This window comes from Xanthomonas sp. NCPPB 1067 (genome assembly GCF_020783795.1).
GTDB classification, from domain to species: domain Bacteria; phylum Pseudomonadota; class Gammaproteobacteria; order Xanthomonadales; family Xanthomonadaceae; genus Xanthomonas; species Xanthomonas melonis.
Genome location: NZ_JAJGQG010000030.1, coordinates 1 through 52326, shown reverse-complemented (window position 1 = coordinate 52326; position 52326 = coordinate 1). Strand labels below are relative to the sequence as shown.

At 65.8% G+C, this 52326-nt stretch carries 39 protein-coding genes, 1 other RNA gene and 3 pseudogenes; 20 read left to right on the top strand and 23 right to left on the bottom strand.

Going from position 1 to position 52326, the window contains the following annotated elements:
- The 6 genes from LL962_RS17860 to LL962_RS17840 all read left to right on the top strand — a co-directional run.
- Nucleotides 1-2184, top strand: a 2184-nt coding sequence (locus tag LL962_RS17860; RefSeq protein ID WP_228317880.1) for an autotransporter domain-containing protein, incomplete at its 5' end; no start/stop codon positions are given.
- A 228-nt stretch (nt 2185-2412) separates the two neighbouring features.
- The gene (gene recC / locus LL962_RS17855; RefSeq protein WP_228317879.1) at nt 2413-5817 is read left to right on the top strand and encodes an exodeoxyribonuclease V subunit gamma; all 3405 of its coding nucleotides are present in this window, start codon (nt 2413-2415) and stop codon (nt 5815-5817) included.
- Nucleotides 5814-9542: an exodeoxyribonuclease V subunit beta gene (recB, locus tag LL962_RS17850; protein WP_228317878.1), complete on the top strand. Its 3729-nt coding sequence runs from the start codon at nt 5814-5816 to the stop codon at nt 9540-9542. Before recC ends, recB begins: the two co-directional genes overlap by 4 nt.
- Before the next feature lie 117 nt (nt 9543-9659).
- Complete coding sequence (locus LL962_RS20930; protein WP_255626414.1) at nt 9660-9782, top strand: hypothetical protein; 123 nt, start codon at nt 9660-9662, stop codon at nt 9780-9782.
- A gap of 118 nt (nt 9783-9900) precedes the next feature.
- On the top strand, nt 9901-12303 hold the full coding sequence (locus LL962_RS17845; protein WP_228317877.1) for an AAA family ATPase: 2403 nt from the start codon (nt 9901-9903) through the stop codon (nt 12301-12303).
- 277 nt (nt 12304-12580) lie between these two features.
- Nucleotides 12581-13765, top strand: a complete 1185-nt coding sequence (locus LL962_RS17840) for a M35 family metallo-endopeptidase (protein ID WP_228317876.1) — start codon at nt 12581-12583, stop codon at nt 13763-13765.
- Nucleotides 13766-14328: 563 nt separating this feature from the next.
- Here LL962_RS17840 and LL962_RS21065 read toward each other — a convergent pair.
- From LL962_RS21065 to LL962_RS17825, 3 genes are all read right to left on the bottom strand, one after another.
- The gene (locus LL962_RS21065; protein WP_425509902.1) at nt 14329-14577 is read right to left on the bottom strand and encodes a hypothetical protein; all 249 of its coding nucleotides are present in this window, start codon (nt 14575-14577) and stop codon (nt 14329-14331) included.
- Nucleotides 14578-15003: 426 nt separating this feature from the next.
- Nucleotides 15004-16935, bottom strand: a complete 1932-nt coding sequence (locus LL962_RS17830) for a M61 family metallopeptidase (RefSeq protein ID WP_228317875.1) — start codon at nt 16933-16935, stop codon at nt 15004-15006.
- A gap of 189 nt (nt 16936-17124) precedes the next feature.
- Nucleotides 17125-17457, bottom strand: a complete 333-nt coding sequence (locus LL962_RS17825) for a hypothetical protein (protein ID WP_228317874.1) — start codon at nt 17455-17457, stop codon at nt 17125-17127.
- A 167-nt stretch (nt 17458-17624) separates the two neighbouring features.
- Here LL962_RS17825 and LL962_RS17820 point away from each other — a divergent pair, with 167 nt between their 5' ends.
- A complete protein-coding gene (locus LL962_RS17820) occupies nt 17625-18149 on the top strand; it encodes a hypothetical protein (protein ID WP_228317873.1) in 525 nt (174 codons plus the stop codon).
- Between the two features lie 68 nt (nt 18150-18217).
- On the opposite strand, the gene LL962_RS17815 is transcribed toward LL962_RS17820, so the two are convergent.
- From LL962_RS17815 to LL962_RS17795, 5 genes and pseudogenes are all read right to left on the bottom strand, one after another.
- Entirely contained in the window at nt 18218-19105 is an 888-nt protein-coding gene (locus LL962_RS17815; RefSeq protein ID WP_228317871.1) for a DUF6414 family protein, read from the bottom strand.
- A 62-nt stretch (nt 19106-19167) separates the two neighbouring features.
- A complete protein-coding gene (locus LL962_RS17810; RefSeq protein WP_228317870.1) occupies nt 19168-20004 on the bottom strand; it encodes a restriction endonuclease in 837 nt (278 codons plus the stop codon).
- Between the two features lie 247 nt (nt 20005-20251).
- A pseudogene (locus tag LL962_RS17805) lies at nt 20252-22846 on the bottom strand (XVIPCD domain-containing protein).
- Nucleotides 22847-22881: 35 nt separating this feature from the next.
- Entirely contained in the window at nt 22882-23523 is a 642-nt protein-coding gene (locus LL962_RS17800) for a DUF1629 domain-containing protein (protein ID WP_228317869.1), read from the bottom strand.
- A 362-nt stretch (nt 23524-23885) separates the two neighbouring features.
- Entirely contained in the window at nt 23886-25277 is a 1392-nt protein-coding gene (locus LL962_RS17795; protein ID WP_228317867.1) for an alpha/beta fold hydrolase, read from the bottom strand.
- A gap of 258 nt (nt 25278-25535) precedes the next feature.
- Here LL962_RS17795 and LL962_RS17790 point away from each other — a divergent pair, with 258 nt between their 5' ends.
- Together LL962_RS17790 and LL962_RS17785 are read left to right on the top strand one after the other, a co-directional pair.
- Complete coding sequence (locus LL962_RS17790; protein ID WP_228317882.1) at nt 25536-27578, top strand: TonB-dependent receptor; 2043 nt, start codon at nt 25536-25538, stop codon at nt 27576-27578.
- Between the two features lie 169 nt (nt 27579-27747).
- A complete protein-coding gene (locus LL962_RS17785) occupies nt 27748-28644 on the top strand; it encodes a pseudouridine synthase (protein WP_228317866.1) in 897 nt (298 codons plus the stop codon).
- A gap of 24 nt (nt 28645-28668) precedes the next feature.
- Here the strand turns inward: LL962_RS17785 and LL962_RS17780 are convergent, their stop codons facing one another.
- Nucleotides 28669-28914 carry a helix-turn-helix domain-containing protein gene (locus tag LL962_RS17780; protein WP_228317864.1) on the bottom strand — a complete coding sequence of 82 codons (246 nt, stop codon included), beginning with the start codon at nt 28912-28914 and terminating at the stop codon, nt 28669-28671.
- Nucleotides 28915-29024: 110 nt separating this feature from the next.
- Between LL962_RS17780 and LL962_RS17775 the strand changes: the two genes are divergently transcribed.
- The 3 genes from LL962_RS17775 to LL962_RS17765 all read left to right on the top strand — a co-directional run bounded on the left by LL962_RS17775 (nt 29025) and on the right by LL962_RS17765 (nt 30666).
- The gene (locus LL962_RS17775) at nt 29025-29297 is read left to right on the top strand and encodes a hypothetical protein (RefSeq protein ID WP_228317863.1); all 273 of its coding nucleotides are present in this window, start codon (nt 29025-29027) and stop codon (nt 29295-29297) included.
- A 291-nt stretch (nt 29298-29588) separates the two neighbouring features.
- Nucleotides 29589-30167, top strand: coding sequence for a TetR/AcrR family transcriptional regulator (locus LL962_RS17770; protein WP_104588730.1), 579 nt, complete (start codon nt 29589-29591; stop codon nt 30165-30167).
- Between the two features lie 19 nt (nt 30168-30186).
- A complete protein-coding gene (locus tag LL962_RS17765; RefSeq protein ID WP_228317862.1) occupies nt 30187-30666 on the top strand; it encodes a nuclear transport factor 2 family protein in 480 nt (159 codons plus the stop codon).
- 278 nt (nt 30667-30944) lie between these two features.
- On the opposite strand, the gene LL962_RS17760 is transcribed toward LL962_RS17765, so the two are convergent.
- Both LL962_RS17760 and LL962_RS17755 read right to left on the bottom strand, forming a co-directional pair.
- On the bottom strand, nt 30945-31376 hold the full coding sequence (locus tag LL962_RS17760; protein ID WP_208621492.1) for a hypothetical protein: 432 nt from the start codon (nt 31374-31376) through the stop codon (nt 30945-30947).
- Between the two features lie 531 nt (nt 31377-31907).
- Entirely contained in the window at nt 31908-32837 is a 930-nt protein-coding gene (locus tag LL962_RS17755; RefSeq protein WP_228317861.1) for a hypothetical protein, read from the bottom strand.
- Between the two features lie 256 nt (nt 32838-33093).
- Between LL962_RS17755 and LL962_RS17750 the strand changes: the two genes are divergently transcribed.
- Nucleotides 33094-33495: a DUF2384 domain-containing protein gene (locus LL962_RS17750; RefSeq protein WP_104588725.1), complete on the top strand. Its 402-nt coding sequence runs from the start codon at nt 33094-33096 to the stop codon at nt 33493-33495.
- A 225-nt stretch (nt 33496-33720) separates the two neighbouring features.
- Here the strand turns inward: LL962_RS17750 and LL962_RS17745 are convergent, their stop codons facing one another.
- Both LL962_RS17745 and LL962_RS17740 read right to left on the bottom strand, forming a co-directional pair.
- A complete protein-coding gene (locus tag LL962_RS17745) occupies nt 33721-34833 on the bottom strand; it encodes a type II toxin-antitoxin system RelE/ParE family toxin (RefSeq protein ID WP_228317860.1) in 1113 nt (370 codons plus the stop codon).
- A complete protein-coding gene (locus LL962_RS17740) occupies nt 34820-35026 on the bottom strand; it encodes a hypothetical protein (RefSeq protein WP_228317859.1) in 207 nt (68 codons plus the stop codon). Before LL962_RS17740 ends, LL962_RS17745 begins: the two co-directional genes overlap by 14 nt.
- Before the next feature lie 241 nt (nt 35027-35267).
- Between LL962_RS17740 and LL962_RS17735 the strand changes: the two genes are divergently transcribed.
- The gene (locus LL962_RS17735) at nt 35268-35801 is read left to right on the top strand and encodes a hypothetical protein (RefSeq protein WP_228317858.1); all 534 of its coding nucleotides are present in this window, start codon (nt 35268-35270) and stop codon (nt 35799-35801) included.
- Between the two features lie 61 nt (nt 35802-35862).
- A non-coding RNA gene (locus LL962_RS17730) (sX9 sRNA) lies at nt 35863-35939 on the top strand.
- Nucleotides 35940-35942: 3 nt separating this feature from the next.
- On the opposite strand, the gene LL962_RS17725 is transcribed toward LL962_RS17730, so the two are convergent.
- Nucleotides 35943-37208: a phospholipase D-like domain-containing protein gene (locus LL962_RS17725; RefSeq protein ID WP_228317856.1), complete on the bottom strand. Its 1266-nt coding sequence runs from the start codon at nt 37206-37208 to the stop codon at nt 35943-35945.
- 165 nt (nt 37209-37373) lie between these two features.
- Nucleotides 37374-37922, bottom strand: coding sequence for an RNA 2'-phosphotransferase (locus LL962_RS17720; protein WP_228317855.1), 549 nt, complete (start codon nt 37920-37922; stop codon nt 37374-37376).
- Nucleotides 37923-38154: 232 nt separating this feature from the next.
- Between LL962_RS17720 and LL962_RS17715 the strand changes: the two genes are divergently transcribed.
- Nucleotides 38155-38706 carry a YdeI/OmpD-associated family protein gene (locus LL962_RS17715; RefSeq protein ID WP_228317854.1) on the top strand — a complete coding sequence of 184 codons (552 nt, stop codon included), beginning with the start codon at nt 38155-38157 and terminating at the stop codon, nt 38704-38706.
- 114 nt (nt 38707-38820) lie between these two features.
- Nucleotides 38821-40182, top strand: a complete 1362-nt coding sequence (locus LL962_RS17710; protein WP_104588720.1) for an MFS transporter — start codon at nt 38821-38823, stop codon at nt 40180-40182.
- Nucleotides 40183-40389: 207 nt separating this feature from the next.
- Here the strand turns inward: LL962_RS17710 and LL962_RS17705 are convergent, their stop codons facing one another.
- Together LL962_RS17705 and LL962_RS17700 are read right to left on the bottom strand one after the other, a co-directional pair.
- Nucleotides 40390-41892 (bottom strand): ribonuclease H-like domain-containing protein, encoded by a 1503-nt coding sequence (locus LL962_RS17705; protein WP_228317852.1) that lies wholly within the window; start codon nt 41890-41892, stop codon nt 40390-40392.
- Nucleotides 41889-44384, bottom strand: a complete 2496-nt coding sequence (locus LL962_RS17700; RefSeq protein ID WP_228317851.1) for a DEAD/DEAH box helicase — start codon at nt 44382-44384, stop codon at nt 41889-41891. The genes LL962_RS17705 and LL962_RS17700 overlap by 4 nt, the downstream gene beginning before the upstream one ends.
- A 170-nt stretch (nt 44385-44554) precedes the next feature.
- On the opposite strand from LL962_RS17700, the gene trhA reads away from it, so the two are divergent.
- Together trhA and LL962_RS20990 are read left to right on the top strand one after the other, a co-directional pair.
- Complete coding sequence (gene trhA / locus LL962_RS17695) at nt 44555-45217, top strand: PAQR family membrane homeostasis protein TrhA (RefSeq protein WP_228317850.1); 663 nt, start codon at nt 44555-44557, stop codon at nt 45215-45217.
- Nucleotides 45216-45446, top strand: a pseudogene (locus tag LL962_RS20990) (type II toxin-antitoxin system RelE/ParE family toxin); the annotation flags it as partial. The gene trhA and the pseudogene LL962_RS20990, both read left to right, overlap by 2 nt.
- Nucleotides 45447-45623: 177 nt before the next feature.
- Here LL962_RS20990 and LL962_RS17685 read toward each other — a convergent pair.
- From LL962_RS17685 to LL962_RS17675, 3 genes are all read right to left on the bottom strand, one after another.
- Nucleotides 45624-46523 (bottom strand): SDR family NAD(P)-dependent oxidoreductase, encoded by a 900-nt coding sequence (locus tag LL962_RS17685; protein WP_228317849.1) that lies wholly within the window; start codon nt 46521-46523, stop codon nt 45624-45626.
- Between the two features lie 60 nt (nt 46524-46583).
- Nucleotides 46584-47321, bottom strand: a complete 738-nt coding sequence (locus LL962_RS17680) for an SDR family oxidoreductase (protein WP_228317848.1) — start codon at nt 47319-47321, stop codon at nt 46584-46586.
- A gap of 224 nt (nt 47322-47545) precedes the next feature.
- Nucleotides 47546-48157 (bottom strand): NAD(P)H-dependent oxidoreductase, encoded by a 612-nt coding sequence (locus LL962_RS17675; RefSeq protein WP_228317847.1) that lies wholly within the window; start codon nt 48155-48157, stop codon nt 47546-47548.
- 254 nt (nt 48158-48411) lie between these two features.
- Here LL962_RS17675 and LL962_RS17670 point away from each other — a divergent pair, with 254 nt between their 5' ends.
- Complete coding sequence (locus tag LL962_RS17670; RefSeq protein ID WP_228317846.1) at nt 48412-48771, top strand: winged helix-turn-helix transcriptional regulator; 360 nt, start codon at nt 48412-48414, stop codon at nt 48769-48771.
- Between the two features lie 161 nt (nt 48772-48932).
- Here LL962_RS17670 and LL962_RS17665 read toward each other — a convergent pair whose 3' ends face one another.
- The 3 genes and pseudogenes from LL962_RS17665 to LL962_RS17655 all read right to left on the bottom strand — a co-directional run bounded on the left by LL962_RS17665 (nt 48933) and on the right by LL962_RS17655 (nt 51945).
- Nucleotides 48933-49703 (bottom strand): hypothetical protein, encoded by a 771-nt coding sequence (locus tag LL962_RS17665; RefSeq protein WP_228317845.1) that lies wholly within the window; start codon nt 49701-49703, stop codon nt 48933-48935.
- A gap of 237 nt (nt 49704-49940) precedes the next feature.
- A pseudogene (locus LL962_RS20985) lies at nt 49941-50354 on the bottom strand (XVIPCD domain-containing protein); the annotation flags it as partial.
- Nucleotides 50355-51345: 991 nt separating this feature from the next.
- Nucleotides 51346-51945 carry a hypothetical protein gene (locus LL962_RS17655; RefSeq protein WP_228317843.1) on the bottom strand — a complete coding sequence of 200 codons (600 nt, stop codon included), beginning with the start codon at nt 51943-51945 and terminating at the stop codon, nt 51346-51348.
- Nucleotides 51946-52326 lie beyond the last annotated feature (381 nt).

The following is a 52326-nucleotide window of genomic DNA, read 5'->3' as shown; positions in this document are numbered from 1 at the left end:
GCGCCGTACAGCTATGCGCTGAGCGCGGGCGCGCTGCCTGCGGGCGTCACGCTGGATCCGGCCAGCGGCGGGCTGAGTGGCACGCCGACGGTGGCGGGTACCTTCAACTTCACGCTCACCGTGTCCGACAGCACGCCCAGCCCGGCCGCGCAGGCATCGCGCAGCTATGTGCTCACCGTGAACGCGGCCACGCTGGTGATCGCGCAGGGAACCCTGCCGCCGGCGGTCAGCGGCACCGCGTACACGCAGACCCTGTCCGTCAGCGGAGGCGTGGCGCCGTACGGCTTCGCCGTGACCAGCGGCACCCTGCCGGCAGGATTGACCCTGGCCGCCAACGGCGTGCTGTCGGGCACCCCCAGCGCCGCAGGCAGCAGCAATTTCACCATCACCGTGACCGACCGCAGTGGCGCCAGCGCCGCGCAGGCCTACACCTTCACCGTCGGCAGTGCCGCGCCGGTGGCGGTCGACGACGCTGCAGAGACCGTCGATGGCACCGCGGTGACCGTGGCGGTGACCGGTAACGACACCGGGACGATCAGCACGATCGCCATTGCCGCCGCGCCGGCCAATGGCACCGCCGTGGTCGATGGTCTGCAGCTGATCTACACGCCCAGTGCCGGCTTCATCGGCACCGACGTCGTGCGCTATACCGCCAGCGGCAGCGGCGGGACCTCGGCGGCAGCCACGCTGACCATCACCGTGAACGCGCGGCCGGTGGCGGTGTCGGTGACCGCAGAGGCGGTACCCGGCGAAGCGCAGCAGGTGGATATCACCCGCAACGCCACCGGCGGGCCGTTCGTGGCCGCCGCGGTGGTCGCGGTGCTGCCGGCCTCGGCCGGTACCGCCACCATCACCCGCGTCGGCGGTGCGGCCATCGCTTCGGCGGCGGGCGCTTCCGGCCCATCGACGGCGGCGACCGCGATGGCCGAGCCGCCCAGCTTCGTGCTGACCTTCACGCCCAACCCGGCCTTCGTCGGCCAGGCCACGGTGCAGTTCACCCTGTCCAATGCGTTCGCCACCTCGGTACCGGCCAACGTGGTGTTCAACATCGCACCGCGCCGCGACCCGAGCCAGGATGCGGAGGTGCGTGGCCTGATCGATGCGCAGTCCGAGTCCACGCGGCGTTTCGCGCGGGCGCAGATCGACAACTTCCAGCGTCGTCTGGAGGCCACCCACCGTGGCGGCGGCAGGTTCACCAATGCGGTGAGCTTCCAGCCCACCTCGCATTGCCGTGAAGCCGATCGCGGCGTCAGTGCGCAGCCCTGCAGCCCGGGCACGCAGGATGCCGACAACGACTTCCGCGATGCGCCGGCGGTGGCCGCGGGTAGCAGCACCGGTGCGCAGGACCAGGGCGACCTGGGGCTGTGGATCGGCGGTGCGATCCGCTCGGGCAGCCTGAACCGGCAGGCCAACAGCAACGGCGTGGACTTCCAGACCGATGGGTTGAGCGTGGGTGCCGACTACCGGCTGGCACCGTCGCTGGCGATCGGTGCGGGTCTGGGCTGGGGCCGCGACGACAGCGACGTGGGCACGCTCGGCAGCCGCAGCAAGGGCACCGCCTACACCATGGCCCTGTACGCCAGCTTCCATCCGGGCAAGGCGTTCTTCTTCGACACCCTGGTGGGCTACCAGCTGCTGTCCTACGACCTGCGCCGCTTCGTCACCGACGACAGCTCGCTGGCCGAAGGCAACCGCGACGGCAAGCAGTGGATCGCCTCGCTGTCCACCGGTGCGGATCTGCAACGCGGCGCGCTGCAGGTGACCCCGTATGCGCGCGTGGATGTGGCGCGCGCCACGCTGGATGGTTACGTCGAACAGGGGGTGGCGCCGTTCGCGCTGCGCTATGCCGACATGGATGTGGCCACCACCACCGGTAACCTGGGCCTGCGCCTGGAATGGCGCCGCGAAGTGGCCTGGGGCCGGCTGACCCCGCAGTTGCGCATGGAATATCAGCGCGACTTCCAGGGCCGTGGCGATGCGACCTTGAGCTACGCCGATCTCAGTGGCGGTCCGTTCTACCGCACCGGGCAGGCCGCGTTCGACCGCAATCGCCTGATGGTGGGTATCGGCGCGGCGTTGCTGACCGATCAGGGGCTGTCCACGCGTCTGGAGTATCGCGGCATCACCGACGGCGACAGCAACACCGATCAGACCTGGATGATCAATCTGGAGAAGAAGTACTGATCGCGGTCCACACCATGCGGTGAGCAATGCAATGGGCCGGGCGCGACGTTCGGCCCATTGCGTTTTCATGGGCGCATGCGGCGACGCGACGCGTCCGGGTGCAGGCACGATGACGGTGCGAGCGGTTGCCGGCCGGGACGCGCAGTGCAGCAGCGCGCCGCGGTGCTGCTGCCCGCGAAGGCGGCGCCAACGCGCACCTGCACGCGATCCGGCACAATGCCTGCACGCATGCACGCCACATCCGCGCCCGATTTCCGTCTTTATCCATCCAATGCGCTGGATACCCTGGCTGCCCTGCTCGCGCAGGAGCTGCGCCGCCCGGTGCCCGGGCAACCACTGCTGCAGCCGGAGGTGGTGCTGATCCCACAGGTGGCGATGCGGCGCTGGTTGCAGTCCACACTGGCGGCCGAGCACGGTGTGGCGGCGAATCTGGAATTTCTCACGCCCGGCGAATTTGTCGCGCGCGCGCTGGAGCGCAACCTCGGCCCGGCCGACGACGATCTGGACATGGCCACCACGCAGTGGCGGCTGTATGCCGCGTTGCAGGCCGATCTGGGCCGCGACGCGGCACTGGCGCCGCTGGCCGGCTATCTGGCCGATGGCGATGTGCTCAAGCCGTGGGCGCTGGCTGGCGAACTGGCCAGCGTGTTCGAGAAATACCAGGCCTGGCGCCGCGATTGGTTGCTGCGCTGGGAAGCCGGTGCCGACGTGGACGATCCGCAGGCGCGGCTATGGCGCAGCATCGCCACCGGCCGCCAGTACCGCGCACGCCGCATCGGCCAGTACCTGGATCGCCATGCCCGCAGCGATGGGCCGCTGCCGCAGGGCTTGCCCGGCCGGCTGTTCGCCTTCGCCATCCTCAACGTATCGCCCGATGTGCTGCGCGTGCTGGCCACGCAGGCACGCGTGGGTACGCTGCATTTCTATCTGCCCACCCCCACGCAAGGGTATTGGGGCGATCTGCAAACCCTGTGGCAGCGCCGCCGCGAAGGCGGGGCGGTGGCGTTGTTCGCCGATCAGGTGCAGGAAAACCCGCTGCTGCAGGCCTGGGGGGCGGCCGGGCGCGATTTCATGGCCTTGATCGGCGATCACGAGGTGGTGCATCCGCTGGCCGAGATCGCCGCCTACGCCGATCCGCTGGAGTCCGGCCGGCGCACCCTGGCGGCGGGCGGCCTGGGCGACAGCCTGCTGCGGCGCATGCAGAGCGATCTGTTCCATCGTCGCGCTCCTGCCGTCCCGGCCGCGCTGCCGGCGGTGAATCTGCACGACCCCAGCCTGCAGGTGCACGCCTGCCACACGCGGCTGCGCGAGCTGCAGGTGTTGCACGACCAGTTGCGCGCGCTGCTGGACGATGCACGCTTCGAGCCGCCGCTGCAGCCGCGCGAGATCGCGGTGCTGTCGCCGGACATCGACCCCTACGTGCCGTATCTGGACGCGGTGTTCGGCAGCCACGGCAACGACGGCGCGCTGCCGTACGCCCTGGCCGATGCCAGCCCGCTCGCCAGCGAACCGCTGGCCGAGGTGTTTCTCACCCTGCTGAAGCTGCCGATCGCGCGTTTCGGCCTGCACGAGATCCTGGACCTGCTCGCCAGCGCGCCGATCGCCGAGGCGGCCGGGCTGGACGAGGCCGGTCTGGAGCGCTTGCGCGGCTGGCTGCACGCGGCTGGCGCACGTTGGGGCCTGGATGGGCTGCATCGGCGCCAGCATCAGGCTCCGGGCGACGACGCCTACACCTGGCGCTTCGCCCTGGACCGCTTGTTGCTCGGCCACGCCAGCGGCACCGATCAGGAGATCGACGGTGTGGCGCCGTGGCCGCAGCTGGAAGGCAGCGCGCTGGCCGCGCTGGACACGCTGCTGCGCCTGCTGCGCGTGCTGGAACGGCACCAGGCCGCACTGGCCCAGTCGCTGCCGCCGGCCGACTGGCGCGAACGCCTGCTGGAGCTGCTGGATGCGCTGATTCCCACTGCGCCCTCGGCGCCACGGGCGCAGCGCGCGCTGGACCGGCTGCGCAGCCTGATCGACCAGTTCGCCCGCGATGCGCAGCGCGCGCAGTACGCCGGCAACGTGCCGGCCGAGGTGGTGCGTGCGCACTTCGCCGCGGTGCTGGGCGAATCGGATACGCGCGCGCCGCTGCTCACCGGCGGCATCAGTTTCGGCCGCATGGTGCCGATGCGCCTGCTGCCGTTCCGGGTGATCTGCCTGTTGGGCATGAACGATGGCGATTTCCCGCGCCGCGATCCGGCCGCCGGACTCAATCGCCTGACCGCCGAACTGGGCACCGAGCGTCGGCGGCATGGCGACCGTTCCACCCGCGAGGACGACCGCTTTCTGTTCCTGCAGTTGTTCGCCTCCGCGCAGGACGTGTTCTACCTGAGCTATCTCGGCGCCGACGCGCGCGATGGCAGTCCGCGCGAGCCCTCGGTGCTGGTCAGCGAATTGCTGGCCACCGCCGCGCAGTCTCACGCCGCCCCCGATGCCGCCGACGCCCTGGTGGTACACCATCCGCTGCAGCCGTTCGCCGCTGCCGCCTTCGGCGCAGAGAACGAGGCGGGTACGGACCCGCGCCGTTTCAGCTATCGCCGGCAATGGCGCCCGGCGGTGGACAGCCTCACCGGCCAGCGCCAGCCGCTGGCGCCGTGGGTGGCCGGTGCGCTGCCGGCCGACGACAGCGCCCTGCCCGAGCGGGTGTCCATCGACGATCTGCGCCGCTTGTTCGGCGATCCGGCCGGGCAGTTCCTGCGCCACCGCTTGGGCATGCGCCTGCCCGATCCGGCCAGCGAAGACAGCGATCTGGAACCGCTGCTCGCACCCACCCGCGGGCTGGAGCACCATGGCCTGCAGCAGCAGGTGTTCGAGGCTGCGCTGGCCGACGAAGTGGACGGGCTGTACGAACGCCTGCGCGCACGCGCGCTGCTGCCCTCTGGCCCGCTGGGGCGCCGCCAGCTCGACGAACGGCTGGCACAACTGCGCCCGTATGCGCAGGCCTTCCGGCAATGGCGTGGCGAGGAACAAGCGCAGTCGCAGCGGCTGCAGGTGCAGATCGGCGATGTCGCGCTGCATGGCCGCGTGCCCGGCTGGTACGCGCATGGCGTGGGGCGCGTGCAGGTGGGCGCGCTCACCGGCCGCAACGCGATCCGGCACGGCCTGGAATGGCTGCTGCTGCGCGCCGCCGGCGAGCAGGTGCCGTACGTGCGCTTCTTCGACCACGACGACGGCCTGGGCCCGCATCCCATCGATGCGCAGCCGCTGTCGCAGGCACAGGCGCGTGCGGCGCTGGGCGAGTTGCTGCAGCTGTATCGGCAGGGCCTGCAGGCGCCGCTGCCGTTTGCGCCTTACAGCAGCTGGAAATACCACCAGGCCGCGCGCAGCGACGATCTGGACAGGGCCATCAAGGACGCGGCCGGGCAGTGGCAGTCCAGTTTCGGCTGGAGTGAGTCGCACAGCCCGGAGCTGCGCCTGGTCCATCGCGGCCGCGACCCGTTCGCCGATGCGCAACGTTTCGGCGACTTCGCCGCCACCAGCCATCGTCTCTACGATCTGCTGGAGCGCGCCAACACCGACCCAGCGCTGGATCCGCAGCGCGTGCGCGAAAGCTGGCGGCACTGGCATGGCGCGCAGGACGACGGCGAATGAGCGCGTCCACCGTGACCGACCCGTATCTGCAGCTGCCGTTGGACGGCGTGCGCCTGATCGAGGCCAGCGCCGGCACCGGCAAGACCTTCACCCTGGCCACGCTGTTCACCCGGCTGGTGGTCGAGCGCGGCCTGCGCATTGGCCAGATCCTGGCGGTGACCTTTACCGAAGCCGCCACCCAGGAACTGCGCCGGCGCATCCGCGAGCGGCTGGTGCTGGCCGCCACCCTGGTCCCCGACGCCCCCGTAGGCGCGGCCCCGGCCGCGACCGACCTCGCCGACGATCCGTCGCGGCCAGGTCCGCTCCTGCAGGACGCGCCCGACGTCCTGCTCACCCGCGCCATCCTCGCCGCGCATCTGGCGGCCAGCGGTGAAACCCCGGCCACCCTGCGCCGGCGCCTGCAGCAGGCGGTGGAAGAAATCGATCTGGCCGCAGTGTTCACCATCCACGGTTTCTGCGCCCGCGTACTGCGCGAACATGCGCTGGAAAGCGGCCAGGCCTTCGCCGCGCCGCAACTGCTCGCCAACGACCGCGAACTGCTGGGCGAAGTCGCCGCCGACCTGTGGCGCCAGCGCGCCGCCGATGCGGCGATGGCAGAGGATCTGGTCGCCCTATGGTCGGGTGGCCCGCCGGAGCTGGCCACCGATCTGCGCGTGCTGGTGCGGCATTCGCAGTTGCTGCCTTCATCCGCGCCGCCAGCGCCCGACCCGACGCCGATCCGCCACGCGGCCGCGCAAGCCCTGGTCGCCGCCCTGCACGCGCACGGCGACGCTGCATACGACGCTATCGCTTCGGCATTCGATAACAAGGTCTTCGATGGCCGCCGCGCGCGCCGCGCCAGTTTCGACAAGGCCTTCCAACAGCTATGGAACGGCAGCGCCGATGCCCACTGGGTTCTGGACGAGAAGGGACACTTGGACAAACTGCTGCCGGCACGCATGCGCGAGTTCTGCAAAGACGGCGCGCAAGAACGCGTACCGTGTTCGCCATTGTTCGACGCACTTCAAGTCTGGCAACAGGCCGACCTGAAGGTGCAACAATGGCAGCAGCAGCGCCGCATCCGCCTGCTGCATGCCCTGCGCGAAGATGCCATCGCGCGGCTGGCCCTGCTCAAGCGCCAGCGTCGCGTGCAGACCTACGACGATCTGGTCGATGGCGTGGCGCAGGCGCTGGAAGGCCCGCAGGGCGAGGCCCTGGTCAGGCGGCTGCGCGCGCAATACGCCATCGCGCTGGTGGACGAATTCCAGGACACCGACGACCGCCAATGGGCGATCTTTTCCAACGTGTTCGGCAACGGCGCGCTCGCGCTGGCGGCCGGCTTGGCGCCGTCGCTGTTTCTGATCGGCGATCCCAAGCAGGCCATCTACGGCTTCCGTGGCGGCGATGTACGCACCTATCTGGCGGCGGCGGTCAGCGCCGAACTGGCGCCACCGCTGAGCCACAATTTCCGCTCGCGCCCCGGCGTGCTGGCGGCGATCGATGCGCTGTATGCGCAGGCCGGCTACACCGACGCCTTCCTCACCGACGGCATCGCCTTCCATCCGGTGCAGCCGGGCACCAAACGGCTGGACACCGACCTGCAACGCGACGGTGCCACCGCCCCGGCGTTGACGCTCTGGCGCGCGCCCGAACCGCCGCTGCCGCCCAAAGGCAAGCCCAAACCCTGGAGCGCCGGCCGCGCCCGCGAGCTGGCCACCACCGCCTGCGTGGCAGCGATCGGCGGCTGGCTGACCGCTGGCCGCGACGGCCACGGCACCATCAACGGCCGCCCGGTGCAGGCCGGCGACATCGCCGTGCTGGTGCGTAACCACAGCGAAGCCACCCGCATCCAGCAGGCGCTGGGTGCGCTAGGCATTCCGGCGGTGGCGGCCGGCAAGCAAAGCCTGTTCGCCACCGACGAAGCGCTGGAGCTGCTGGCCCTGCTGCAGGCCTTGCTCGATCCGGGCGACGACAGCCGCCTGCGCGCCGCACTGGCCACGGTGCTGATCGGGCAAGACGCCATGGCCATCGCCACGCTGGAGCGCGATGGCGAACGGCATCGGCGCTGGCAGCAACAGGCGCTGGACTGGCGCGAACGCTGGCAGCGGGGCGGCCCGCTCGCCTTGATCGGCGAGCTCGGCGCCACGCATGGGCAGCGCCTGCTCGCCCTGGCCGATGGCGAACGTCGCCTCACCAATTACCTGCAACTGGCCGAGTTGCTGCAGGAAGCCGACGCGCGCGCGCTCGGCCCGCATGGCCTGGTCGACTGGCTGACGCGCCGCATCGCCAATGCCGATAAAGAAGACGAAGCCCAGCAACTGCGGCTGGAATCGGACGCGCGCCGCGTGCAGATCGTCACCCTACACAAGAGCAAGGGCCTGGAGTACCCGCTGGTGTTCCTGCCGTACATCGGCATCGGCCGCAGCGACAAGGGCGCTGGCCGCCACTGTGTGGTGCATGCGCCGCAGACCGGGCGCCAGTTGCACTGGAATGTGTCCAAATGGAGCCGGGACAAGGACGATCCCGCCTGGAGCGCCGCCGAAGCTGCGTGGAGGCAGGAACAACGCGCCGAAGACGCGCGCCTGCTGTACGTCGGCCTGACCCGCGCCGAGCATGCGCTGTGGATCGCCAGCGGCAGCTTCCACCAGCACGAACGCACGCCGCTGGCCGGCATGCTGCGCGCGCTCGACGCGCTGCAGGGCGCGGCAGGCGAGGGCATGGTGATGGTCGACACCGCCCTGCCGCCGGCCCATCTGCCGCGCCTGCCCGCACCGCCCGAGGCGCAGGTGCCGCCTGCGCGCATCCCGCAGCGGCAGATCGCACCGGAGTGGTGGGTCTACAGCTTCACCCAGCTGGCCAACGCCGATGCCGGCGCGGCCACCGACCCGATGGCCAGCGCCACCGTGGTGGGCAGTGGCGGCAGCGACGAACCCGCCGCCAGCGACGTCGCGGCAGTGCCCACCGAGGCCGAGCCGTTCGATTCGCGCTTTGCCGGCAACCGCTTCGGCGTGGTGATGCACGATGTGTTCGAACGCTGCGACTTCGCCGCCTGGCAGCACTGGCGCCCCGGCGACCCCGCACCGGAGGGCCAGGCCGCCCCGATCATCGAAGCGCTGCAACGCGGCGGCTACGCGCAGGACGAACGCGAGGACGGCTTGCGCATGCTCACCGCGCTGATCGGCAACACCCTCACCGTGATCCTGCCCGAAGGCAGCGCCCTGGCCACCGTGCCCGAGCCGCAGCGCCGCAACGAGATGGAATTCCACTTCGCCATGCAGCCCACCCGCGTGGATGCGCTGCTGGCGCTGCTGCACCGCTTCGACGTGGCCGGCGAGCGCCAGGCCTTCGGCACTCGCCAGCGCCTGGAAGGCCTGATGACCGGCCTGATCGACCTCACCTATACCGTCGATGGCCGCTGGTACGTGCTCGACTACAAATCCAACCGCCTGCCCAGCTACGACGCCGATACCCTGGCCCGTGCCATGGCGCATAGCGAATACACCCTGCAGGCGTTGATCTATACCGTGGCCCTGCACCGCTGGCTGCGCTTCCGCCTGGGCGATGGCTACGATTACGCCCGCGACTTCGGCGGCGTGCGCTACCTGTTCTGCCGCGGCCTGGACGCGGCCCGCCCGTCGATCGACGGGACGTCGGCGCCCGGCGTCCACGCCTGGCGCTTCGCCCCGGCGCTGGTCCAGGCGCTGGACGCATTGTTCGCCGGCACACCGGTCGAGGAACCGGCATGACCCCGCGCCCCGATCCGCGTGCCACGCGGCATGTGTGCGTGTTGGAAGATGTCGTCGTAACGGCCCACGTCGAGGTCGGGCACGCCCGGTCCGCCGGTACACCGGTCAGACCCAGCCATGACCCCGCTCGCCTGTCTGCTGGCGAAGCGGCACGTGCGGGTGTTCCATCATGTCGTCGTAGCCCAGGTCCGGATCGACTACGCCCCGTTCGCCAGCACGGCCGTGGAGGCCCAGCCATGAGCCTGTGCCCCGGTCCGCATGCCAAGCGGCACGTGCAGATAGTCGACAACGTCGCGGTAACGGCCCAGGCCCAAATCGGGCACGCCCGGTTCGCCGGTACGGACGCCGAGGCCCGTCCATGAGTCTGCTCGCCGATCTGCTCGCCAGGAAACACGTGCGCACGCTCGACCATGCGTTCGCGCAGAGCCTGCGCCGGTTGCAGCCGGATACGCCCGATGCCGTGCTGCTGGCCGCCGCGCTGGCCTCGTTGGCGGTCGCCAATGGCCACGCCGGCTTCGATCCGCTGCGCCCACACCTGCTGGTCGATGCCGACCTCGCCTGGCCCGCTGCCGAGGACTGGATCGCGCAATTGCGCGCCTCGCCGTGGATCGCCCAGCCGGGCGACGCATTGGCGCCGTCTGCCACCGACGCGCCGCTCGCCTTCGAACACGGCCTGCTCTATCTGCGCCGGTATCGCGAATACGAAGCGCGCCTGGCCGCCGGTCTCACCCGGATTGCCGCGCAGACCATGCCCGCCGTCGAGAGCGCTGCGCTCGGCGATCTGTTCGCTACGCTGTTCCCCCATGCCGCCACCGGCCAGGACCGCCAGGCCTGGGCCGCCGCACTGGCGCTGCGTCGCGCGCTGCTGCTGGTCACCGGTGGCCCCGGCACCGGCAAGACCACCACCATCGCCCGCCTGCTGCTGCTGCGCATCGCCCACGCGCACGCCGCAGGCCAGCCAATGCCCCGCATCGCCCTGGCCGCCCCCACCGGTCGCGCCGCCGAGCGCATGGCCGACAGCCTGCAGCAGGCGGTGGCACGCGCCATGGACCAGGGCCTGCCACCGCTCAGCGCCTACCCTGTCGCGACCACCGCACCGCACCCCGGCAGCTCCCCTCTCCCGCTTGCGGGAGAGGGTGCCCGCAGGGCGGGTGAGGGCAGTGCTCCCCCGACCGATCCCACGCAGCCGTCCACCACACCGCACCCCGGCAGCGCCCCTCTCCCGCAGGCGGGAGAGGGTGCCCGCAGGGCGGGTGAGGGCAGTGCTCCCCTGGCCGATCCCACGCAGCCGTCCACCGCGCCGCACCCCGGCAGCTCCCCTCTCCCGCTTGCGGGAGAGGGTGCCCGCAGGGCGGGTGAGGGCAGCGCTCCCAACGACCCTTCCTGGAACAGCGCCCTGCCCACCGGCGCCAGCACCCTGCATCGGCTGCTCGGCGTCATCCCCGACTCCCCGCAGTTCCGCCACACCGCCGACAACCCGCTGCCGTTCGAGCTGATCGTGGTCGACGAAGCCTCCATGGTCGACCTGCCGCTGATGTGCAAGCTGGTCGACGCCGTCGCCGACGGCACCCAGCTGATCCTGCTCGGCGACGCCGACCAGCTGCCGTCGGTGGAAGCCGGCGACGTCCTCGCCGCCATCCTGCAGGCCGCCGGCCCCGGCGATGCGCTGCAGCCCGGCGACGCCAGCGCCCTGCAACCGCTGCTCGGCAGCGCCCCGGCCGTCTCCCCGCCGCCCGCCGCCGACACCGGCTGCCTCACCGGCCACCGCGTGCACCTGCTGCGCGGCTACCGCCAGGCAGACGACTTCGCGCTCGCCCCGCTGGCCGACGCCGTCCGCGCCGGCGATGCCGATACCGCGCTCGCCCTGCTGCGCAGCGGCGAACTGCCCGGCGTGCACTTCCACGAACACGGCGAAGACCCGCTGGCACTCGGCAGCGACGCGTTGCTCGCCCACTGGCGTGCGCTGGCCGACGCCAGCGATCCCGCCGACGCCCTGCGCGCCGCCGGCCGCCTGCGCCTGCTCACCGCCGTGCGCGCCGGCCCGCAAGGCGTGCGCGGCCTCAACGCCCGCATCGAACAACTGCTGGCCGAAACCGGCGTCGGCGCCCGCCGCCTCGGCAGCGGCTCGCCCTGGTTTCATGGTCGCCTGCTGCTGATCACCGAAAACAGCTACCGCCATGGCCTGTTCAATGGCGACGTCGGCATCTGTTTGCGAAGCGAAGCGAGTCCTTTCCCGGGGCGCAGCGCAGCGAACCCCAGCTCCGACCAAAGCGATGCAATCACCCTGATGGCGCGCGGCAACCAGGCCCTGCCTTCGAGCCCAAGCCAGGACCGCACCAACGCACACCGCGACACCCCCGCCACCGATAGCCGCGCCCAAGGCCCGCTGGTCGCCTGGTTCGCAGGTGACGGCGACGGCCAGGTGCGCGGTTTCCACCCCGCCGCGCTGCCGGCCCACGAAAGCGCCTTCGCCATGACCGTGCACAAGGCGCAAGGCAGCGAATTCGACAGCGTCTGGCTGCAGCTGCCCACCCGCGACGCCCGCGTGCTCAGCCGCGAACTGCTCTACACCGGCATTACCCGCGCCCGCCGCGCCCTGCACCTGGCCGGCAACGAAGCGGTCATCCGCGCCGCGCTCGCACGGCACGCCTCGCGGATTTCGGGACTGGCGTGGCGATTGGGTGCGCAGCAGCAGGCGGAACCCGTCACGCAAGCAAGAGAACAATCCACTGCCGTGCCAGTGCAGGGGTCGTTGTTCTGATGGACGCGAGCCTGGAAGTCGCATGAGCAACGACGATAGTGAAGCACCCGCATCGGAACTGATTTTGCATCGCAGTGAGATGCACAGGCGCGTATCTAGGCTCAGACAGAAGGCGACTCAATCTGTATGCAGCATTCTGACGTCGGATGTGATCGGTAGAAGCGAAAAGGCATACCGTCTATAACGACTAATTCAAGTGATGATTCGTGGAACCAAAAGAAAATTTTGCGTCCCAGAAAGTTGTATGCCAAGGTTCGGCGTCACTAGGAGGTGAACGATGAAAGCGATATGGGTTTTTGGGATTGTCGCGCTAGCAGTCTGCTCCACCGCCAATGCGGCTGGGAGGCTGGATATCAAACTCCAGAACGTAAAGACAGCGAAAGTGGCTACAGCTGGAGCCTCAGTCACAGTCACAATGTCCAATACCGGTGATCAGTCAATCGAGATACCCGCGTCTTATGTTCCAGAATTAGGTAAAGACGGGGTGTTACAGGCCAATATTTTTAATATTACGCAAGAAGACGGCAGCGCCGTTGACTACCGTGGTATCTATGTGCACAACGTCCGCGGTTCCACGGGCAAGGTTGTTTTGGCGCCGGGACAGTTAACAGTCAAGACGATCGATCTGTCACTGAGTTACGAAATCATGCCTGGGCGGAAATACTCGGTTGCTATACAGCCGTTTGTACGTTATCGAGAACAACCAGAACCAAAAAGTAAAACCAATTCAGCTGATATGAAGTCTCTGAGGGGCGCCACATCCAACACCATCGAGATCACACCTCAAGCAAACAACTCACAATCTTTCTCAAATGCCTTGGATGTGCAAGCAGCACAGGTGTGCGATAACTCGCAGCGAAGTGCGGTGCAGGAAGCGATCCTCAATGCCGGTGATTTGGCTCTGCAAGCTGTTATCTATACGCAGTCGTTGCTTCAATACGACGCCAACGCGATCTTTTTCTTTAATCAGACGCCTCGCTATACCAAATGGTATGGGACGTATGGTGACCCCAACGACATGTCCAGTCCAAACGGAATGATCAACGGGGAAATTGCATGGAGATTGCATGTCAATGCAATACGCCTCGGGAGAATTCAGGGGCAATTGCCCAATGCCCCCATGGTCTCCGCTACCTGCAGCTGTGATAAGCAGGGGAAGGTGGACCCCGCCACGACCATCGCCTGGGTAAATGCGACTGAGCCTTACGTCATCAATGTATGCCCTATATTTTTCACGCTTCCAGCCATCGGTAATGCTCAAAACTCCGATTCCAAGGCAGGAACAATTCTGCATGAAACCTCTCACTTCAATGATGGGTACACGGCAGGGACAAGCGATCTGGGTGATCCAAACAATCCTGTAGAGGATGCGAAGTTCATGGCAGGAGCAGCAAGAGATCTTGCCGCCGATAACGCCTACAACATCGAGTACTACAGCTCTAATTTGGAAGGCGATCAGTAAACCGGGTGGCGTAGTGGAGATCCCACCGCCGACCGCCAACACCCAAGGCCACCTGGTCGCTTCATTCGAAGGTAGAGGTGACTTGCCACGTACGCGGCTTATAGCCTGCCGAACTTTCTCTACACGTGTACCTTCGCCATAACCATACACAAGGCCGAGAAAGTGAATTCGACACAGTTTGACTGCAACTGCCCATCCGCGCCGTGTGCTGTGGCATGAATTGCTCTACCAGCGCCACCGGTGGTGTGCTGTACCTTGCGCGTAGCAAGCGCGTTACGCGGTGTGTTGGCTCGGTACACGGCATGGATCTCGGGGTTGGCATGGCGGTGTGGCAATCGGTTAGGGAGCAGAAGCCTAATCCGCAGCATCCGTTTCTCGGATGAGGATGTTTTGGCGCGAGGTGTCGGGTCTAGCCACCAATGTCGACTACGATGCCTCGGCCAAGGTGTTCGCTGGCAACTGGTTATAGCCAGATGCAGTTATTCGAATCCTCGAATAACTGCCGCCGAATCATGGTCGCAGGCCATGGTGGCACGTTTCAGCTGGGAGAACGCTCCCGCCGGTTATCGGCCGACATCCAGTCGGTCGCGCGCCACGATTTTACGCGCGGGAACAAGTGCATCGCACGCTGGATGATCTGCCAGCACAAGCGGCTGGCGGCTTGAATCGAGAGCCACACCATTGATCGCTACGTGGATCGTGGGCTCTAGCCTGCCGGCCAGGCGCACCATTATATCCGTGCGCTCATGCAGAATCGCCACGATCCGCGACGGAGCCTGCTCGCGCGGCAGGCAGAAGACGTAATGGTGCATGCAATGCGACATCCGCAACGCAGCGTATAGCGCACTCAGGTGCCGCGAGAAGGGCAACGCCCAGTTCCAGTTCAGCGATGTATCGGCGAACCTGCGCCTCAGCCTCTAGTGAAATATCCAAAAGTGCGAGGTCAGGCCTGTGCCTGCCCTCGTCTGCCGTCTGGCAGGCCGGGTGGCCTACCTGCCCCTCTTTTCCTGCTTGGCCGCGCGCTTTTCTTTCAGCGTCTTGGTCGGCTCCTTCTTCTGGTTCTTCTTCTGGTCCATTCCCTTGCTCATGAGACCCTCATCGTTGCTGGAGTGGTGGGCTGGCAGCGCCATGACCCGGCGTGCCTGCGCACTGTACGGCGTGCGCGCACTGGAAGGGCAGGGGGAATCGCCGGGTGGGCGACTGGAGGCACTTCCGGTCTAGCACCGCCTCCCGCCACCTCACCGCGGCGCCAGCAGCCTGGCAAGCGTATCCGGCCGATCGGCCAGCCGCTCCAGCCGTGGGTAGCGTAGCGGACCCGCATATTGGATGTGCACGTCCGCGCGGTGCGCATCCTGCGCGATGCCCAGCACGATGGGGCGGCGAGTGGAGCCGCGTACCGCATCGCGCAATGCGTCCTGGTCGAACGGGGCGCCGTTGACCGTCAACACGCGCGTGCCCGGCCGCAGCCCGGCGGCGAACGCCGGGCCGTTCCACACCACCGTGCGCACCAGGCCGTCTGCACGCACCGCCAGACCGAGCGAATGGCTGAGATCTGAAACGCCGGCTTCTTCCTCGCTGGCACGGAATGCCGCCGTCGGCGTGTCCGTGTAGACCAGCGCCCAACCGTGCTGGGTCAGCCCACGCGTGGTGTCCAGTTCGTCGTGGGCATCGATCCATCCGCGCAGGAAGCCCGCCCAGTCCGCGGGCGCCACCGCATTCAAGGTGGCGCAGATGTCGTCGAACGTATAGGTGCGCGTGGGCGCGTCCGGCGTGGCACCGGCGAAGAAGCGCTGCGCGAAATCGTCGATGCCGCGCTCGCCCCCGCTGCGCGTGCGCAGTTCGGCATCCACCGCCAACCACAGCATCACGCCTTCGGAGTAGTAATCGCGCCGGCGCTGCCAGTCGCGCCAGGCCACCGGCTGGCGCAACATGAAAGCCGGGTAGTGCACGTCGTCGGACAGCGAACGCCAGGCCCGCCCGGGCCGCATCGCAACCTCCGCCGCTTCCAGCGCCAGACGGTCGCGTACTTCATCGGGAGTGAACTGGCCCGCCCGGGTCGCCAGCACCCGCCCCCAGAACTCGGTCTGTCCTTCGTACATCCACAACAGGCTGCCGGAGACTGGCACGTTCGGCGTCGGTGCCCACAGGTCGGCAGGGGTGCGATAGAACCCGTTCCAGGCATGCACGATCTCGTGCGCGATCAGATCGCGGGAAAGGATCTGATCCGGCCACTCCCTGAAGTGCGACGACGCCAGGCCGTTCTCGCTGGAGGTGCGGTGCTCGGTGCCACCAGACGCACCCTCGTCGCTGAGCCGCGCCAGGATCGCGTAGCGCGCAAACGGCGGCGGCCCGAACACCGCGCGTAGCTGCGCGAGCAGCGCCCGCAGCTCGGCCACGCGCGCGGGCGGCACCTGCAGGTCCTCGGGCCGCAGCGCAACGATGTCCAGCGACACCGCCCCGCCCAGCGGCACCTGCGCGGCATGGCGGCCCGCCAGCACCGGCGTGTCCAGCAGCGTTTCCAGCGATGTGGTCTTGAAGTCGTAGTGCGTGCCACGCGCGCGCTCCACATCCAACGCACTGAACGGCCGCAGCCCATTCGGCAGCGTCAACCCGGCCGACACAGGAATGTTCCTGGCATACCAACCGGCCGGGTACAGCAGTAATCGCTGCCAGGGCACCGACACGATGTCGCGCGTCAGCAACTCGCCGCCGGCCACCATCTGGAACCGCACCTCCAGCTGCTGTGTACCGGCCGGCACCTGCACATGGAACGCATGCGGCTCATACGCATCGCGCCGCCACGGCAGGCGCCGGCCCGCCGCGCTGATCTCCAGGCCAGCAAGATCGGTCACGGTGAGGCTCGGCCCATGGCTGGCCGCCTCCCAGCGCGGATAGAGCAGCGTCACCGCGCCGCCTGCGCTCGCGCCCACCGGCACCTGCTGGTGCACGCGGAAGATGCGCCGCGCCACGTCGGTGGCGTCCACGTCCACGCGCATCAGCCCGGCAAATGGGCGGTCCACCGGCGCTGCCACCGCAGGTCTAGGGGCAACGTAGCTCGGGCCGGTGCTGGACTGTGCGAATCCCTGGCCAGCGAACAACGCGAGTACCAATGCCAAGGGCAATGCGCACGTAAAGCAGCAGCGGGTGATGTCTCTGGAATGGATGCGCATCGCAGCCCCTTGAACGAGGCCGTGATCCTATACGCCGGGAACCAGATGCAGCCACATGCGCGGAATGCGCGCTGCTCCAGCTCGCTTCGGCGCATGCACCCGCATTTCACTGCCGCGCAGATGCCTGTCAACCAAGCGCCCGCGCGCGACCGCCAGGGTCAGCACGCAGGCGCTGGGGGCAACGCGGGCTTACTTGGCCGGCACGCGCTGGTACTGCTCGCCGCCGGTATTGAGCTGGCCGTTGCGCTCGTCGATGGCGAAGTTCACCGTCTCGCCATCGTTGGTGACCTGCAGCGCCCCGTCCTTGTACACCGCCGGGTAGCTCTCGGTCTTGGGCTGGCGGCTGAAGAATTTCGGCGTGGTGCTGCGGACCATGAAGGTCTCGCCATTGCGCTCGATATCCATCGTTTCGTCCTGCGACTGCACGTTGACCCAGTGGCCAACGAACTTCTCGCCCTCCACCTTGGCGCAACCGCTCACCAACAATGCCGCGGCCAGCGCGGTACCCATCCACTTCATCATCGTGTGTTCTCCAGTTGAGGCTGCGGCGAGGATGGCGGGTTGGGGATGTAGGGGAGGTCAAGGTCTTCTTTCAAGAGATTCTCGAAGGTGAGCAAGGCTATCACTCTTTGAGAAGTTAAGCTGAGTCGATTAGCTCAGCTTCGTTAACTCACTGCTAATATATAGCCATGCACCCGTTTATTGAATTGGCCACCCGCTGTGTAACGCTGACCAGCGGCTTGTTGGATGAGACTAGAAAACACGTCCTCGCCGAGCTGCAGCAAAGCGGGGCCACCAGCTTGGTGAAAGCGCTTCAGGCATTAGAGCTTCAAAGCGCAATCGTGGCTGTGGGTATGGTGGCCATGTTCGAAGCAGCGCTTCAAGACGCGCTCGACAGCGAAAATGGTTTCCGAGAAGCAGAAAGACTGATCGAGAGTACAGGCAACCCAGAGCTGCGCGCAAGATTTGTAAACGTGCAGCTAGCTGTTAATGTTCTCAAGCATGGACGTGGCCGTAGCCACAACGATCTACTGGCACGGCAGGAAACTTTGCCGTTCAGAGTGCGAGCCGAGGATGAGTTATTTGAGGAGGGTAATGTGTCCGAAATCGGAACACTAGTGCAGGCGGATGACGCATTCCTGCGTCACTGCTCAGAAACGATTGACCTTGTAGCAGCAGTGGTGTGGGAGGCACGACCGGACGCTTGGGTGTAGTGCGAAAGCCTCTTCGCGACGCCGACGCAGGATAGTGATTCGCGCAGCGATATCAGTTTGAAAAACTATTAGGCATAAATAGCAATGGGCAGAACTTGAATAGCGGGGGCTTTAATTTCCCAGCGAATTTCAGGAACCGCAAATCCATGCTCTGTTCCAAGCGCACCAACGAGAGTGCCTAGTTGAACTAACATGTGTTGAGGAAGATTGGAGAGTGCATTGTTCCTGACGAGACTAATCGACTCTTGAGGTTCTGATATATTTCTTATTACCTTACCAAGAACTCTAAACTTTCCATCAACTAAATCAGACATCAGTGGGTCATTCAAAGACGACTTCTCAAGAGTGACGACAGCAGTAATCCCGTTGTTTAATTTGCTAGTAATTAGATCGATTGTGTTGCCAAATTTTAGGCTTTCTGAGAATTTATCCATCTGATCTTTAATCTTTTTACTTTCGTTTGACGCGCATATACGTTTTCCTTTGCTTGTCTGCTTTGGCTCGTCCTCAAAAAGAATTGCTATGTCCATAAGTCTAGACATCCCATCTATGGCCTCAAGTACCGGATTCTTGAGAAGGGATGCTTCGAATTCGATAAAGTCGCCCGCCTTTACTTGCCTGTCGTTATTGAGCGCCAGCACCGCTTCAATCTCCTTAAGCTTGTTCCTCAACTGATATAGGAGTGATGCGGGCGTGTGAACTCTTTCTTCTGATGTTGCCTCAGCTACAGCAGTTGCTGCCGAACTAATTTTCTTTCCAGAAAGATCCACTTTTAGCAAGGTGGCGAGAGTGTCTGTTATGCCAAAAGAAGTTCCAGCTTCTCTTTTGGTATCTTGGGACTTGTTGGTTGTCTGAGACACAGCCGTAACCATGCTAAGTCCACCTTGAAGCATGGCAAGCAAGTCAAAAACAAGTCTTTGATTAAGATAAACTGGAACTAGAAGTTGTTTGTCCATGTATGTCCTATGTTTGCTTTTAAGAAGACCAAAATAGCGCTAAAAGGCGGGGTCAGGTTTGCTCAAGAAGTTCCTCTGCACTTCGGGAACTGGCTGCAGCCCAGGAAGTTCTCGCCGGTGCGCCGGTTTCTTCTCTGCACAAGCGCGCTACCGCAGCGCGGACAGCTTGGGATGGCAACGGCCGCAGAGATAGGGGAGCCAGCTGAAGCAAAAACAGGCTCGATCCGCGCAGATGTCGTCGTCGGCTGCGTTGTGCGTTGCTGCTGCGCCGCTCGGATCATGTCCAACAACTGCTCGCCGCCAATCAGCTCGATCGGCTTGCCTTCGGCGAAGCGCTCGGCATCCTTGGTGTAAGTCCCGATACAAGCGATCTTGACCGCGTGGGCCTGGTGATGGGCGAGCAGGCCGTACATCTCGCGTACGACGCTGACGCCGACCTGCTGCCGATTCCATTGTTTGCATTGCACCAGCGTGCGGTGGCCGTCCTTGCGCAGGATCAGGTCTATCCCGCCATCCGGGCCGCCCAGGCCGGTTTGTTCGACGCTGTAGCCCAGGCGGCGAAAGGCGTCGCCCACCAGCTGTTCGAACTGGCGCCAGCCACCGGCGGCCAGGCTCTCCAGAGTGGTGCGTGTCTTCAGAAAGCGTCGCCGGCGGCGTGCGCCTAGATAGGAGACCAGCGCAGCGAGCCAGCAGATGCCGAGCAGCATCCACGCCAATGGCGCCAACATTCCACTCGATTGCTGGGCAATGCCCTGCGCCAGCAGTCCGCCCTGGTGAGTAAACCACCAGCCGATGCCGTAGCGCACTCCAAGATAAGCAATGATTCCCGCACCAAGGCCAATCGGCCACGGCAACGCGGCCAACGCCTCGAATCCACTCTGCTTCCTTCTGCGTCCCATGCAAGAACCCCCGTTCCAGGCTCAAACATAACCGCGGAAACGCGCATTGTCAGCAGGCGAACGAGTGTGTTGCGATCTGTGTCCCGTCAGACGCGATGGCATGAGCCGGTCCGACGCAATGGATTGGCCCATGTTCCGCTGCCTGGGATGCTTGTCTTGCGAGAAGCGAAGCTGTCTGGTCGACGGCCGCAGATGCGCGGAAAAGCCAGCTACCTTGCAATCGATCCTCGCAACCTGATGAGCATCATCAAGGACCGCGCATCGTCATCCTCGGCCCCTGTTCCTGCTGCTGGCCCTGCTGTTGTGTCTGCTCCAGCGCTTGTTGGCGTGCCTGGCTTTGTTGGAGTTCTTCGGCCTGTTGCAGGTTCTGCTGTGCCGGTTGCTGGCAGGCCTCTCGCCCATCCACATGCGCATGAAACAGCGGTGCTTTGTCCAGTCCGTGAGGGGCATAGACGGCAAAGACGTTTTGGGCGCCATCCTTACCCAGGCCTCCGGTGACTTGGTCCACGCGTTTGAGCAGCGGGTCGTCCACCTGTTGTCTGTAGAGCGCGGCGCTGACATTCCGGCTTTCCTCGTCGTTCCAGTTCCCGGTGCCGCGCACCCAGGAGTGGATCTGCTGGTAGGTACCGTGGTCCGGGTGCGCGGGATTGTCCGCCAGCAATGGGCCCGCTGCCGCATTCTCCCGCGTTGGTGCGGGGTCTGGATCCTCGCTTCGGCCCGGACCGGTCGCCGATACCGCGCCCAATGTCGCCACGTCCGCGATTGCAGGCTGGCCGAGCTCGGACTTGGCTTGGCGCAGTTCCTCCGAGGTGGTCATTGCAACCCGGTGGGCAAAGCCATCGGGTCAGGCCTGGTAGTGGGCAATGGCACTGTCGTAGCTGTATTGCCCCTGCGCGTTCGGCTGCAACTGCTGCATGGTCGGGCCGGCAAGGCCCTCAGTTTGCCTGGTGCGCTGGATGGCCAGCTCCACGGCCTGCAGGTTGTGCTCCTGCGCATTGAGGTCGACACCTGCAGCCCGGTAGCGATGCAGCAGCTCGTTGTGCTCCATCTGCGCCGCTGTAGGCGCTGGCCGCGACTGGATGGCTGCCAGGGTCTCCTGCGCCCGCTCCAGCGAAGGCTGGCGCATCTGGTTGGTGAGCTCCAGCTCGACAGCCAGGTTGCCGGTGGCCATTCCGTCCTTGCCGGCCCACTGCCCGGCCGCGTTTCGCTGGTAGAGCTGGCCATCGTGTCCCTGTACATGATCCTGCCTGGCCCGGGCGCTTTCCACTGCCGCCGGCACGGCCACGCCGAAATCCTGCCCGCGCTGACTTGCATGGTTCTCCAAATACGCCTGGGCGAGCGCCTCGCGGCCGGTCGAGATATTGCTTTCGATCCGCGCCAGCGATTCCTGGTTCAAGCGCTGCGCCTGCACCGGAGTGGCGGCTTGCAACGCGTAAACACCCTGGTCGTTGCCACCCGCGACGCCGGTCTTGACTTGGCGCTCCCAGGACTCGGTGACCGGGTTGCGCTGCCAGTTCTGGTTATCCAGACCTGTCTGGTCGCCAGGCCTGGCCGGGAGGTTGAACGGATCCTGCGGGGGAGGCGCCTTGCCCAGCGCCAACTCGGCGGCCTTGGCATTCGCCATGGCGCCCAACTCTTGCGATTTGGCGTAGCTGGCAGCTACAGGAGCCTGACTTGGAATGGCTTGCCCCTCCGGCCCACGCTCGAACGCGCCTTGGCGCTGCCAATCCCGGCCATTGAACTGCCACTCCACGCCGGCCTTGTCGGTCTGGTTGTAAATGGCACGGTTGTCCAGCAGGTCAGCGCCTTTGTCGAAGGCCTTGCTCATCAAGACGGCATCGCCCACCACCAGAGCCGCGGGCACAAAGCCTCCGCTGCTGCCCAGCGCCGCTGCCGTGGACGCACCGCCGGCCCAACCGCCCGCGTTGCGCGCAATGGCGTGCTGCACCTCCGACTGCGCAGCCGTCGTGTTGCCTTGCTCCATCAGCGCAGACGCCGTACGCGCGGTCATCACTGCATCCGTACCGGTGGTCAAAAGTCCGCCGGCACGGGTCAGGCCGCGTGCGGAGGCCTCGCCCATCAATAGCTGCATCGCGACGTCACCGCGTTGCCCGCGCGGCACACGGAGGTTCTGCGCGGCCCCCTCTCCCAGGGTTTGCTCCACCTTGAGGATCCCCTGCTCTGACAGCACCACGCGCCCGTCGTGATGGGCATTGGCGATGGCTACCGAGAGCCCGCTTCGTTGCAGCGTGGGATTCCCACCACGCGCAATGGCCGTACTGCTGACCTGGATCTGATCAAGCGCCGTCACAATTCGCGACTCGGACGTGGCGACTCCTCCCCAACCGTGATCCACTCCAGCGAAGCTCTTCAAAGCCTCGACCTGCTGCGCGTGGGCTTGCTGATAGCCCTGCGTGTCACGGAAAAAGTTCTGAACCCTGGCACCGGCTTGCGCGGAGGTGAGGCCCACGGGGGTATTTGTGTTCAGGTCGCCATTGATCAGACCGACCTTAATGGTGTCACGCAGTTGCTCTACACGCTGGGCAACGCGATCCAGCGCTTCAGGGTCGCCACGCAGAGCGGCGCGGCCGTCTCGAGTTGCCTGGATTTCATTCAAATTCTTGATCACTCCGTAGTGATAGGCGCCGAGTGGGCCGCCGCTGTGCGGTGTGATGTTCAGGGCATCTGCGAAATGAGGATCGGACGGCAAGAACAGTCGGTTCTCCGGCGCGTGGATGTCGAACCGGCCCGCCTGTTGCAGCTTCGCCAGCAACTCGCTGTTCTTGAGCGTTTGCTGTTCGATGTTGTGGTGATCTTGAAAAAGCGTCCGGTAGTTCGGCATGACTCGGGCTCCTTCCTGTTGGCGTGCGGCTCGCGTCAACGGTTCACTACGTCGTAGAACCAAAGGCCGTCCGATTGGCCTTCGGTGCCAATCCCCGCCGCCTCAACGGCGTCCTTGAATACCCGGTCGCAAAAGACACCGTCATGGAAAGGAAGCCTGAAGACATGCGCCTCTCCAAGCACGTCACGTTTGAAAGCCAGACGACTGCCGCCGGCCAGGCTGTAATACTTGCCGTCCTCATAGTCATCGCTGATCTTGATATCGAGGTCGGAAGTTTCTTCGTCCAAGGCATCGAGCGTGCGAACGACATCGCAAAGGAAGACAGCTGGCCCCTTGGAGCCATCTGCCAAGCGATAGTCGACGTCAGCGAAAACGAAGGCATGTGTGTCCACGGATTCCATCACTTGGCGAAGCCGTTTGGACACCAACCAGTAGCCACTGAAGCCTCCCTCAAGATCCTGCGGAAGATCTCCTTCGCTTGGGATGTAGACCAAACGCGGAGTTTCACGCAATGCAGGAAACCCACCTTCATCCGGCTTCAAGATGAGACGCGGGGGTGACAGCAGGGCCTGTTCATTCTCGAAGATCACCCCGTGGCCTCGTCCCCCACGCCGGGCGTCAGGCAACAGCTCGAAAAACTCCCATTTCCGGGGTTGATTGGTCATCTTGTTCTCCATGTGCTGCATCCCGTTCGTAGGCTCATGTCCAACGATGGCTATGAACGGAACTCAAGGTCGTCGTCGGCAACTTGGGTAGACAACGTGAGTAAGAGCCGGATCCTTCCACCGTCCCTCTGCATTGCCCGGGGCCTGCCAAAAAGCAATGGGAGGACTCATGGCCAAATCTACCAGACTCAGCTAAAGAAGATTGACAGCCCTCTACGCCAGCGAGTTACTGCAGGAGTGTCTCCCCAATTCATGGTCCGGTATGAATGCACTGCGCGGAGATGCGTCGCTGCATGCAGTAGAGGCGATGGTGGCAGTTGCTGAGCGTTTCCAGCGCAGCGACGCCTCAAGGCCATCTGAGGCATCGCCAATCTCTATTCCCACGGCTCACGACAATCCACAGCAACCTTCCGATGCTTCACAAAGTCGGCAACCACATCCGCAAAACACTCCGGCGCCGCAAACGCCAGCAGATGTGCACCACGCTCGACGGTACTGAAGGTCACCGGGCCCGCGGCTTTCAGCAACGCGGCGTGCGCCTGCGCGCCTGCGTATGGGGTGTTGGGATCCAGCGTGCCGTGGATGATCAGGGTGCGCGGCAGGGTGGTGGGGCTGCGGCCGAACCAGGCGTCGCGTGGGTAGGTGGGCAGGCTGGTGTCTACCAGCAGGCCGGGGATGGGGCTGACGAACAACGCATCCTTGGCTTCGGCTGCCACCGTGTCGCGGGTGAGGGTTGGGCGCGCATTGTTTTCGGAGGCGGCGATCAGCATCACCAGCGGCAAGGCGGGCTGGTTGTCGCCGCCTTGGCCCATCGAGGTGAGCGCGCTCTGTAGATCGGCGATGGTGGTGGTGAGTGAGGTGGCATCGTCGCGGGCCAGGTCGTCGATGATGGCGGGAATGCGATCGCGCAGGGTGGGGAAGTTGAGCAAGGTGCCGAGAAAGCGCTTGAGGTCCTTGCCGGGCACTTGCGCGCGCCATGTGGCGCTGTCGCTGCGATCGAGCACGCGGCGATAGGTGGCAGTGTGCGCGTCGTCCAGCAGCGCACGCCCGACGGCATCGACCACGGCGGTGCGGTGGCTCAGGTCCCACTGCGTGGCGGTCTCCGGCGGCACCAGTCCATCCAGCACCAGTCCATCCAACGGCACGGGCGCCACCTGCAGGGTGCGCAGCGCCAGCTGCGTGCCATAGGACACGCCGTACAGCAGCACCTCGCCCTTGCGTCGCTGTTGGCGGATCAGCAGGGCAAGATCCTGCGCGGCTTCGGTGATCGTAAAGGCACTGGTGCGCTGCGCGTCTGCGTAGAGTGCGCCGATGCACGGGCCCCATTCGGTGCCGGCCAGGCCCACGCCATCGGGGCTGGCCGGCGCTTCCTGCACGGGGCACAGGCGTGCCGAGCGACCGGTGCCGCGATGGTCCGGAATGACCAGGTCGTAGCCGGGAAAGGCGCGCCGGTAGGTGTCGATCATCGGATACAGCGAGGCACCGGCTTCGCCCGGTCCGCCTGCGATCAGCCACACCTCGCCGCGTCGCTTGCGCTGGTCCACTGCCGGCAAGCGGCGAACGAACAGCGCGATGCTGCCGGCGTCGGGGGCTTCGTGCCGCAGCGGCACCTGGGTGAGCAGGCATTGGCTTCCGGCCAACGGGGTGCGTGCCGCCGCGTCGGCACATGCGGCGAAGGATGGCGCCGGTGTCTGCGCCGCAGCACCGCACGGTGCAAGCACAGCGGCAAGGCAAACCACCGCAGCGTAGATCGTCGAACGAGGCATCGAGTTCCGTCTCTGAGCAAAGAGCCACAGCATTGCCCGACGCGGCGCTGTTGGTATCGCCCGAAAGTCACTCTCCGTCGATGAGGAGCGTCTGCCTGTGTGCAGAGCGGGTCACAGCCAGATGCGGGCAGGGCACCGACCCGCGGTGTCGGTGCGGTCGCGTCGCGCTGCCACACTGTGTCAGCGCTGCAATAATGTTATATTATTTCACACCCCTGCCCGTAGACCATTGCTGCCGTGATCCGTTCGCCCCTGTCGTTGACCCATGTGTTGGCAGCTTCCCTGGCTACCATCCTGTTTCCCCTGGAATCCCGCGCGCAGTCGTCGGATTCGGCGCTGACGCTGGGCAAGGTGGATGTGCACCATCATGCCGACGGCCAGCTGGCGTCCCATCAGGTGCTCACCTCGGTGGACGTGCTGGGTGCCGATGAGATCGAAGACAAGAACGTCTCGCAGAGCTGGGAGCTGCTGGGCCAGATGCCCGGCATCCAGCTCACCGAGACCCGGCAGGGCAACGAATCGGGCAAGGTCACCTTCCGGGCCTTCAATGGCGAGGGCTACATCAACGCCATCAAGACCTTGATCGACGGCATCCCCAGCAACGTCAACAGCGGCAACCAGCGCTTCATCGACATGCTGTTTCCGCTGGACATCAGCTACATCGAAGTGGTGCGCGGTACCAACGATCCGCGCTACGGGCTGCACAACATCGGCGGCAACGTCAATTTCGGCACGCGCCAGGGCGGCAACTACACCGACGCCCGCCTGTCGTATGGCAGCTTCAACACCCGCGATGCGCAACTGGTGGCAGGGCGCGAGCGCGACGGGTTCGCGCAGAACTATTTCGTGGGAGTGCAGGCCTCCGATGGCTACCGCGGGCATGACAGCTCCGACAAGTACTCGCTGGGCGGCAAGTGGTATTTCGGCAATCTGGAAGACGGCATGCGCATCGGCCTGACCGCACGCGCGTACCACAGCGAGGCCGACGAGCCAGGCTTCCTGACCGCCGACGAGTTGCGCTTGGCCCGCCGCCCGTCGGCGCGCTACAACTTGAACGACGGCGGCGACCGCGACATGCGTCAGGTGGGCATTCACCTCGATATGAATCTCAGCGACGCGGTGTTCTTCGGCACCAAGCTGTACTACAACAGCTACGAAGACGACCGCCGGGTGAGCTTCAGCGACCTGCCAACCGGCAATGCGCCACGCCAGCGCCGCATCTGGGACGAGGCGCAGATCGGCATGCTCAACACGCTGACCTGGCGTGCCGACGATCGGCTGACCCTGGAGGCAGGGCTGAACTACGAGCACCAGGACAACCGCTACCAGCGCTTTCGCTTCAACTACAGCGAACCGACCAACTTCAACGCGCCCCCGGCGCGGGTCCAGAACGACGACCGGCATACGTTCGACAACTGGGGCGCGTACGTGCAGGCCATCTACCAGCCGATCGAGGCGTTGAAGATCGTGCCGGCCTACCGCGTGGATCGCTTCGATGGCGACACCACGCTGCCGGGCGGTGTACGCGCGCCGCTGCAGCGCTACGGCACGATCGAGCAGCCCAAGCTCAGCGTGGTGTACGCCTTCACCGAGCGCACCAATGTCTACGCCAACTGGGGCCGCACGTTCCAGGTACTCACCGGCTCCACGCCGCCCGCCTATCTGACCCCCGGGCAGGTCGCGATCGCGCCGTCCACCAACACCGGCATGGAACTGGGCATGAAGTTCAGCCCGCTGCCGCGCAGTCAGGCGCGCCTGGCGGTCTGGCAACAGGACGCCACCAACGAGATCTCCAACATGCCTGCCACCGGTACCAATGTGGTGCTGGGCAAGACCCGTCGCCGTGGCGTGGATGCGCAGATCAACGCGCAGCTGGGCGATGCGTGGACGGTGTGGGCCTCGCATGCCTACCAGGAAGCGAAGATCGCCCGCGACAGCCGCGATGCCACCGTTTCCATCGAAGGCAACGAGGTGATCGCCACGCCGCGCCGGATCAGCAACATCGGTGTCGACTACCAGGCAACCGCCGCGCTCAAACTGGGGCTGCAGGGCCGCGCGCAGAGCGACTACTACCTGGAAGAGCGCAACGTGGCCGGCAAGTTCGGCAGCATGGCCACGCTCGATCTCACTGCGCGTTATCAGGTCACTCCGGCGTGGAGCCTGGACCTGCAGGTGCGCAATGTCACCGGGCGCCTGTACGAGTACGTCTGGTACGACAGCTTCTTCCAGGAGCGGCCACAGCCCATGTTCTCGCCCGGCGCTGGCCGGCAGGTGTTCATCGGCGTGAGCATGAAGCTGTAAGGTCGGCTGGCTGCGGCCGATGCTGCGGCCGGGGATGGTGAGCGCGGGCCAGGCGGCCTGCGCGCGCAGATATCGCCGCGCGTGGGCCGGCTCCTGGCGCACCGTCGCGGTGAGCGTCGCTGCAGCGGGGTACGATTCGGGCTTGTGTGCTTGCGTTGGTTTCCGCGTCATGTCTGCTGCCCGCCCGGTCCGCGATGGTCTCCCTGCCAGTCGTTTCCAGCTGCCGCCCGGCCCGTGGGCCACGGTGCTGGAGGCCCTGTGTGCGTGCTTTCCAAACGTGGATGCGGCCACGTGGCGCGCGCGCTTTGCGCGTGGCCGCGTGCTGGATGCGCAGCAGCAGCGGCTGGAGGTCCATGCGCCCTACCGGCTTGGTGCGGAGCTGTACTACTTCCGCGAAGTGGAAGACGAGCCGGCGATCGCTGCGACCGAAACCGTGGTACACGCCGATGCGCAGGTGGTGGTGGCCTGCAAGCCGCACTTCCTTCCCGTGGTTCCCGCAGGCGCCTACGTGCGCCAGACGCTGCTGGCACGGTTGATCCACCGCTTCGACAACCCGTCGCTGGTGCCGCTGCACCGTATTGATCGCGACACTGCCGGGTTGGTGCTGTTCTCGGCCAACCCGGCGACGCGCGGCATCTACCAGGCGCTGTTTCGCGAGCGGCGGATCCGCAAGCACTATCTGGCGGTGGCGCCGCCGCTGCCGGGTCTGCGCTTCCCGTACGTGCATCGCAGCCGGCTGGTCCCCGGCGAGCCGTTCTTCCGCATGCGCGAAGGCACAGGCGAGGCCAATAGCGAAACGCTGATCGATGTGGTGGCGCGCAGCCAGACCACCTGGACGTACCGGCTGGAGCCGATCACCGGCCGCAAGCACCAACTGCGCGTGCACATGGCCGCGCTGGGCGCGCCGATCCTGCATGACCGCTTCTATCCGGATCTGGACGACCAGCGGCCCGACGACCCGCAACGCCCGCTGCAGCTGTTCGCGCATGCGTTGGCGTTCGATGACCCCGTTACCGGCAAGGCCCAGCGCTTCACGGCGACAGTTGGACCGAACATTCGGAACTGAAACGGACTGTGATCCCTTTGCGGGTTACTTGAGCGCTTTCTCGAACTGAGTGACAAACTTGGTAAGAGAGATTCCGCAGGCATTGCAGAAGGCCCGCAGCTGGAGCAGATCCATCCGGCGACTACCTCGCTCGACGTCGCTTACGTACGACTGTGGACGTTTGAGTGCTGTGCTCAAAGCAGCTTGCGTTAGCCCAGCGGACAGCCGAACTTCGCGCAGTTGCTGCAGCAGGAGGTCGTAATGGTCTTTGTGGATCGACTTGATTGGCATGGCGGCAACGGTGATTGACCGCAACAAAGCTATATCTACTTTCCAAATATCTGAAAAAGGGATAAATTCTGGCGGCGGGAATGGCTCCGCTTAGGTCGAGGATGGGCGGCATGGCCACTTCTAAAAGCCGCAAGAAAGCTGTGTCAGCAGCCGAAATGGTGTCCCAGACGGACCAATTCGCCTTCGGCGTCACCATCGAACAGATCGACCAGTTCCACGCGCTGTTGCGCACCATCGCCGCGCAGAGCGACATGGTGGCGGTCTGCGGGCGAACGGCGCTGGATGCCGCGAGCGTGCCGGTATTGGGCGAGGGAATCTTCACCGCCGCGCGGGCGCTCCGCCGCATCGTCGATGAGATCCACGAACAGCGCTTGAGTCGTTAGCGGCAGGCCTGCTGCACGCCAGGCAGTCGGATCGCAAGGTGGCGATGCGCCGCGCGTGGTTGCGTATGGGCGTACTGGCAGCAGGCCGTTCCTATCCTCGATGGGCGTCGTCGACCTGCCTACATGCCTTCGCCACGGGCCAGGTTCCGGGCAAGGCCAGGCACTGAAGGGCGCGCGTGCGAGGCACGACCGATCATCGACCGAGAGCCACTCCGGGGTGGACGTCGTCCGGGGTTGACAGTAGAGAACGATCGTTCTACCGTTGCGAGAACGATCATTCTCTGACTGCCAGTGCTTTCGCCAGCAGACTCCCACTCCAACACGGCATTGCTCGATGCCACCGAGCGCCTGATCTATGCCGGCGGCATTCATGCCACCGGGATGGAGGCGATCGTCAAAACGTCGGGAGTGGCGCGCAAGACGCTCTACCGCCTGTACCCGACCAAGGAGGCGTTGGTGGAAGCGGCCCTGCTACGCCGGGACGAGCGCTGGATGGCGTGGTTCGTGGCGGCCAGCTCGCACAGCGACGATCCGGTGGTGCGGCTGCTGTCGTGCTTCGATGCGTTGCGCAGCTGGTTTGGCGACAGCCGCTTCCATGGCTGCGCGTTTCTCAATGCCGCCGGCGAGACAGGCGACCCGGATCACGTGATCCGCAGGGCGGCACGCCTGCACAAGCAGCGCCTGCACGACTATCTGCACGGCCTGGCAAACGATGCCGGCCGGCCAGACCCGGACGCGCTGGCACAGCAACTGTTGGTGTTGATCGACGGCGCCATCGCCGTGGCGCTGGTGTTCGGTGGTACCGAGTCTGCAACTGCTGCCCAAGGCGCTGCCCGCCAGCTGCTTGGGCAACCCCCTGTCGCGTCCTGATCCTTCGAGGAGATTTGCCATGTCATCGTCTGCATCGTCCCGTCCGCCGCTGCCGCCCTTCACCCACGACACTGCCTTGCTGAAGGTGCGGCTGGCCGAAGACGGCTGGAACAGCCGCGAAGCGGCCAAGGTGGCCCAGGCCTATAGCGTGGACACGCGCTGGCGCAACCGCGCCGAGTTCGTCAATGGCCGCGATCAGGCGCAGGCGTTTCTCGAGCGCAAGTGGGCCAGGGAACTGGAGTACCGGCTCATCAAGGAGCTGTGGGCGTTCAACGAAAACCGTATCGCGGTGCGCTATGCCTACGAGTGGCACGACGACTCGGGCAACTGGTTCCGCTCCTACGGCAACGAGAACTGGGAGTTCGACGCCGACGGTCTGATGCGCGCGCGTCATTCCTCGATCAACGACCTGCCCATCCAGGAGGCCGAGCGCAAGTTCCATTGGCCGCTCGGGCGCAGGCCCGATGCGCACCCGGGCCTGTCCGATCTGGGGCTCTAGCGACGCTGCGGATAGGGTTGCGTCTGGCGGATGTCACCGGGGCGCGGATGCCGCGATCGAGACACCCCGCCGGGCTGCGTGTCCGCTACACACGCATGTGATACATGGCGACGACCCGAACGCGGTGCTTTGGTGAACAGTCGCGTCGCAGGCCGGCCACGCACTGGTCCAGGAGCTGCGTGGTCGATGGGCTGTCGCTGGGCGAGATCTCCAACGGGGCGACATGACAGCACCCAGCGCAGGCGCGGGGAGGACTCCGCCGCGCCTGCCCCGGCAACTCAGCGCACCTTGTACAACACCGCTGCGCCGGGCCGCGGTTCGAACATCGGCACGGTCTGCTGCTTGAGCGCAGTGCCCTTGGCATCCCACACCAGGGTCTCGGTGGGGTAATCGTCCTTGCGGGTCATGCTGTCGATCTGCTTGACGATCACTGTCTTGCCGGCGGGTACCTCCGGGTTCCAGGCGAACACGCCGAGGCGGCCGTAGAACACGGCCGGCGCGGCGGCATCCAGGCGGCGGTCCGGGCACATCACCAGGCCGCGTTCGAGCATCACCCGCAGCGCGCCGACCGGCACGGCCTTGACGGTGGGGCTGGTGCGTTCGGTGCTGTGGCCAGGGCAGACATTGGCTGCGCGGGTGATCATGTCCTCGGCCACCTGGCGGTCGGACTGGGCCAGCGCAGGAACGGACGCAGTGGACAGGGCAAGCAGGGCAAGTGCGGATTTCCAGGGCATCTGACAACTCCTCTTGTGATGACACTCCAAAGGCAGCCCGGCCACGCGGGGCTGCTGCCAGCAAGGCGCCCGGATGCTAGCAAGCCGGTTGTTAAATCCCGTGGAGATGGACGAGTGCACTTCGCGCCCAGGTGCATCAGGCCGGGCAGGTGACTGCGCACGCGTCTGCGAGCGGTGCAATCGAAACGCAGCTACGCGCATGATCGACACCGCTGCGTCACCGTTGGCCAGTGCGTGCAGATGCGTGCGTGTTGCGCGCCTTGCCGATGAGGTGTTGCGGTGGCGTCAGCAGCGGGCGCACTGTCTGCGAGTGTGACCGACCAGCACCGAGCGAGTGGCGCGCTCACCGGTACGCTGCTGGACCCGGGAGGTCTTGTGCCCGATCAGCGAGCCAACCGTCTTCTACGCAGGGAAAAGAAGCGCGCGTCAACCGTCGAGAAACGCATCGATTGCCGCCGCGCCATGTTCGCGGATCGCCACATCGCGCGTCTTGAAAATCCCCGACGATCAGTTCGCGCACATGTCGGTGACTGCCTGCATCGACACGCTGCGTTCCTTGAAGCGATCTGCGAGCAGCGCCGAGACCTGCGCGTCCAGTGCGATCACCTCGCTTGCTGTCAGGTGCCTGGATCTGCGCGTCGCCTCATCGGCCAGGTGCGTGCGTTCGACGTTGTCGGATGCTCCCCGCTGGATCAGGCGGATGATGACGTAGGCGTGCTGGTCGGACACGTTGGCCTGGGTCCGCAGCCCGTGCTGCTCCAGCGACGCCTGGTAGGCGGCCAGCACCACCGCCCAATTCCCGGTGTTCAGGCCATCCTGCACCAGGCGCCCAACGCTGCTCGCATAATGTTGCAGCAGGTCCGCATAGTACGGGCTGCGTTCGTCCGGCGTCTGCCAGGGCGCCATGATGAAGCAGGCGGCGGCCTGCCGATTGCCTTGCAGCGCAGCCTCCAGCGTGGCCCGGTAGATCTGCGCATTGGCCAGGTCCTGCGAAACCGATGCGAGCCAGGGCTCGCATGATTGCCGATGGTCGACCAGGAAACGGGCGTTATCCACGAGCCTGGCTCGCTGATCGGCATCCATCGCGGCCAGCGCCTTCGGGTTGTTCAATGGCCAGTTGGGGTCCGATGCTGCTTGTGCTTTGTAGAACGCATCGAAGTGACGAAACTTTGCGCAGTTCCTTGCGAACTCGAAGCGGCGTCGGGGATCGAACGCACTATCGGCAGGAAAGCCATCGAAGCCTACGACTGCACTGTTGCCGGTGGATGCCGTGGAGATGGACGCAACAGGCGCCGGGCCGCGCGGCGTGACTTGCAGGTGTTGCGCGCTTGCCTGCGCAGGAACGGCGGAAGTGGCGCGAGGCGAGCGCCACAGCACGATGGCGGCAAGCACCATGATGGTGGCAATGACAATGCCGTATCGGATTGGTGCGCCCATTCCAACTGCTCCCTCGTTCGCGGGTCATTGATCGCCTGATCGATGCAGCGTTTCTCCTTGGCGGCTGCCCATGTCTGGCAGCGGGTCTGGCGAACCGCTCAAGCCTAGCGTGATCCGGGCCGCGGATGTCGCTGGTGGTGATCTTTCAGTAGGTTGCTCATCCGGGGCTGACCCGTTCACCGCTTGTCGGGAGACTCCCGATTGAGTGCCGGCAGCGGCACCGCTAGCGTGCGCGCAAGACACTGCCGGATCGCCCATGGAACGCGCCGACCTCATTGCCTCCCTGCTCACCGGCATGCGCCGGGCCGAAGCCATGCGTGCGCAGCCATCCAGCTACAGTACTGCCCACAGCGAACAGATGAACCTCGAGCACGGCAAGGCCGACGACGCCGAGCTGGTGCTGTCGTTGTTCAAGTTCACTCCGGAGCATCTGAAGTTGCTGGGCAGTGCCGGCATCGAAGCGCTGGGCGAAATCGTCTGCCATGCCTGGGTTCTGCATGGCGGCGACACTGCCGCGCTGATCCGCTGGTTCCGCGAACCGATGAATGCCGTGGATGGCCAGACCCCCGCCGCGATGGTGCGCGCCGGTCAGATCAAGGTATTGCTGCTGGTGCTCAGGCAGCAGATCGAATGGGAGTTGCCCAAGCGGTTGGCGTGAGCGCAAGACACCGGCCACCGTGTGCGTTGACGTCGGTGCGATCGCCGCACACCGTTGACCAGCCCAAGGCATGGGTGGTGCATACGCGGACCGCATTGCCTGCGACGCACCCATGTCGAATGCGAGCAGGCGGTCGTCAAACTGTGGCACCACACGCCGTCGACTTTAGATACCGCGCTCGCTGCGCGGCCATGCGCGCCGGAAGCCGGGGCAGCGTAGCCTCACTCACCGATACGGTCCCGGCCCGCGCCACACCGGTTCGCCCTGGCGGTAGACCTCCATCATGTTGATGACCTCGCGGGCATCGCCGATGTTCTTCAGCTCGGGCGAGTCCGGTGGCAGCAGGCGGCACTTGCTGGAGCCGCGCTTGAGCGCGACCTCCAGCGGGCAGACCATGCGTTGCTGCGTGCCCGGCAGGATGATGGCGATCTCCTGCATGCCCTGTTCCTTCCATACCCGCAGCTGGGTTTCGCTGCGCACGTCGTAATAGACCTGGTAGCCGCCGATATCCATGCTCGGCTGGGCGTTGTTGCGGTCGTTGCGGCGGCCCTGGCTGATGGTCGGCGTGTACGCGCTGCCGTCTTCGGCGGCATCGGCCGGTTCGTCGAGCATGCCCGGTGGGCGCCCGGTCCAGGTCTCGGGACGGCGTTGCGGCGGCGACGACGGTTCGGCCGGCGGCCGCAGTGGCGTGGGGCGCTGCACCGGCCGGGTCTGGCGCTGCTCGTTCGGGCTGCCGCGACGGGTGTCGCCTGGAGGCGGCACCGGGTTCCTGGCGTCCTGCACCAGCGTGGATTGCACGGGCGAGGCAGCCGGCGGCGGCTGGACCGGTGCCGGTGTGGGCGAGGGTGGCGTGGGCGTCGGGGAAGGCGTGGGTTGTTGCGGTTGGTCGGTATCGCCGACGAAGTCCACCTTGGTGCGGCCGCCGCTGGACGAGCCCTGCGGCGGGGTCACGGTGGGCGTGGAGGCCGACAGCAGGATCAGCAGCATCAGCACATGCACCAGTGCGCTGATCAGTGCAGCGATCCACGGCTCCAGGCGTTCGCGCAGCGGTTCGGTGCGCGGCAGCCAGTCCTGCGCATCGAGGTGGACATGCAGGATCTGCAGGGCCCCTTCGCGCACGCGGTAGACCAGCACGTACGGGGTCTGCGTCACCACCCATTCGCGGGTGCCCGGCACCCGGCCCGCGCTGCCGCGGCCGGGTTGTTCGGCCAGCGTGCGGGTCGCGTCCAGCACTCGTCGCGCCATCGCGGCGGCAGCGGTCGGGTTGAGCGCGTGGTAGTGATCCTGGGCGTGAGCGAGCTGGCTGGCGGCCGGGACGGTCCAGTCACGCCGCAACATCAACGCCCCATCCGGCGAACAGCGTCGCGAGCTGCGGTGCGCTGAGGACCGCGCCCGTCTCGGCCGCGGCGATGCCCTCCAGCACTGCCGCCTCGAATCGGGCGGCGTCCACGGCGCGGGCCACGTCCTGCCACCCTGCCGTGTCCGGCAGCGCGTCGATCAGCGTATGGGCGTGTTGCTTGATGGCGGACATGGCACTGCGATGGGGGAGTACGGCTGCAAGTCTACCGCCGTGGCCTGGATCCGCGCGTGGCGAGCGCCGACGCGCATGCGGGGATTCATCGGCGGCGCTGGCTGCCAGCAAGGGCGCTCCAGCGGCGACGCCTGGTCTGGCGGAGCAGGCGCGTGCCAGGCAGCAGAAAGTGACGCTTGGCACCTTGTCTGCGCTGCGGCCCGGTTTCATTCTGCAGCGGCCACTTCGCCAGGACCGCGCCATGCCCGCCCACGCCATTGCCCCGTTTGCCCCCTATCTGTCGATGGCCGCCATCGCATTCGTCTACTACCGGCGCATCCGCCGCAGTTTCGGCCGCCAGCCATGGAAGCCGCTGGCCACCGGCATCCGCGCCACGCTGCTGCTCATCGCGGCGGCGGCGCTGGGATTTGCGGTCTACGGGTTGCCGCAGGTGCGGCTCGGCATTGCCGTTGGCGCGCTGGTCGGCATCGGGCTGGGCGTGCTTTCGCTGCGCTACACGCCCACCGAGTGGGTGGACGGCCGCGGCTGGTACACGCCCAACCCGTGGATCGGCGCGGCACTGATGGTGGTGCTGGCAGCGCGGCTGGCCTGGCGCTGGGCCAGCGGTGCGTTCGCCAACGGTGCGGCGGTGGCCGGATCGCAGGCCAGCCCGCTGACCCTGGGCATCGCGGCGGCCCTGGTGCTGTACGCGCTGGTGCATACCGCCGGGCTGTGGTGGCGCCTGCGGCAGCTGCGGCTGGACGCGGGCGAACACGCGAGCCGAGCGTCCAGCTAAGAGCGGCCAAAAAACGACTGCGCTCCCCGCCAGGCGGGCGCGGCCAGTGCTCGGAATCGGCATGTACCGCTCATACACTGCGGTTCCGAGCGCGCCGCCCACACCCGCCTGACGACCGCTCGTTAGGTACTGTTAGCCGCTCTAAACCTGGGAGCGGAACGGGAACACCAGCTTTTCGCCCAGCCGCTGCCGCAGCGGCCGCGCGCGCCAGCGCTCCAGCGTGTAGCGTTCGGCGCGTTGCAGGTCGCGCTCGAACACGTCGGTCATGCGCGCGGCCAGCGTGCGGTCGTAGACATTCAAACTGGCCTCGTCGTTGAGGCGGAACGAGCGGATGTCGAAGTTGGTCGAGCCCACCGACACCAGCAGGCCATCCACGATCAGCAGCTTGGTGTGCAGCATGGTGGGCTGGTATTCGTGGATTTCGATACCGGCCTGCAGCAGCGGCTCCCAGCTGGCCTTGGAGGCCAGCCGTACCGAGACCGCATCGATGTGCTTGCCGGGCAGCAGCACACGGATCCTGACACCGCGGCCGCGGGCTTCCAGCAGCGCGCGGGTGATCAGCGCGTCGGGCACGAAGTACGCTGCGGCCAGGTCGATGGTGTTGCAGGCGGCGGCGATGGCGATCAGATACATCAGGTGCATGCTCTCGCTGCCGCCGGCCGGCGAGGCCACGAACAGCTGCGCATCGCTGTCGCCGGCCGGCTCCAGCGCCGGGTAGTACCGGGCACCGTTGACCACGCGGCCGGTGGTCTTGATCCAGTTGTCGTTGAAGGCGGTCTGCACCTGCGCCACCACCGGGCCTTCGATGCGGTAATGGGTGTCGCGCCAATGCTCCGGATCCTGCGCATCGCCCATCCACTGGTCGGCCACGCCCACGCCCCCGGTGAAGCCGATCCGGCCATCGATCACCAGCAACTTGCGGTGCGTGCGGTTGTTGACGCGGTGCAGGTTGTACCAGGCCAGCGGGCGGTAGCGGTGCACTTCCACGCCGGCGTTGGTCATGGTGTCCACCAGCGCATGGTCCATCTTCAGGCTGCCGCCCCAGTCGATGGTGACGCGGACCGCCACGCCGGCGCGCGCGCGCGCGGACAGCGCCTCGCTGAACTCGCGGCCAATCTCACCCGACCAATAGATGTAGGTTTCGAAGGTGATGGTGTGCTGCGCGCCGGCAATGGCCTCCAGCATCGCCGGAAAGATCTCGCAGCCGTTGTTGAGCACGTCGATGCGGTTGCCGGGCAGGATGGTCGGGCCCAGCAACACCGACATTTCGCGCTTGAACTGCGGGTCGGCAACGTCGTAGAGGTGCTTGGGAATGTGCTGGAGCTTCTTCTCCGGCGTGGCGAAGTTGAGCAGCAGCAGCCCCACCAGCAAGGTGACGACCACGGCAGCCACGATGATCCAGATCATGCACCCCACTCCGATCCCCGCCATTGCGGGCATAAACGGCGGGCATTCTGGCAAGGCTGGTGGCATGGGGGTCGTGAAGGATCCGGCGGCCGCAGGCGTGGCCTCCCCTCGCCACCGCGTGTGCCGGGCATCGGGATGGATCACGCAAGCGATGCGGCCGCTCCCCTACTCCGCCACGCGCAGATAATTCGGCGGTACGTGTGCCGTCAGCCAGACGCCGTTGTCGGCCTGGAAAAACGCAATGCCTGCTGCATGCATCTGCAGGCTCTCCACGCGCAGCACCACCGGCGTGCCGTGGCGCGCTCCAACCTTGGTGGCGGTGTCCGGATCGGCGGATAGATGGACATGATGGCGCTGGCCCGGTTGCAGGCCCTGCACCAGGATTGCCGCAAGTACGCGTGTGGCGGTGCCGTGATACAGCACGTCGGGAGGACGCCGCGCCTGGTGCTGGACTGCAACGGCCGGGGTGCTGTGGCCTTGCGCGGCGCGGATGCGCAGCCCGTTGTCGGACAGGGTGAAGCGCTGCTTGTCGCTCTGCGCGACGACCATCTTGACCAGCGCCACGTCGAGATGCCGGCCTGCGGCTGCGGCACCGGCAATGATGGCATCGATGTCCACCCAGCCATCCCGATCGAGCGTCACGCCAATCGACTCCGGCGCGTGCCGCAGCACATAGCTGAGAAATTTACTGATGTCGGTGAGTGGTTGACGCATGCTGTCTGCCTCTATTCGCAGGATGGGGCCGTCGACGACTTGGCCGCGGCAATGGTGCGACATGCCGCTTGTCGGATGCGCCCACGCGCGCAGACGATCCATGCATTGGCTTACCGCTTCGGGTGGGCAGCGCGGGGCGCGGACGCGGTGGCTGGCAGTGTGCAGCAATGGCCGTGTCCGTTACAGGTGCGCACAGTGACATCGAACGCGGACGCGGTGCTATGGTCCGCGCATGTCCAGGCGCGCTTCCCCGATTCGTTGCAAGGCAAGGCTGCTGGAGCCGGATGTGCCCGGGGCGGCGACCTGGTTGTTTCTGCGGTTGCCTGCCGCGGCCAGCACGCAGTTGCCCACCCGCAGCATGGTCACCGTACGCGGAAGCCTGGCCGGGCATCCGTTGCAGGCCACGCTTGAACCGGACGGGCAGGGCGGGCATTGGCTCAAGCTGGACGCCACGCTGCAGCGCGCGGCCGGCGTGGCGGCCGGCGACACCGTGGCCCTGGAAATCGCCCCGGTGGACGTGGAACCCGAGCCGGTGGTGCCGGACGATCTGCAGGCCGCCCTGGCCGCGCAGCCGGCCGCGCGTGCGACCTGGGACGACATCACCGCGCTGGCGCGACGCGACTGGATCTTCTGGATCGTATCGGGCAAGCAAGCCCAGACGCGGGTCAAGCGCATCGCCACCGCCTGCGCCATGCTGGCGGCAGGCAAGCGCCGTGCGTGCTGCTTCGACCGCTCCGGGATGTACAGCAAATCGCTTGCGGCACCGACGCCGAAAGCGAGCTGAAGTGCAGCGCAGTTCGGCTGGATCGGCCGTTGTATATGCGCCGAAATGCTTACATGCGTCACACAAGCGCGCACCTATACTTCGGGGCTGTCCCACCCGAGAGGTTCCGACCGCATGAGCGTACCCCCATCGTCTCCGATCGCCGCCGGTTCCGCCGCCGCGCCCGGCAGCCTTCGCCGCTCGGTCTCCAACACGCTCAAGGGATCGGCCGGCAACCTGGTCGAGTGGTACGACGTCTACGTCTACTCGGTGTTCGCCACCTATTTCGAGTCGCAGTTCTTCTCCAAGGAAGACAAGAACGCCACCCTGTTCGTGTGGGCGATCTTCGCGATGACCTTCCTGATGCGGCCGATCGGTGCGTGGTACTTCGGCCGCTTCGCCGACCGCTACGGGCGGCGTCTGGCGCTGACCATCTCGGTGTCGATGATGGCGTTGTGCTCGTTCGTCATCGCGATCACGCCCACGGTGGCGACCATCGGCATCGCCGCACCGATCATCCTGTTGCTGGCGCGCCTGCTGCAGGGCTTTGCCACCGGCGGCGAGTACGGCACCAGTGCCACCTACATGTCCGAAGCGGCCATTCCCGGGCGGCGCGGCTTCCTGTCCTCGTTCCACTACGTGACCCTGGTCGGCGGCCATGTGCTGGCGCAGGCCACGCTGCTGGTGATGCTGCAGGTGTTCGATGCCGAGCAGGTCTCGGCCTGGGGCTGGCGCGTGGCGTTCGGCCTGGGCGGCATCGGCGCGTTGGTGGTGTTCTGGCTGCGCCGCACCATGGACGAATCCTTGAGTTCCGAATCCATCGCCGATTCGCGCACCGGCAAGGCCAAGGCCTCCGGCTCGCTGCGCGAGTTGTTCGTCAACCAATGGCGCCCGTTGCTGCTGTGCTTCCTGATCACTGCCGGCGGCACGATCGCGTTCTACACCTACTCGGTGACCGGCCCGAAGATGATCCAGACCGCCTTCGCCGGTGGCGACGTGATGGCCGGCACCATCATCAACCTGGTCGCGCTGACGCTGCTGATGCTGATGCAGCCGGTTGGCGGCTGGTTGTCGGATATCGTCGGCCGCAAGACCTTGCTGGTGTTCTTCGGTATCGGCGGGGTGCTGTACACCTGGTTCCTGGTGACCGAGCTGCCCAGGCAGACCGATTGGCTGAGCGCCTTCGCCATCCTCACCGTGGGCTTTGTGATCCTGACCGGCTACACCTCGATCAACGCAGTGGTGAAGGCCGAGTTGTTTCCCACCCATGTGCGTGCGCTGGGCGTGGGGCTCGGCTATGCGCTGGCGAACTCCGCGTTCGGCGGCACCGCGCCGCTGCTGTACCAGGCCTCGTTGAAAACAGGCCATGTCAGTGAATTCGTGATCTATGCGACGGCAGTCACTGCGGTGTCGTTGGTGGTCTACATGTTTTTCCTGACCAACAAGGGCAGCAACTGGCTGGACGACGAAGCGGCGATGCAGCAGCGCAAGCGTTGAGCGCCCGCCGGCATCGCGCAGATCCGCAAGACACGGCGGTGCGCACCCCGCATTGCCGTTCGGTCGGAGCGCCCCCGGGCGCGAGGGCCTTACCGGTAACGCCCGTCGCGCCCAGAGACGCGTCTGCGGGATGACGCGGTCGGCGAGATCGCCTGTGCAGCAATACATCCACGTCCAGCCGATGCGAGGCGCTTGCCTCGAGGCGCGCTAGCCCATCAAGGCAAGCGCCTCGCGCTCCTGCGCTTCCACCGCCACCAGCCGCTGCAGCAGCAGCGACAGCGTCACCACGTCCTGATGATTGTGCTCGGCCACGCGGCGCAGGTTGCGCGCGCTGCCGCCGCGCAGATAGCTCAACCAGGCGGCCGGTGCCTCTGAGCCGGGCAGGTCGTCTTCGCGCACCACGCGCAACAGCTGCCGTTCGATGGTGGACAGCTTGCAGTTCTCCCAGGTGCCGCGGTAACGCCGGCGGGTAGGGAACAGCAGGTCCACGTGATCCAGCGCCGACAGCGGGTCGCCGCGGCGCGCCAGCCGGTAGCGCGTCTTGAGCAACGGCGCGTCGTAGCAACGCCCGTTGTAGCTGGACAGCACCGTGCGCGGCGTCAGCCAGCTGCGGAACAGATCCAGCATCGCGCTCTCGGCCGCCATCGTGGACATCATCAGCTGGCGCACGCGCAGCCCGCTGCCCTGCGTAGCGTCGACATACCAGTCGGCCACCCCGATCATGAAGGCGCGCGTGCCGGTACCGCCGGCCAGGCCGGTGGTTTCGGTATCGAAGAACAACAGATCCATCGGGTCCACCGCATCCTCGCGTTTGGCGAAGGCCAGCGAGAGCGCCTGGCGTGGGATCGCCTGCGGCAGGAAGGCCTGGATCAGATGCAGGCCGGGCGCGATCTCGTCGCCAGGCAGATATCGGTCGGTGGATGGCGCGCGGACCGGTGTGTGCGCGGAGACCGCGCGTTCGCGCAGGCCGATCATCTTGCGCAGGCCGGCGATGTCGGTGCGGCGTTGTGGTGGCTGCAGTGATGTGGGCGCAGCCGGTGCCGTGCGTACAGCCGGCACGCGCGCTGCCGCAGCGGCTGCCGCACCCGCCGGCTTGTGGCGCACATCGTGGTCCACCCAGGCAAACGCCGAGCTATCGCGCGCAGGCGCTGCAGCAACCGACGCCTGCAGGGCGCGGCGCGTCATGGCCGGTGCGGTGGGCTGGGCACGCGGCACGCCGGCAGCGTCTGCGCTGCCGGGCTGCGCGCTTCCCGCAGCCGCCTCGCGCGGCAACGCGCGTGACCCAGATGCAGCAGCGCCCGGCGCAGGCTGGCGTTGCGCACGCGTGGGCAGCACCGCATCGTCCTTGCGCGCCGTGGGCGTCAGCCCGCCGACCTGGCGGCGTAGCAGGCGCAAACGTTCTGCGCTCACCCCAGGATCGCTGCCAGGCACCGGTGCTGCCAGCGCCCGCATCGGCTGCGCCGCTGCGGGCATGTCACCTGCGACACGCGTGCGCGCATCGCCTGCCACTGCAACCGCACCGACTGCATCATCCGAGGTACGCGCCACCACTGCCGCGCGCAGCGGGTGCGCATCGGCCTGCGCATTGTCCGCAGCGGAAACATCCGCACCATCCACTGCCGCGCCATCCACAACCGCCGCTGGCGCACGCACATCCGCATGCCCGGCTTGACGCCGCAGCAAGCGCAGCCGGTCTGCACTCACACTCATGCAAGCACGTCCAGCGCCAGGTCGTCGTCCACCTGCGTGGCATGCCGCAATGGCGCATCGGCGTCGAACAACAGCGCCAGCACCGTCAACGCCAGCGACTTGGGCGATTGCCCCTTGCCTTGCTCATGCGCGGCCAGCACCGGGCCCACGCAGGCCGGGCAGCCGGCGCTGCAGTCGCAGCGGCGCACCAGTTCGTCCGCGCGCTGCAGCAGCTCGGCCTGGCGCAGCCATAGCGGTTCGCTCAGGCCCACGCCGCCGGGGAAGTTGTCGTACAGGTAGACCGTGGGCACGAAGGCCTGCTGCAGTTCCACCGCAGCAGGTTCGCCTTCTTCCACGCCGCGCAGTTGCCCGCGCCCGGTCTGGTCGGCCACCGCGAACCACGCGCCATCGCCATTGCCCACGGCTTTCTGCAGATCGCGTGCGTCGGCCATCACCGCCACCGTGGCGACCACGTGCAGCGCATAGGCGGCGCCCAGGAACCCATCAAGCGCATCCTGCTTGGACGCGAACGCCTTGCCCAGCGTGGCTTGAGGTAGCTGCCACCACACCGCGGTGGTATGCAGTTCCTGGTCGGGCAGGTTGACCGGGCCGTAGCCGATGTTCTCGTGCGTGTAATAGCGGATCTTCTTGTAGCCGGACACGCGCCGCACCACGTGTACTTCACCATGATGCGAATCGCCACGGCCGGCCACGCTGCCGTCGAAACGGTCCAGCACCTTGAGCTTGGTGTAGTCGATGCTGTCGGTGTAATAGTCCACGTGCGTGCGCGTCACGTAGGCCTTGCGGCCTTCCCAATCCAGCCGCTCCACCTGGTACGGCGTGCTCTGCACCATGTGGATGGCGCCTTCGTACAAGGTGAGCGCGGCGGCCGAATAATCCACCTCGGCGATGATCTGCTGCTTGCCATCGCTCTTGTCCACCACCACGAAGTTGCCGTCGGCCACCGAACGCAGGCTCACCGCATTGGCCGGGTAGCTGTCGGCGATCCACTCCCAGCGGTCGCCTTCCTGGTGGATCACCTCGCTTTCGGCCAAGGCTTCCAGAAATACCAGCGGGTCGATCGGGCCGAATGGTTCGCTGGCAATGAACGGCAATTCGAACGCCGCGCAGCGGATGTGGTCGAACAGGATCAGCGGCTGGTCCGGTGCGATGCGCGCATGCTCGGGCGAGGCGTCGGCAAAGAAATCCGGATGCCGCACTACGTACTGGTCCAGCGGCTGCGAGCTGGCCACCAGCACGCCCAGCGCCGGTTGCTGGCGCCGCCCGGCGCGCCCGAAGCGCTGCCAGGTCGCCGCCACGCTGCCTGGGTAGCCATTGAGGACCACCACGTCCAGCGCGCCGATATCCACGCCCAGTTCCAGCGCGGAGGTGGAAATGATGCCGTCGATGGTGCCGGCGCGCATCGCGCGCTCCACTTCGCGCCGCTCGGTGGGCAGATAGCCGCCTCGGTAGGCGCGAATACGTGGGGGCTTGCGCGGGTCGTGATCGAAGATGTCCTTCAGATACTTGGTCAGCACCTCCACCATCAGCCGTGTCTGCGCGAACACCAGCGTCTTCAGCCCGCTCTTGATGGCGATGCGCGCGATGCGGTTGCTCTGCGAACGCGCCGAGGCGCGCAAGCCAAGATCCGCATTGACCACCGGCGGGTTCCACAGCAGCACATGCTTGTCGCCGGTGGGCGCGCCGGACTCGGTGATGGCATGCACCTGTTCTTCGATCAAGGCCTGCGCGTGCGCATGCGGGTTGCCGATGGTGGCCGAGCACAGGATGAACTGCGGGCTGGCGCCATAGAACGCGCAGATGCGCTTGAGCCGGCGCAGCACGTTGGTGACGTGGCTGCCGAACACGCCGCGGTAGGTATGGATCTCGTCGATCACCACATAGCGCAGGTTCTCGAAGAACTGCGCCCACTTGGTGTGATGCGGCAAAATGGCCTGGTGCAGCATGTCCGGGTTGCTGACCACGATATCGCCATGCAGGCGGATCGCCTGGCGCGCATCGCCCGGGGTGTCGCCGTCGAAGGTGAAGGCCTTGACCCCCAGCTCGCCGGCGCGATTGAGATCCAGCAGCTCGGCCACCTGGTCCTGCGCCAGCGCCTTGGTGGGGAACAGGTACAGCGCCTTGGCCCCGGCGGTCATCGCTGCACTCACCACCGGCAGCGTGTAGCACAGCGATTTGCCCGAGGCGGTGGGCGTGACGATCGCCACGTGTTCGCCGCGCTGGCTGGCCGTCCAGGCCTCGGCCTGATGGCTGTATAGCTGGTCGATGCCGCGCGATCGCAAGGCATCGGCGAGCGCGGCCGGCACATCGTCGGGGATCGGCGCGTAGCGGCCTTCGCGCCCGGGCAGGGTGAAGCTGCCGGTGATGCGGTCGTGGTAGCGCCGTTCCAGGCGCTGGGTGAGCAGCGCGCCATCGCGGCTGGGGCGGCCATCGGTGGTGGCCAGCGCGCGTTCGGCGGAATCGGTACGGGGAGCGAGGGCAAACGGAGGCATACGGCGGCTCCCAAAGAGGCGCATGAGACAGGGGAGGCGTCTCAGGGTATGAGACATGGCCCGAATGCGCGAGCCGGTGTCACTGAGCGAATTCAGCAAGCGGGTATGCTGTGGCCCCCGCCGCGTTGCGCCCGATCTGCGCGGTGGGTTCCCCCTCCCGACGACCCGCCGTGCCCGTGCCCCCCAGCGCCCCCGCTCCGCACTACAAGACCCCCGCTGCCCGCCGTGCCGACGTGATCGTGCACGCTGCCGGGCTGTTCCTGGCCATCGTCGGCGGCGCCTGGATGATCTGGCGCGCGCATGCCAACCAGACCCTGCTGCTGGCCACCTGCGTGTATGCGCTGGGCCTGCTGGTGATGTTCGCCTGCTCGGCGGCCTACAACTTCGCTCCGCCGCAGCGCCAGCCGATGCTGCGCAAGTTCGATCATGCCGGCATCTTCGTGATGATCGCCGGCTCGTACACGCCGTTCTTCCTGGTCGCGCTCGATGGCAGCTGGCGCTGGGCCATGATCCTGACCGTCTGGAGCGTGGCGCTGTTCGGCGTGTTCGCCAAGCTATGCCTGCCCGGCATCGCCAAGGGTTTCTGGGTGGCGATCTACCTGCTGCTGGGCTGGGCCGGCATGGTGGTGATCAACCAGATGATCGCCGGCCTGGACAGCGCGGTGCTGTGGCTCATCGTGGCCGGCGGCGCGTTCTACACCGTGGGCGTGGCGTTCTACGTGCGCAAGTCGATGGTCTACAACCGCGCCATCTGGCACGCCCATGTGCTGGGCGGCGCGTTGTCGCACTGGTGCGCCATCTGGCTGTGCCTGCGGCCATTGAGCCAGGCATGACAACGCGCCCGCTGCAGCGGCACTGGTAAAACGGGTGTTCGTGCACGTCGAGCAATTGATCGAACACCCGGACAGCGGAAGCCGGCCACAGGAACTCAAGCGCTCGCGCTATCGCCAGATTGGCTAACCACCTTGCCGCGTCATCCACCGCGTGGATGGGCAGCGCATCGTGATGGTGCACGTCATGCGGTCCGAGCGCGCGCTTCGCAACAATCATCTTTCACGCTGAGAGCGGCTGACGAAACCATTGCACAGCCGCCAGGCGGGCGCGGCCGGTGTTGGGTGCTGCATGGCCGCTCCCACCTGCGGTCGTGAGTGCGCCGTCCTCATCCAGCCGACGACTGCTCGCCACGTTGCGTCAGCCGCTCCATCGCCGGCAGGCACCCCAGGTGCCTGCCGCATCCCATCATTCCACCGCGCGCGGCGCCAATAGGTCGCCCAATCCCACACGGTGCAGCATCTCTGCACGCAGGCGATCGAGCACCGCAAAGCCCACGTCGGCGCCATCGCCGGCCGGATCGATATGCACCCGGAACGGCCGCGTGCCGAACGGCGCATCCACCACCTGCACGATCGCCTGCGCCACCTCGGCCACATCGGCGTCCTCGGGGACGATGCGCGCGAACGCCTGCTGCACCTGTTCGCCGAATCCCGCATACGGGCCCGCCTCGTACGCGGCCGCGCGCGCGGCATCGTCGGGGGCGCCGGCATGCGCGAAGTGGTTGGTGCCTTTGGTGAAGGCGCCGGGCACGATGATCGAGGTCTCGATGCCCCATCGCGCCAGCTCGCGCGCGTACTGCACTGCCAGCGCATCCATCGCCGCCTTGGCGGCGAAGTAGGGCGCCAGATACGGCGGCGTGCCGCCGGCCGAACTGCTGCTGGACACCCACACCAACACCCCCTGCCGCTGCGCCCGCAACTGCGGCAGGGCGGCGCGGTTCACCCGCTGCGTACCCAGCACGTTGATGTCGTACAGGTGCGCGAACTGCTCGGCGCTGAAGGCTTCGGCCGGCCCGAACGCCATGTGCCCGGCGTTGTGCACCACCACGTCCAGTCCGCCGGCCTCGGCCACGATGGCGGCCACTGCCGCATCGGCCGATGCCTGCGACTGTACGTCCAGCTCGATCGCGCGCAAGGCCAGTTGCCGGTCGCCGGCCAGCGCGGCCATCTCCTGTGCCACACCGGCATTGCGCCCGGCGGTATCGCGCATGGAGGCGTAGACGGTATGGCCGGCGGCCGCCAGCGCTTGCGCGGTCAATCGCCCGAAGCCGCTGGATGCGCCGGTCACCAGGATGCGTTTGCTCATGTGGTTGCTCCTTCAAGGGGGAGGACGCGGCACGCGCGTAACGCCGCGCGCCGGTGCAGCTCAGACCATGCCGCCGTTGGCGCGCAGCACCTGTCCATTGATCCAGCCGCCGTCCGGGCCGACCAGGAACGCCACTGCGGCGGCGATATCCTCCGGCTCGCCGAGCCGCTCCAGCGGATTGGCCTTGGACAAGCGTTCGATGAGCTCCGGCGGCTTGCCGTCGAGGAATAACGCGGTGGCGGTCGGCCCGGGAGCTACCGCATTGACCGTGATGCCACGTCCGCGCAACTCCTTGGACAGGATCGCGGTGAGCGTTTCCACCGCCGCCTTGGTGGCCGCATACACACCGTAGGTTTCCAGTTTCAGGCCAACCACGCTGGTGGACAGGTTGACGATGCGCCCGCCATCGCGCAGCCGCTGCGCAGCCAGGCGCAGCGTGTTGAAGGTGCCTTTCAGATTGATCGCGATGTGCTTGTCGAACAAGGCATCGTCGCTGTCGGCCAATGTGGCCAACTGCATGATGCCGGCGTTGTTGACCAGCACATCCACTCCGCCGAACGCGCTGTGTGCTGCGGCGAACAAGCGCTCCACCGCCGCCGGGTCGCTGACATCGGCCTGCACGCTGATGGCGCGGCCACCGCCCGCTTCGATGTTGCGCACCAGCTGTTCGGCTTCGTCGGCATGGCCGGCGTAATTGAGCACCACCGCAAAGCCGTCGCGCGCCAGGCGCTGTGCGATGGCCGCGCCGATACCGCGCGAGGCTCCGGTGACAAGGGCAACCTTCTGTTGTTGACTCATGGATGTGTCCGTTTGCACCGCGGGGCTGCGGCGTTGCGAAAACTATCCAATGCAATGACACGACGATCATCACGCCAAACCGCACAACACTGTTCCCGGTGCGCGAACAGTGCGTGGCGAGCCAACGGTCCGGTTCGTTGCCGCGCGGCTGAGGGCGCTTCCGCAGTACGGGCCGCATCGACCGTATCGGCAACGGACTGGCGGCACACGCGGCCGCTACCCGGCTAACCCGCAGCAGCGCCCGCCTTGCCCGGAAACAGCCGCCCGCCCACCGTACGCGCCGTTTCGAAATGCGACTCCGGAAACGCGGGGTCGGGCACGGTCAGCAGCTCGCTGGTGCGCACCGGCGCACCGCAGAAATCGAAGATGCCGTGGTCGATCTGGCTCTTCATCGCGCCGAAGTAGCCGTGGCGCGCATAGGTGCGCTCGTCGGCACCGCCAATGGCCAGCAGATGCACATCCAGCTCCCCTAGCCGTTTGACGATCCTGCCGTCCGGCGCCTCGTCGAACGCCCAGCCCAGCGTGAAAACGCGGTCGATCCAGCCCTTCAGCAATGCCGGAAACCCCCACCAGTAAACCGGGTACACCAGTACCAACGCATCCGCGCGCTCCAGCCGCGCATGCTCGGCGGCCACATCCGCCGGTGCCGGCGCGCGCTGCTGAAACAGCGCGACATCGCCCAGCGTGAAGCGCGGGTCGAAACCTTCCTGCGCAAGGTCGGCAACGTCGAACGTGTGGCCCGCATCGTGGGCGGTCAAGCCCGCAACGACCTGCGCTGCCACCGCATGCGTATGTGAACTCGGCTCGGGATGTGCAATAACGATCAGGGAATGCATGCGGCAAGAACTCCTGGAGAGCGCTCATGAGGGAGAAAGGGTGTGGCACGCCGCCGCCGCACATGGGCGCAGCTGCGCGTTGGCTGCAGCGCACCTCGCAGTATCGCCACGCCTGCATGTGGGCGATGGAATCGCAACCAGGCGCAACAGGTAACGCAGGCGCCGTTGCGTGTTATCCAGCGCAAACGTGTATGCCATCATCGGCAACCGCCACGCCGGCCACAAGAACGCACGCAAAGGTAAGTAACGCACCCATGGGAAAGCCGCACACCCCGGACACCGCCGCCTGTGATGTCGAAGCCCTGCTCAACCTCATCCAGGGCCGTTGGAAACTGCTGCTGCTGTTCCACCTGTTCGACGGCCAGGTGCAGCGCTACTCCGACCTGGAGCGCCTGGTTCCCGGCATTTCGCAGAAGATGCTCGCCCAGCAGCTGCGTCAGCTCGAACGCGACGGCCTGGTGCGACGCACGGTCTATCCGCAGGTACCACCGCAGGTGGATTACCGGCTGACGCCCTGGGGGCAGGCGCTGTGTCCTGCGCTGGATGCGATGCTGGCCTGGGGCGAGGCGCGGGGAGGTAGTGACCAAGCTGACAGCACCGACCATCCAAACTGAAAGGGTCCGAGGCCGGCGCAGAGACCAAGCCATATCGCTTCTGCATCGTTTCAGGGTTGAATACCCAAAGCGGGTGCATGGTGGAGAGCAACTTCGGTAGGTCTTAACGATGAGCCAAGGAGCGTTGTCGTCGGCCTACACGACTCGGTTGCCTCAGCTGGTCAGGACGGAGTAGAAGCGGACGGGCCGGCGGCGAAGGTTGGGCAACCGTCCTCCCGCATCGCCTTCGCATAAAATGCAGGAAGATCCAACGAGGCAACGCCTTCTTCCACTGACAGCTGGAGAGGGATTGCCTCCCAGAAGCTCACAATGGCCTCGGAGAATGCGTCCAAATGTTTGTCGGTTACGCATAGGTGCGTGTAATCCACATACGTCCAGGAGTTCGCCGACTCCAGTCCGGGAATAAACCGAGGGAAGCGCTGCTTCAAGTCTTCGAAGGACTTTCCTTCGCCGTGTTTGAATACGTTCACGACCAGTCGTAAAGCTTCAAGATCTTGGTATGCAGGCACGGACGGGACGTCCCAGCCGAAGGCCACAAGCAGTCCTTCCAGCTTGCTCCAGTCCGACCGCCAGATCTCCTCGCGGGTTTTTTCGCCTATGACCCAGCCGGCCTGGCGCAACTCACGAGCCACCCGGAGGCGAAAACTCTTGTCGAAGTGGTGATACATGCCCGCAGCGATACCTAGGACGGTGCGCTCGCGCATCTCCTGCAGCAAGTCGTAGTGTTCAAGGCTCCGATGAAATGCTGCCTCGTAGAGCATGGACATGTCCCAGTTCTCCGGATCGAAAAACTCCGGTGGGCTCCCCAGGCATTCCTTGCCCATCGCATCCGCTTCCTCTTCAATTGAAGCAAACGGTGGCAAAAGCCGAGCTTTGGATTGATCCAGGTAAAAGCGTTGCTCTCTGACCCGCAATGCAATCTCTTCTGCCATAAAGCAGAAAACGCCTCTGCGCCTCCTAGTGACTTGAACTTTTAGCGTCTGAACCCCTTTACTCACGTTGAATCCTAAAGGCACTGACGGCGGGGTGTAAGGTTGCAGAACGGTGCTCCCTGACAGGGATGCCTCTGCCTTAGATCTTGATCGTCCATGACTGCTTGGCTTAGCCGTCTTTCTGGATTGCAGCCTGAAGTTGCCTGGCCACGCTATCGTCCTCATCCTTCCCGGCGACTACATCGTCATCCGTGGTCCCAGCTCCTGCTGCGCTGTTTGCTGCTGTGTCTGTTCCAAAGCCTGCTGACGCACCTGATCCTGTTTGATGACCTCGGCCTGCTGCAGGTTTTGCTGGGCCGGCTGCTGGGAGGCCTCGCGTCCATCGACATGGGCATGGAACATTGGCGCGACTCCCACCCCGTGCGGGGCGTAGACAGCAAAGACGTTGTGTGCTCCATCTCGGCCTAGGCCTCCAGTGACCTGGTCCACACGCTTCAGCAAGGGGTCTTCGGCCTGCTGCTTATAGAGCGCTGCGCTGACGTTCCGGCTCTCTTCTTCGCTCCAGTTGCCCGTGCCTTTGACCCAGTCATGGATGCGGGCATAGGCCTGATGGTCGGGATGCGCCGGGTTGTCAGCCAAAAGCTGCTGTGGATGGATATCATTTTCTGCCTTCAGCTCAGGGCGATTGCTATTACCTGCGCCTAACTGCCGCACCTCCACTGGACGCACTTGTCCCTGGGAGGTATCCGCAAACTCGAACGTCTTGCCCACCCCACCCAGGTCAATGCCAGCGTCTTCGGCTTGCTGAGCACTCACCCCCAGTTCCTGCAGGTTGTAGCCCAACTTAGGCATCGGCTGCGTCGTGACATTCGCACGATCTTTCCAGATGTCTGCGCCAGCACCGATGGCGTAAGCCGTGTAGTAGGCCTGGTAGGCCGAGGTGCCCTTGTGGCCCAAGGTGCTTCCACCCTTGTCAAAATGACATTCCGCTACCGCCTCCACGGCAGGACTCTCTATACGGCCCTGCGTGCGCTGTAACCCATGCTCATCCAGCCGGACGCCGGGCTCCAACTGATCGTTGGTGACGCAGGCGGTCGTGGGGTCCAGCCGACGAAGTAGAACTTTTTGGTTGACTTCGCCGGTGGTCGTGACCACCCGGCTCGCCACAGAGTTCATGCTCATCAACTCTGCCAGACCCTCGTCCCGGCGAGCCGAGGCAAGATATTCCTTGGCTATAGGAGTGACATCCACCACCGGCTCACCGTATTGGGCCCCCTCCTTGAGGGCTTGATCGATGCCGTAGGCAAGCTTGTATCGCGATTGCTCAGCCGACTTGGCCATCAACGCGTGCCCGGTCTCATGCCCCAACACACCAGTCAGCAAATCCAAGCGATCCGATTGCTTGGTCCTCTGGAATACATCCGCACTGACGTTGACCGTGCCCGTGCTCGCGTCGTAGTGTCCGCCCTCGTTCGGTCGGTTTGACACCGACAGGTGACGCAAACTGCCGCTCTCGATGGCCTGGGCCATCGCAGACGCAAGATATGGAGAGGTTTCGACAGCCTCGCGAAAGTCCCGAGCAGCTGAGGGCGGCAACCCGGATTGCTTCTCTACCTCATTGAGCAGTTGCTCGACACGTGGATCAACCATCGATTGGCTCCAACTCGAAGGTCACTCTCGAAACACAGTGAGGATCGTTGCGGTTGTCTGTCTTGACGGCGATGTAGACCCCAAGGTTCTGGCCGGCCTGCTTGTCGAACATGATCCGATGGTCGTCACCAAAACCTGGCTTGGTCATCCGAAAGCCCGCCGACACCAATGGGGCCTGCACCGCGTCCATGGTCAGTTCGCATGAGCCAGGAGGGTTGACCGATACTTCTATCAAGTGTCCGGGGTGCTTGGCGTAAGGCTTCCAGACCGCCAACTCGTAGCCACCCTGCCCTAATGCGCCTTTGACCCCATAGCGCCGCCCCTTGCTATCAGGAGGCAACTTCAAGTCTATGGCCTGTTCAACCGCTGCTGGAGCCGTGTCGGCTTGGGAGTGAAGCGCCTTCGCCAACTGAGCCAGGGCGTTGGTCAGTGTGGGGGCGGTCAACGCTGGACCCGCCTGCAACTCGGGGTAAGCGTCTTGGTCGACAAGCCGAGGCGTGACCTTTGCCGCGGCGTCCGCCGCGATATCGGATGCCGCAGCACCTTTGTTCTGCTCGGACTCAATTGAGGCCTGGCTTGGGGGTTTTGACACAGTGGTCTCCTGGGGCAAGGCCGAAGGTTGAGTGCATGCCACCAGTCCCGAAGTCAAAACCCCTGCGGCCAATGTCATGGCCAAGGCACAGGAGAGGGGGCGTCCGTTGCAACTGAAGTCCATAAGCCAGCTCATATGAAGAGTTGGGACGCTCAGTCTATCCTTACCGTAGCCCGGCAGGTCAAACGCAAGCATGTTCGGCTTAGCCTGACTGAGCCGCCCCGGGAACCCCGGAGGCTCCATTACTTGAGAAGATGGAGCCATGAGCAGAGCAAGCAAGTTTTCCCCAGAGGTCCGGGAGCGATCGGTGAAGATGGTGCTGGAGCACCAGGGCGGGTACGCGTCGCAGTGGTCGGCGATCGTGTCGGTGTCGGCCAAGGT

Coding starts and splice junctions, on each gene's coding strand:
- LL962_RS17795 (WP_228317867.1), bottom strand. CDS start 25,277: ATGCCTCGTTCGACGATCTACGCTGCGGTGGTTTGCCTTGCCGCTGTG.
- LL962_RS17845 (WP_228317877.1), top strand. CDS start 9,901: ATGAGTCTGCTCGCCGATCTGCTCGCCAGGAAACACGTGCGCACGCTC.
- LL962_RS17820 (WP_228317873.1), top strand. CDS start 17,625: ATGCACCCGTTTATTGAATTGGCCACCCGCTGTGTAACGCTGACCAGC.
- LL962_RS17815 (WP_228317871.1), bottom strand. CDS start 19,105: ATGGACAAACAACTTCTAGTTCCAGTTTATCTTAATCAAAGACTTGTT.
- LL962_RS17725 (WP_228317856.1), bottom strand. CDS start 37,208: ATGATCTGGATCATCGTGGCTGCCGTGGTCGTCACCTTGCTGGTGGGG.
- LL962_RS17825 (WP_228317874.1), bottom strand. CDS start 17,457: ATGATGAAGTGGATGGGTACCGCGCTGGCCGCGGCATTGTTGGTGAGC.
- LL962_RS17810 (WP_228317870.1), bottom strand. CDS start 20,004: ATGGGACGCAGAAGGAAGCAGAGTGGATTCGAGGCGTTGGCCGCGTTG.
- LL962_RS17775 (WP_228317863.1), top strand. CDS start 29,025: ATGGCCACTTCTAAAAGCCGCAAGAAAGCTGTGTCAGCAGCCGAAATG.
- LL962_RS17750 (WP_104588725.1), top strand. CDS start 33,094: ATGGAACGCGCCGACCTCATTGCCTCCCTGCTCACCGGCATGCGCCGG.
- LL962_RS17705 (WP_228317852.1), bottom strand. CDS start 41,892: ATGAGTGTGAGTGCAGACCGGCTGCGCTTGCTGCGGCGTCAAGCCGGG.
- LL962_RS21065 (WP_425509902.1), bottom strand. CDS start 14,577: ATGCACCATTACGTCTTCTGCCTGCCGCGCGAGCAGGCTCCGTCGCGG.
- LL962_RS17715 (WP_228317854.1), top strand. CDS start 38,155: ATGTCCAGGCGCGCTTCCCCGATTCGTTGCAAGGCAAGGCTGCTGGAG.
- LL962_RS17700 (WP_228317851.1), bottom strand. CDS start 44,384: ATGCCTCCGTTTGCCCTCGCTCCCCGTACCGATTCCGCCGAACGCGCG.
- LL962_RS17670 (WP_228317846.1), top strand. CDS start 48,412: ATGGGAAAGCCGCACACCCCGGACACCGCCGCCTGTGATGTCGAAGCC.
- LL962_RS20930 (WP_255626414.1), top strand. CDS start 9,660: ATGACCCCGCTCGCCTGTCTGCTGGCGAAGCGGCACGTGCGGGTGTTC.
- LL962_RS17675 (WP_228317847.1), bottom strand. CDS start 48,157: ATGCATTCCCTGATCGTTATTGCACATCCCGAGCCGAGTTCACATACG.
- LL962_RS17680 (WP_228317848.1), bottom strand. CDS start 47,321: ATGAGTCAACAACAGAAGGTTGCCCTTGTCACCGGAGCCTCGCGCGGT.
- LL962_RS17685 (WP_228317849.1), bottom strand. CDS start 46,523: ATGAGCAAACGCATCCTGGTGACCGGCGCATCCAGCGGCTTCGGGCGA.
- LL962_RS17830 (WP_228317875.1), bottom strand. CDS start 16,935: ATGCGCATCCATTCCAGAGACATCACCCGCTGCTGCTTTACGTGCGCA.
- LL962_RS17710 (WP_104588720.1), top strand. CDS start 38,821: ATGAGCGTACCCCCATCGTCTCCGATCGCCGCCGGTTCCGCCGCCGCG.
- LL962_RS17800 (WP_228317869.1), bottom strand. CDS start 23,523: ATGGAGAACAAGATGACCAATCAACCCCGGAAATGGGAGTTTTTCGAG.
- LL962_RS17780 (WP_228317864.1), bottom strand. CDS start 28,914: ATGCCAATCAAGTCGATCCACAAAGACCATTACGACCTCCTGCTGCAG.
- LL962_RS17745 (WP_228317860.1), bottom strand. CDS start 34,833: ATGTTGCGGCGTGACTGGACCGTCCCGGCCGCCAGCCAGCTCGCTCAC.
- recC (WP_228317879.1), top strand. CDS start 2,413: ATGCACGCCACATCCGCGCCCGATTTCCGTCTTTATCCATCCAATGCG.
- LL962_RS17740 (WP_228317859.1), bottom strand. CDS start 35,026: ATGTCCGCCATCAAGCAACACGCCCATACGCTGATCGACGCGCTGCCG.
- LL962_RS17735 (WP_228317858.1), top strand. CDS start 35,268: ATGCCCGCCCACGCCATTGCCCCGTTTGCCCCCTATCTGTCGATGGCC.
- LL962_RS17755 (WP_228317861.1), bottom strand. CDS start 32,837: ATGGGCGCACCAATCCGATACGGCATTGTCATTGCCACCATCATGGTG.
- recB (WP_228317878.1), top strand. CDS start 5,814: ATGAGCGCGTCCACCGTGACCGACCCGTATCTGCAGCTGCCGTTGGAC.
- LL962_RS17840 (WP_228317876.1), top strand. CDS start 12,581: ATGAAAGCGATATGGGTTTTTGGGATTGTCGCGCTAGCAGTCTGCTCC.
- LL962_RS17665 (WP_228317845.1), bottom strand. CDS start 49,703: ATGGCAGAAGAGATTGCATTGCGGGTCAGAGAGCAACGCTTTTACCTG.
- LL962_RS17765 (WP_228317862.1), top strand. CDS start 30,187: ATGTCATCGTCTGCATCGTCCCGTCCGCCGCTGCCGCCCTTCACCCAC.
- LL962_RS17720 (WP_228317855.1), bottom strand. CDS start 37,922: ATGCGTCAACCACTCACCGACATCAGTAAATTTCTCAGCTATGTGCTG.
- LL962_RS17785 (WP_228317866.1), top strand. CDS start 27,748: ATGTCTGCTGCCCGCCCGGTCCGCGATGGTCTCCCTGCCAGTCGTTTC.